Annotated in this window: 71 protein-coding genes (1 of these 71 only partly in view); 10 read left to right on the top strand and 61 right to left on the bottom strand. The window is 45.5% G+C overall.

The window, feature by feature from the left end; all coding sequences use genetic code 11:
- Both feoB and G511_RS0115295 read right to left on the bottom strand, forming a co-directional pair.
- Positions 1–1,490 carry the 5' portion of a ferrous iron transport protein B gene (gene feoB / locus G511_RS23085; RefSeq protein WP_036552188.1) on the bottom strand. 493 nt of this gene lie to the left of the window's left edge, so the window shows 1,490 of its 1,983 coding nt (coding positions 1–1,490); the start codon lies at positions 1,488–1,490; the stop codon falls past the left edge of the window.
- Positions 1,483–1,710, bottom strand: a complete 228-nt coding sequence (locus tag G511_RS0115295) for a FeoA family protein (protein WP_051222114.1) — start codon at positions 1,708–1,710, stop codon at positions 1,483–1,485. Before G511_RS0115295 ends, feoB begins: the two co-directional genes overlap by 8 nt.
- A 177-nt stretch (positions 1,711–1,887) precedes the next feature.
- On the opposite strand from G511_RS0115295, the gene G511_RS0115290 reads away from it, so the two are divergent.
- Complete coding sequence (locus G511_RS0115290) at positions 1,888–2,457, top strand: helix-turn-helix domain-containing protein (protein ID WP_051222112.1); 570 nt, start codon at positions 1,888–1,890, stop codon at positions 2,455–2,457.
- 51 nt (positions 2,458–2,508) lie between these two features.
- On the opposite strand, the gene tdh is transcribed toward G511_RS0115290, so the two are convergent.
- From tdh to G511_RS0115275, 3 genes are all read right to left on the bottom strand, one after another.
- Positions 2,509–3,537, bottom strand: coding sequence for an L-threonine 3-dehydrogenase (gene tdh / locus G511_RS0115285; protein ID WP_028470413.1), 1,029 nt, complete (start codon positions 3,535–3,537; stop codon positions 2,509–2,511).
- Positions 3,538–3,548: 11 nt separating this feature from the next.
- Complete coding sequence (locus G511_RS0115280; RefSeq protein WP_028470412.1) at positions 3,549–4,739, bottom strand: glycine C-acetyltransferase; 1,191 nt, start codon at positions 4,737–4,739, stop codon at positions 3,549–3,551.
- A 131-nt stretch (positions 4,740–4,870) separates the two neighbouring features.
- Positions 4,871–5,926 (bottom strand): PLP-dependent cysteine synthase family protein, encoded by a 1,056-nt coding sequence (locus tag G511_RS0115275; RefSeq protein ID WP_028470411.1) that lies wholly within the window; start codon positions 5,924–5,926, stop codon positions 4,871–4,873.
- Positions 5,927–6,031: 105 nt separating this feature from the next.
- Between G511_RS0115275 and G511_RS0115270 the strand changes: the two genes are divergently transcribed.
- Positions 6,032–6,499, top strand: coding sequence for an Lrp/AsnC family transcriptional regulator (locus tag G511_RS0115270; RefSeq protein ID WP_211224923.1), 468 nt, complete (start codon positions 6,032–6,034; stop codon positions 6,497–6,499).
- Positions 6,500–6,533: 34 nt separating this feature from the next.
- Here the strand turns inward: G511_RS0115270 and pgeF are convergent, their stop codons facing one another.
- Both pgeF and rluD read right to left on the bottom strand, forming a co-directional pair.
- Positions 6,534–7,256 carry a peptidoglycan editing factor PgeF gene (gene pgeF, locus G511_RS0115265; RefSeq protein WP_028470409.1) on the bottom strand — a complete coding sequence of 241 codons (723 nt, stop codon included), beginning with the start codon at positions 7,254–7,256 and terminating at the stop codon, positions 6,534–6,536.
- Between the two features lie 12 nt (positions 7,257–7,268).
- A complete protein-coding gene (rluD, locus tag G511_RS0115260; protein WP_028470408.1) occupies positions 7,269–8,240 on the bottom strand; it encodes a 23S rRNA pseudouridine(1911/1915/1917) synthase RluD in 972 nt (323 codons plus the stop codon).
- Between the two features lie 144 nt (positions 8,241–8,384).
- On the opposite strand from rluD, the gene G511_RS0115255 reads away from it, so the two are divergent.
- Both G511_RS0115255 and nadE read left to right on the top strand, forming a co-directional pair.
- Complete coding sequence (locus G511_RS0115255) at positions 8,385–9,305, top strand: outer membrane protein assembly factor BamD (RefSeq protein ID WP_028470407.1); 921 nt, start codon at positions 8,385–8,387, stop codon at positions 9,303–9,305.
- Positions 9,306–9,356: 51 nt separating this feature from the next.
- On the top strand, positions 9,357–10,190 hold the full coding sequence (gene nadE, locus G511_RS0115250; RefSeq protein WP_028470406.1) for an ammonia-dependent NAD(+) synthetase: 834 nt from the start codon (positions 9,357–9,359) through the stop codon (positions 10,188–10,190).
- Positions 10,191–10,215: 25 nt separating this feature from the next.
- Here nadE and G511_RS0115245 read toward each other — a convergent pair whose 3' ends face one another.
- The 14 genes from G511_RS0115245 to murJ form a co-directional block, all read right to left on the bottom strand.
- The gene (locus G511_RS0115245; RefSeq protein WP_028470405.1) at positions 10,216–11,307 is read right to left on the bottom strand and encodes an NAD(P)/FAD-dependent oxidoreductase; all 1,092 of its coding nucleotides are present in this window, start codon (positions 11,305–11,307) and stop codon (positions 10,216–10,218) included.
- A 45-nt stretch (positions 11,308–11,352) separates the two neighbouring features.
- Positions 11,353–11,895 carry a GspH/FimT family pseudopilin gene (locus tag G511_RS23955; protein ID WP_028470404.1) on the bottom strand — a complete coding sequence of 181 codons (543 nt, stop codon included), beginning with the start codon at positions 11,893–11,895 and terminating at the stop codon, positions 11,353–11,355.
- A 48-nt stretch (positions 11,896–11,943) separates the two neighbouring features.
- Positions 11,944–12,360, bottom strand: coding sequence for a type IV pilin protein (locus G511_RS24855; RefSeq protein ID WP_036552187.1), 417 nt, complete (start codon positions 12,358–12,360; stop codon positions 11,944–11,946).
- Complete coding sequence (locus tag G511_RS0115230) at positions 12,357–12,686, bottom strand: hypothetical protein (RefSeq protein ID WP_028470402.1); 330 nt, start codon at positions 12,684–12,686, stop codon at positions 12,357–12,359. Before G511_RS0115230 ends, G511_RS24855 begins: the two co-directional genes overlap by 4 nt.
- A 10-nt stretch (positions 12,687–12,696) precedes the next feature.
- Positions 12,697–15,981 (bottom strand): pilus assembly protein, encoded by a 3,285-nt coding sequence (locus G511_RS0115225; RefSeq protein ID WP_028470401.1) that lies wholly within the window; start codon positions 15,979–15,981, stop codon positions 12,697–12,699.
- Between the two features lie 11 nt (positions 15,982–15,992).
- Positions 15,993–16,595: a pilus assembly PilX family protein gene (locus G511_RS23950; protein WP_084629129.1), complete on the bottom strand. Its 603-nt coding sequence runs from the start codon at positions 16,593–16,595 to the stop codon at positions 15,993–15,995.
- 26 nt (positions 16,596–16,621) lie between these two features.
- Positions 16,622–17,350 (bottom strand): PilW family protein, encoded by a 729-nt coding sequence (locus G511_RS24550; protein ID WP_028470399.1) that lies wholly within the window; start codon positions 17,348–17,350, stop codon positions 16,622–16,624.
- Positions 17,350–17,781 carry a type IV pilus modification protein PilV gene (gene pilV, locus G511_RS23070; RefSeq protein ID WP_084629125.1) on the bottom strand — a complete coding sequence of 144 codons (432 nt, stop codon included), beginning with the start codon at positions 17,779–17,781 and terminating at the stop codon, positions 17,350–17,352. Before pilV ends, G511_RS24550 begins: the two co-directional genes overlap by 1 nt.
- Positions 17,782–17,790: 9 nt before the next feature.
- Positions 17,791–18,282 carry a GspH/FimT family pseudopilin gene (locus G511_RS0115205; protein ID WP_028470398.1) on the bottom strand — a complete coding sequence of 164 codons (492 nt, stop codon included), beginning with the start codon at positions 18,280–18,282 and terminating at the stop codon, positions 17,791–17,793.
- Positions 18,283–18,545: 263 nt separating this feature from the next.
- On the bottom strand, positions 18,546–18,977 hold the full coding sequence (locus G511_RS0115200) for an FKBP-type peptidyl-prolyl cis-trans isomerase (protein WP_028470397.1): 432 nt from the start codon (positions 18,975–18,977) through the stop codon (positions 18,546–18,548).
- Positions 18,974–19,489, bottom strand: a complete 516-nt coding sequence (lspA, locus tag G511_RS0115195; protein ID WP_342664801.1) for a signal peptidase II — start codon at positions 19,487–19,489, stop codon at positions 18,974–18,976. The genes G511_RS0115200 and lspA overlap by 4 nt, the downstream gene beginning before the upstream one ends.
- Positions 19,490–19,522: 33 nt before the next feature.
- A complete protein-coding gene (ileS, locus tag G511_RS0115190; RefSeq protein WP_028470395.1) occupies positions 19,523–22,354 on the bottom strand; it encodes an isoleucine--tRNA ligase in 2,832 nt (943 codons plus the stop codon).
- Positions 22,355–22,369: 15 nt separating this feature from the next.
- A complete protein-coding gene (gene ribF, locus G511_RS0115185) occupies positions 22,370–23,302 on the bottom strand; it encodes a bifunctional riboflavin kinase/FAD synthetase (protein ID WP_028470394.1) in 933 nt (310 codons plus the stop codon).
- 74 nt (positions 23,303–23,376) lie between these two features.
- Positions 23,377–24,870 carry a murein biosynthesis integral membrane protein MurJ gene (gene murJ / locus G511_RS0115180; protein WP_084629128.1) on the bottom strand — a complete coding sequence of 498 codons (1,494 nt, stop codon included), beginning with the start codon at positions 24,868–24,870 and terminating at the stop codon, positions 23,377–23,379.
- A gap of 236 nt (positions 24,871–25,106) precedes the next feature.
- Between murJ and rpsT the strand changes: the two genes are divergently transcribed.
- On the top strand, positions 25,107–25,370 hold the full coding sequence (gene rpsT, locus G511_RS0115175; RefSeq protein ID WP_028470392.1) for a 30S ribosomal protein S20: 264 nt from the start codon (positions 25,107–25,109) through the stop codon (positions 25,368–25,370).
- Positions 25,371–25,440: 70 nt separating this feature from the next.
- On the opposite strand, the gene proB is transcribed toward rpsT, so the two are convergent.
- From proB to rplU, 4 genes are all read right to left on the bottom strand, one after another.
- Complete coding sequence (gene proB / locus G511_RS0115170; protein WP_028470391.1) at positions 25,441–26,565, bottom strand: glutamate 5-kinase; 1,125 nt, start codon at positions 26,563–26,565, stop codon at positions 25,441–25,443.
- 21 nt (positions 26,566–26,586) lie between these two features.
- Positions 26,587–27,792, bottom strand: coding sequence for an Obg family GTPase CgtA (gene cgtA, locus G511_RS0115165; RefSeq protein WP_028470390.1), 1,206 nt, complete (start codon positions 27,790–27,792; stop codon positions 26,587–26,589).
- A gap of 104 nt (positions 27,793–27,896) precedes the next feature.
- Complete coding sequence (gene rpmA, locus G511_RS0115160; protein ID WP_028470389.1) at positions 27,897–28,154, bottom strand: 50S ribosomal protein L27; 258 nt, start codon at positions 28,152–28,154, stop codon at positions 27,897–27,899.
- 23 nt (positions 28,155–28,177) lie between these two features.
- Positions 28,178–28,489 carry a 50S ribosomal protein L21 gene (gene rplU, locus G511_RS0115155; RefSeq protein ID WP_028470388.1) on the bottom strand — a complete coding sequence of 104 codons (312 nt, stop codon included), beginning with the start codon at positions 28,487–28,489 and terminating at the stop codon, positions 28,178–28,180.
- A 225-nt stretch (positions 28,490–28,714) separates the two neighbouring features.
- Between rplU and ispB the strand changes: the two genes are divergently transcribed.
- From ispB to fabB, 3 genes are all read left to right on the top strand, one after another.
- Positions 28,715–29,683, top strand: coding sequence for an octaprenyl diphosphate synthase (gene ispB, locus G511_RS0115150; protein ID WP_028470387.1), 969 nt, complete (start codon positions 28,715–28,717; stop codon positions 29,681–29,683).
- A 196-nt stretch (positions 29,684–29,879) separates the two neighbouring features.
- Complete coding sequence (gene fabA, locus G511_RS0115145) at positions 29,880–30,395, top strand: bifunctional 3-hydroxydecanoyl-ACP dehydratase/trans-2-decenoyl-ACP isomerase (RefSeq protein WP_028470386.1); 516 nt, start codon at positions 29,880–29,882, stop codon at positions 30,393–30,395.
- 107 nt (positions 30,396–30,502) lie between these two features.
- Positions 30,503–31,720 (top strand): beta-ketoacyl-ACP synthase I, encoded by a 1,218-nt coding sequence (fabB, locus tag G511_RS0115140; protein WP_028470385.1) that lies wholly within the window; start codon positions 30,503–30,505, stop codon positions 31,718–31,720.
- A gap of 59 nt (positions 31,721–31,779) precedes the next feature.
- Here the strand turns inward: fabB and G511_RS0115135 are convergent, their stop codons facing one another.
- From G511_RS0115135 to G511_RS0115115, 5 genes are all read right to left on the bottom strand, one after another.
- Positions 31,780–32,514 carry a lysophospholipid acyltransferase family protein gene (locus tag G511_RS0115135; protein WP_028470384.1) on the bottom strand — a complete coding sequence of 245 codons (735 nt, stop codon included), beginning with the start codon at positions 32,512–32,514 and terminating at the stop codon, positions 31,780–31,782.
- A gap of 24 nt (positions 32,515–32,538) precedes the next feature.
- Positions 32,539–32,796 carry a molybdopterin converting factor subunit 1 gene (gene moaD, locus G511_RS0115130; RefSeq protein ID WP_211224922.1) on the bottom strand — a complete coding sequence of 86 codons (258 nt, stop codon included), beginning with the start codon at positions 32,794–32,796 and terminating at the stop codon, positions 32,539–32,541.
- Positions 32,797–33,276 carry a cyclic pyranopterin monophosphate synthase MoaC gene (gene moaC, locus G511_RS0115125; protein WP_028470382.1) on the bottom strand — a complete coding sequence of 160 codons (480 nt, stop codon included), beginning with the start codon at positions 33,274–33,276 and terminating at the stop codon, positions 32,797–32,799. It lies immediately after the preceding gene.
- 3 nt (positions 33,277–33,279) lie between these two features.
- Positions 33,280–34,398 carry a 1-acyl-sn-glycerol-3-phosphate acyltransferase gene (locus G511_RS0115120; protein ID WP_036552184.1) on the bottom strand — a complete coding sequence of 373 codons (1,119 nt, stop codon included), beginning with the start codon at positions 34,396–34,398 and terminating at the stop codon, positions 33,280–33,282.
- Between the two features lie 65 nt (positions 34,399–34,463).
- Positions 34,464–35,681: a molybdopterin molybdotransferase MoeA gene (locus G511_RS0115115; RefSeq protein WP_028470380.1), complete on the bottom strand. Its 1,218-nt coding sequence runs from the start codon at positions 35,679–35,681 to the stop codon at positions 34,464–34,466.
- 101 nt (positions 35,682–35,782) lie between these two features.
- On the opposite strand from G511_RS0115115, the gene G511_RS0115110 reads away from it, so the two are divergent.
- Positions 35,783–36,169: a SirB2 family protein gene (locus tag G511_RS0115110; protein ID WP_028470379.1), complete on the top strand. Its 387-nt coding sequence runs from the start codon at positions 35,783–35,785 to the stop codon at positions 36,167–36,169.
- A gap of 11 nt (positions 36,170–36,180) precedes the next feature.
- Here G511_RS0115110 and rfbD read toward each other — a convergent pair whose 3' ends face one another.
- Together rfbD and ssb are read right to left on the bottom strand one after the other, a co-directional pair.
- On the bottom strand, positions 36,181–37,095 hold the full coding sequence (gene rfbD / locus G511_RS0115105) for a dTDP-4-dehydrorhamnose reductase (protein WP_028470378.1): 915 nt from the start codon (positions 37,093–37,095) through the stop codon (positions 36,181–36,183).
- Between the two features lie 229 nt (positions 37,096–37,324).
- Positions 37,325–37,876 (bottom strand): single-stranded DNA-binding protein, encoded by a 552-nt coding sequence (gene ssb / locus G511_RS0115100; protein WP_028470377.1) that lies wholly within the window; start codon positions 37,874–37,876, stop codon positions 37,325–37,327.
- A 200-nt stretch (positions 37,877–38,076) separates the two neighbouring features.
- Between ssb and uvrA the strand changes: the two genes are divergently transcribed.
- Positions 38,077–40,899, top strand: coding sequence for an excinuclease ABC subunit UvrA (gene uvrA / locus G511_RS0115095; RefSeq protein WP_028470376.1), 2,823 nt, complete (start codon positions 38,077–38,079; stop codon positions 40,897–40,899).
- A 59-nt stretch (positions 40,900–40,958) separates the two neighbouring features.
- Here the strand turns inward: uvrA and rplQ are convergent, their stop codons facing one another.
- The 29 genes from rplQ to tuf form a co-directional block, all read right to left on the bottom strand.
- A complete protein-coding gene (gene rplQ, locus G511_RS0115090; protein WP_028470375.1) occupies positions 40,959–41,348 on the bottom strand; it encodes a 50S ribosomal protein L17 in 390 nt (129 codons plus the stop codon).
- Between the two features lie 39 nt (positions 41,349–41,387).
- Positions 41,388–42,392, bottom strand: coding sequence for a DNA-directed RNA polymerase subunit alpha (locus G511_RS0115085; protein ID WP_028470374.1), 1,005 nt, complete (start codon positions 42,390–42,392; stop codon positions 41,388–41,390).
- Between the two features lie 26 nt (positions 42,393–42,418).
- Positions 42,419–43,039, bottom strand: coding sequence for a 30S ribosomal protein S4 (rpsD, locus tag G511_RS0115080; protein WP_028470373.1), 621 nt, complete (start codon positions 43,037–43,039; stop codon positions 42,419–42,421).
- A 15-nt stretch (positions 43,040–43,054) separates the two neighbouring features.
- Positions 43,055–43,444, bottom strand: a complete 390-nt coding sequence (gene rpsK, locus G511_RS0115075) for a 30S ribosomal protein S11 (RefSeq protein WP_028470372.1) — start codon at positions 43,442–43,444, stop codon at positions 43,055–43,057.
- A 25-nt stretch (positions 43,445–43,469) separates the two neighbouring features.
- Entirely contained in the window at positions 43,470–43,826 is a 357-nt protein-coding gene (rpsM, locus tag G511_RS0115070) for a 30S ribosomal protein S13 (RefSeq protein ID WP_028470371.1), read from the bottom strand.
- A 133-nt stretch (positions 43,827–43,959) separates the two neighbouring features.
- A complete protein-coding gene (gene rpmJ / locus G511_RS0115065; RefSeq protein ID WP_028470370.1) occupies positions 43,960–44,076 on the bottom strand; it encodes a 50S ribosomal protein L36 in 117 nt (38 codons plus the stop codon).
- Between the two features lie 16 nt (positions 44,077–44,092).
- Positions 44,093–45,421, bottom strand: a complete 1,329-nt coding sequence (gene secY, locus G511_RS0115060; RefSeq protein ID WP_028470369.1) for a preprotein translocase subunit SecY — start codon at positions 45,419–45,421, stop codon at positions 44,093–44,095.
- Positions 45,422–45,856: a 50S ribosomal protein L15 gene (rplO, locus tag G511_RS0115055; RefSeq protein ID WP_028470368.1), complete on the bottom strand. Its 435-nt coding sequence runs from the start codon at positions 45,854–45,856 to the stop codon at positions 45,422–45,424.
- A 14-nt stretch (positions 45,857–45,870) separates the two neighbouring features.
- Positions 45,871–46,053 (bottom strand): 50S ribosomal protein L30, encoded by a 183-nt coding sequence (gene rpmD / locus G511_RS0115050; RefSeq protein ID WP_028470367.1) that lies wholly within the window; start codon positions 46,051–46,053, stop codon positions 45,871–45,873.
- Positions 46,054–46,059: 6 nt separating this feature from the next.
- Entirely contained in the window at positions 46,060–46,560 is a 501-nt protein-coding gene (rpsE, locus tag G511_RS0115045) for a 30S ribosomal protein S5 (RefSeq protein ID WP_028470366.1), read from the bottom strand.
- A gap of 11 nt (positions 46,561–46,571) precedes the next feature.
- Positions 46,572–46,922, bottom strand: a complete 351-nt coding sequence (gene rplR / locus G511_RS0115040) for a 50S ribosomal protein L18 (RefSeq protein WP_028470365.1) — start codon at positions 46,920–46,922, stop codon at positions 46,572–46,574.
- A 9-nt stretch (positions 46,923–46,931) separates the two neighbouring features.
- The gene (rplF, locus tag G511_RS0115035) at positions 46,932–47,465 is read right to left on the bottom strand and encodes a 50S ribosomal protein L6 (RefSeq protein WP_028470364.1); all 534 of its coding nucleotides are present in this window, start codon (positions 47,463–47,465) and stop codon (positions 46,932–46,934) included.
- A gap of 9 nt (positions 47,466–47,474) precedes the next feature.
- The gene (gene rpsH / locus G511_RS0115030; RefSeq protein WP_028470363.1) at positions 47,475–47,867 is read right to left on the bottom strand and encodes a 30S ribosomal protein S8; all 393 of its coding nucleotides are present in this window, start codon (positions 47,865–47,867) and stop codon (positions 47,475–47,477) included.
- A gap of 82 nt (positions 47,868–47,949) precedes the next feature.
- On the bottom strand, positions 47,950–48,255 hold the full coding sequence (gene rpsN / locus G511_RS0115025; protein ID WP_028470362.1) for a 30S ribosomal protein S14: 306 nt from the start codon (positions 48,253–48,255) through the stop codon (positions 47,950–47,952).
- Between the two features lie 12 nt (positions 48,256–48,267).
- A complete protein-coding gene (gene rplE, locus G511_RS0115020; protein WP_028470361.1) occupies positions 48,268–48,807 on the bottom strand; it encodes a 50S ribosomal protein L5 in 540 nt (179 codons plus the stop codon).
- 12 nt (positions 48,808–48,819) lie between these two features.
- On the bottom strand, positions 48,820–49,143 hold the full coding sequence (gene rplX / locus G511_RS0115015) for a 50S ribosomal protein L24 (protein ID WP_028470360.1): 324 nt from the start codon (positions 49,141–49,143) through the stop codon (positions 48,820–48,822).
- 101 nt (positions 49,144–49,244) lie between these two features.
- On the bottom strand, positions 49,245–49,613 hold the full coding sequence (gene rplN / locus G511_RS0115010) for a 50S ribosomal protein L14 (protein WP_028470359.1): 369 nt from the start codon (positions 49,611–49,613) through the stop codon (positions 49,245–49,247).
- A gap of 75 nt (positions 49,614–49,688) precedes the next feature.
- Positions 49,689–49,952, bottom strand: a complete 264-nt coding sequence (gene rpsQ / locus G511_RS0115005) for a 30S ribosomal protein S17 (RefSeq protein WP_028470358.1) — start codon at positions 49,950–49,952, stop codon at positions 49,689–49,691.
- Positions 49,949–50,143, bottom strand: a complete 195-nt coding sequence (rpmC, locus tag G511_RS0115000; protein WP_028470357.1) for a 50S ribosomal protein L29 — start codon at positions 50,141–50,143, stop codon at positions 49,949–49,951. The genes rpsQ and rpmC overlap by 4 nt, the downstream gene beginning before the upstream one ends.
- Entirely contained in the window at positions 50,143–50,556 is a 414-nt protein-coding gene (rplP, locus tag G511_RS0114995; protein ID WP_028470356.1) for a 50S ribosomal protein L16, read from the bottom strand. Before rplP ends, rpmC begins: the two co-directional genes overlap by 1 nt.
- A gap of 11 nt (positions 50,557–50,567) precedes the next feature.
- Positions 50,568–51,254 (bottom strand): 30S ribosomal protein S3, encoded by a 687-nt coding sequence (gene rpsC, locus G511_RS0114990; protein WP_028470355.1) that lies wholly within the window; start codon positions 51,252–51,254, stop codon positions 50,568–50,570.
- A gap of 24 nt (positions 51,255–51,278) precedes the next feature.
- Positions 51,279–51,611 carry a 50S ribosomal protein L22 gene (gene rplV, locus G511_RS0114985; RefSeq protein WP_425411405.1) on the bottom strand — a complete coding sequence of 111 codons (333 nt, stop codon included), beginning with the start codon at positions 51,609–51,611 and terminating at the stop codon, positions 51,279–51,281.
- A gap of 11 nt (positions 51,612–51,622) precedes the next feature.
- Complete coding sequence (gene rpsS / locus G511_RS0114980) at positions 51,623–51,898, bottom strand: 30S ribosomal protein S19 (protein WP_028470353.1); 276 nt, start codon at positions 51,896–51,898, stop codon at positions 51,623–51,625.
- 19 nt (positions 51,899–51,917) lie between these two features.
- Entirely contained in the window at positions 51,918–52,745 is an 828-nt protein-coding gene (gene rplB, locus G511_RS0114975; RefSeq protein ID WP_028470352.1) for a 50S ribosomal protein L2, read from the bottom strand.
- A gap of 13 nt (positions 52,746–52,758) precedes the next feature.
- Positions 52,759–53,055, bottom strand: coding sequence for a 50S ribosomal protein L23 (gene rplW, locus G511_RS0114970; protein ID WP_028470351.1), 297 nt, complete (start codon positions 53,053–53,055; stop codon positions 52,759–52,761).
- Complete coding sequence (rplD, locus tag G511_RS0114965) at positions 53,052–53,657, bottom strand: 50S ribosomal protein L4 (RefSeq protein ID WP_028470350.1); 606 nt, start codon at positions 53,655–53,657, stop codon at positions 53,052–53,054. Before rplD ends, rplW begins: the two co-directional genes overlap by 4 nt.
- Before the next feature lie 11 nt (positions 53,658–53,668).
- Positions 53,669–54,307 carry a 50S ribosomal protein L3 gene (rplC, locus tag G511_RS0114960; protein WP_028470349.1) on the bottom strand — a complete coding sequence of 213 codons (639 nt, stop codon included), beginning with the start codon at positions 54,305–54,307 and terminating at the stop codon, positions 53,669–53,671.
- A 113-nt stretch (positions 54,308–54,420) separates the two neighbouring features.
- Positions 54,421–54,732 carry a 30S ribosomal protein S10 gene (gene rpsJ, locus G511_RS0114955; protein ID WP_028470348.1) on the bottom strand — a complete coding sequence of 104 codons (312 nt, stop codon included), beginning with the start codon at positions 54,730–54,732 and terminating at the stop codon, positions 54,421–54,423.
- A 180-nt stretch (positions 54,733–54,912) separates the two neighbouring features.
- Positions 54,913–55,884: elongation factor Tu (gene tuf, locus G511_RS0114950; protein WP_028470347.1), on the bottom strand; the 972-nt coding region annotated here is incomplete at its 5' end.

Genomic DNA, 55,884 nt, shown 5'->3' with positions numbered 1-55,884 from the left:
GAGCGCCATGATGGCCAGCGCCAAGGAGGCAGCTCCATAATAAAGATTTCATTAGGTTGCGCGGGTAACCAGCGAGATAACAGCGCAGCAATCATGAATGCCACCATAATGCCTAGCATATGAATCCCAAAAAGAGCACTGCCCGCATTATCTTTGAAAAAGATACCTGCTAATAAGACATACACAGGTAAGCGCGCCGAACAGCTCATAAAAGGATTGATCAAGATAGTAATCAGGCGTGCTCGGGGTTCCTCAATCGTTCGCGTTGCCATAATGGCCGGTACATTACAGCCAAACCCCATCACCAAAGGCACAAACGCTTTGCCATGCAAACCGACCTTACTCATGACTCTATCAGTGAGGAAAGCCGCTCGCGCCATATAACCGCTTTGCTCTAAGATCGCGATAAAAAAGAACAACAACACTACGTTGGGTAAAAACACTAGAACACCGCCAACGCCAGCCAACAGTCCATCAGTAATAACAGCCCTAAATAGGCTATCAGGTAACAACCAAGCCACACCATCACCTAGTAGAGAAACCCCCAGTTCAATCCAGTCAGCGGGATAAGCGCCAAAAGTAAATGTTGCTTCAAAAATCAGCCACAATGATATAAAAAATAGAGGTAAACCCAACCAACGATTAAGCGTAATACTATCCAGCCAACTATCAATACGGCTGATATCCACATGGTTTTCATCTATTTCATGAAATAAACCATGTATATAACCGTAACGCCCCGCGGTTATCATTTCGGTCGCGGTTTCATCATGGCGCTGTGCAAGTATTTGCAATGCACTCGTCATTGCCTTTTGTGCATTCTCATTTAGCTGAAAACCAACATCCCCTTGCGCTTCTAGACACTGAATCGCCTTCCAACGGGGCAAGTCAGCAAGCTGCAGTTGTTCTACGGCTTGTTCAATATGAGGCTCATAGACTATATCTAATGCATGAAAAGTAGATATCAATGATGACTGGTGCTGATTATGTGCCAGCAATGAGGCCACCAGCTGATCAAGTAAAGGTTTAATAATATTGATATTGCGACCATCACTTGCCAACGCAGGAACACCCAACTGGCTAGATAACTCTTTTAGATCAGGCACTTGGCGCAAGCGTGCCGCCTCATCCATCATATTCAATGCGAGTAAGGTAGGTAAGCTTTGCTCCAACAATTGTGTTGTTAGTGCCAGATGACGTGAAAGGTGGCTAGCATCGAGTACATTCAGAATGAAATCGGGGGGTGTTGATAGCAAGTAGTCTCGCGTCACCCGCTCTTCCACACGGTTCTGACTTAACGAGTAAATACCGGGTAGATCCACAAATGTCAGCGTTAGGCCTCCATACTCTCGCGTACCCTGCTTGATATCAACGGTAACGCCCGCCATATTGCCAGTACGCTGCCTTGCACCTGTGAGCAAATTAAATAAAGAGGTTTTACCGCAATTAGGATTGCCCACTAACGCAATAGTGAAATGCTTTTTAGTCATTATCAGCTACCTGAATACATACGGCTTCTTCATTTCGTAAGCAGATTCTCTGTCGCCCCAGTCGGTAAACTTTAGGGTTTCCCCAAGGAGATACCGCTGATAGCTGAATCACCTGCCCACGTAAGATACCCAGCGTGGCCAAACGCTGCCGAAAGTCGCCAGAGCCAGAAATATCCACGATTTTTCTAGATTGCCCACGTACTAAAGAGTCAAGAGTCACAACTAGCCACCTCACCATGAAAGATAATGAGAATGATTATCCTCTCGGTTATCTCAAGGAGGTATGATAAATATCAACAAAAGCTTATATACATACAGCTGATTCCAAAACACCTGAAGGACAAAAACCGTCGAGTGTTTTATCATGAGTGCTATTTTTGATGAATAGGAGTTGTCAGTGAGCCAGAGAAGTACACCAAACCTTGGATTAGCCATGAAGCAACGTCGTAAAACACTCGGGCTTAACCTTTCTCAGCTTGCCGAGCTATCTAATGTGTCACGCTCAATGCTATCAGAGATAGAGAGAGGCAACGCCAACCCTACGTTCACAAACTTATGGAATATTACTCAAGCATTAGGCGTTAGCATTGATGACTTGGCGCATAGCAGCACAGAAAACCAGCCTCCAACAATCATGAGACAAGATGCGATCAACACACCGAGAATGCACAGCGAAGATCAGGGCTGTGAACTGATTGCACTCAACCCTGTAGATACGGCCACCGAATTTGAGTGGTATCAGCTAATCATTCAACCCGGTAGCCATCTAGAGTCAGAAGCACATGTACGTGGTACGCAGGAGCACTTATCGGTTATCGAAGGACAGATGGAAGTGATACTCCAAGAAGAAGTACGAACAAAAGCGACCACAGGAGATACACTACGCTACCCCGCCGACATTCAGCACTCCATAAAAAACCCAGGAAAAACAACGGCCCGAGCTTTTCTAGTTGTACATAAACGCTAAAATACAATTAACATCAAAAACTTAAAACAAACTTCGATTAACTAAGCTTGCTTATTCAGGCCAATCAAGTATCACCTTGCCAGAAGCACCAGAGCGCATCAAATCAAAACCCTGCTGAAAATCTTTCAACGGGAAGTGATGGGTAATAATAGGTGTAAGGTCTAACCCGGATTGAATAATACTGGCCATTTTATACCAGGTTTCAAACATCTCGCGGCCATAAATCCCTTTTAGGACCAATCCTTTAAATATCACCTTGGTCCAGTCTATTGCCATATCGGAGGACGGAATCCCCAGCATAGCAACTTTACCGCCATGGTTCATGACATCTAGCATATTACGAAAGGCAGCAGGCGCACCCGACATCTCTAAACCTACATCAAAGCCTTCTGTCATCTGTAGCTCTGCCATTTTAGCTTCTAATGCTTGCTCAGCAACATTAACGGTATGCACTACACCTAGTTGCTTGGCCAAAGACAGTCGATAGTGATTCACATCCGTTAGTACCACATGTCGTGCACCTACGTGCTTTGCAACAGCAGCCGCCATTATTCCAATAGGCCCTGCACCAGTAATCAGCACATCTTCACCCACCAGATCAAACGACAACGCCGTGTGTAATGCATTACCAAAAGGATCAAAAATTGCAGCCAAATCATCCGAAATATTATCAGGAATCTTGAATGCATTTATCGCAGGCAAAGCAAGGTACTCAGCAAAAGCACCGGGACGATTCACGCCCACACCTTGCGTATTACGACACAAGTGACGACGCCCTGCTCGACAGTTACGACAGTGTCCACAAGTAATATGCCCTTCACCGGAAACTCGATCACCAATTGAAAAGCCTTCTACTTCACAACCAATTTCAACCACTGTACCTACATATTCATGACCAACCGTCATTGGCACTGGAATCGTTTTTTGCGACCACTCATCCCAGTTGTAAATATGAACATCCGTTCCACAGATAGCGGTTTTACGAATCTTAATTAACAGGTCATTATGACCCACTGTCGGTTTCTCGGTCTCATGTAACCAGATACCTTCTTGTGGATAAAGCTTTGCTAGCGCTTTCATATAACCTCTCCTTAGATAATACCCAGTTCACGAGCAAGACGTGTAAAAGCAGAAATGGCCTGATCCAGTTGCTCCCGAGTGTGAGCCGCCGACATCTGTGTACGAATTCTCGCCTGCCCTTTTGGTACAACAGGAAAAGAGAAGCCAATCACATAGATCCCTTCTTTGAGTAGTTTATCTGCTAAGGTAGATGCTAATGCGGCATCACCAATCATCACCGGAATGATCGCATGGCCACTACCGGATAAAGTAAAGCCTGCCAGCTCCATCTGCTGACGAAAATAATCTGCATTCGCATTTAACTGCTTACGAAGCTCATCCCCAGCCTCAACTAATTCCAGCGCTTGTAAACTGGCTTGCACAATAGCGGGAGCCAACGAATTAGAGAACAGATAAGGGCGCGAGCGCTGGCGAAGCCACTCAATCACTTCTCTCTTACCTGCTGTATATCCGCCAGAAGCCCCCCCTAAGGCCTTACCCAAGGTACCGGTAATAATATCGACACGTCCCATCACTTCACAGAGTTCATGACTACCGCGTCCGTTCTCACCAACGAATCCCACGGCATGCGAATCATCCACCATCACCAGTGCATTATATTGATCAGCCAGATCACAAATGCCCTGTAAATTAGCAATTACACCATCCATAGAAAAAACACCATCAGTGGCAATCAGCCTCACTCGTGCATCTTGTGATTGCTGTAGGCACTGCTCAAGCGCGGCTAAATCATTATTAGCGTAACGCATGCGCTGCGCTTTGCTCAGACGGACACCATCAATAATACTGGCATGGTTTAAAGCATCACTGATAATGACGTCATCTGCACCTAATAAGGTTTCAAACAAGCCGCCGTTCGCATCAAAACATGAAGAATATAAAATGGCATCCTCCATACCTAGAAACTGGCTTAATGCTGCTTCCAATTGCTTATGGATATCTTGTGTGCCACAAATAAAACGAACCGATGACATACCAAAACCATGCTCATCTAACCCCTGCTTTGCTGCTTTTATCAATGCAGGGTGGTTCGACAAACCCAAGTAGTTATTAGCACAAAAGTTAACCACTTTGTTGCCATCCGTTAGCTCAATTGCAGCCTCTTGAGGAGAAGCAATAGCCCGCTCAGCTTTAAACAACCCCTCTGCTTTTAGCTTATCGGTTTGCAGCACCAGCTGCTGTAAAAAATCTGAACGGTTCATATTTTCTCCTAATGCTTACTTTTGTCTTATATAAAATATTTAAATCCAATATATCAGACAAAACAATAAAAATAACTTTATTGGAGAATTATTTCCATTAAACAGGATTTACTTTCCAGAAGAGATCACACTTAGCCGTACAAAGATTGCATTGCAGCAACTCTTTCAGGCACCTCATAGCCCTTTTCTAGCAGCCAGTCATGATTAAAGTAGCTTTCTTGATAACGCTCTCCACCATCACATATCAAGGTAACAATGCTGCCTTGCTCGCCTCGCTGTTGCATTTCTTTTGCCAATGCCAACACACCCGCAAAGTTAGTACCTGTAGAGCCTCCTACTAAACGACCCAACTTTGCTGATAAGAAATGCGCCGCAGCTAAGCTCTCGTTATCTTCTACTTTCAGCATTTTATCAATGACTGCCGCTTCAAAAGAGGGCTCTACACGTGGACGGCCGATACCTTCAATGCGCGAACCTTGCTTAATTGTTAAGCTGGCATTGCCACTTTGATAATAATCATAGAATACTGAATTTTCAGGGTCGACTACGCATAACTGCGAAGGCTGCTGCCACCACTGTTGGTGTCGCAGGTAACGGCCGATGGTCGCTGATGTTCCTCCCGTTCCAGCACTCACCACAATCCAACTCGGCTTAGGAAAGCGCTCAACACTCATCTGACTAAATATAGATTCCGCTATATTATTATTCCCCCGCCAATCAGTTGCTCTTTCTGCGTAGGTAAACTGATCCATAAAATGGCCATTCATTTCTTTTGCCATATCAGCTGCCGCTTGGCACAAATCAGTCGCAGCAACCTGATGGCATCGGCCACCATAAAAGGAGATCTGCTCCATCTTTTTAGGTGCCGTACCCACAGGTACAACAGCAATAAAGGGCAAACCCAACAACCTAGCAAAGTAAGCTTCTGATATAGCAGTGCTACCTGACGATGCCTCAATAATAGGCATTCCTTCTTTAATCCAGCCATTACACAACGCATAGAGAAACAATGAGCGAGCCAAGCGGTGCTTTAAACTACCGGTAGGGTGCGTGGATTCATCTTTAAGATAGATATCGATATCAGAAAAAGCAGGCATATCTAATTTAATTAGATGTGTATCAGCTGAGCGATTGTAATCTGCTTCAATAATACGAATAGCATTTGCTAACCAGTGATTTTGACTCATGGCTTGTTCTCCTTTTTGTTATTAAAAGTATGCAGGAGCAAGCAGATAAAAATATTGCTATTATTTATTCATAATTAATAAATAATAGAAAATAATTCTAATATCATGACCAATATTAAAATAGACGATACAGACAGACGAATTCTACGTGAGCTTCAAGAAAATGCCGAACTTGGTATCACGGAGCTCGCCGCACGTATCAACCTATCATCAACACCCTGTTGGCGGCGTGTTCAAAAGCTACAAGATGCTGGTGTTATTAGAAAGAAGGTCGCATTGCTGGATTCAGCGAAAGTAGGGCTTAATGTATCTGTTTTCGTGCATATAAAAACACGTAACCATTCACATGACTGGTTTGTCGCATTTTCAAAGAAGATATCTAGCTATGCAGAAGTAGCCGAGTTTTATCGCATGAGTGGCGAGTATGATTACCTCATACGTATAGTTGTTGCTGATATTGCCGCGTTTGATCGCTTTTATAAGCGCCTTGTTGAAGAAACACCTGACTTAAGTGATGTTACCTCGAGTTTTGCCATGGAGCAGATCAAATATACAACAGCGCTGCCTATATAAATTCACTATCCAGCAAGGCTGCTTTGATAAAAGCTTAACTCGCAGCTTTCCAAACCAAGGTTGCCATGCGTCCCGTTTGCGGGGCGCGACGGTAAGAAAAAAAACGCTCAGCATCAGAATATGTACAGTACTCACCACCTGATATCTGAGATACGCCAACCCGCTGTAAACGTAGAATAGCCAACCGGTAGATATCCGCCAACCACTTACCCGAATTCAAAGAAGGTACAAAGCAATCGCGGGACTGAGCCAATTGATCGCAAAACTGCTGACGAACTTCATCACCTACTTCAAATACAGCGGGACCAATAGCAGGCCCTAACCACACGTGAATGTCGGGTCCTGACATTTTTTCTAGTGTTGTTTCCAGAACGCCACCAGCTAAACCTCTCCATCCAGCATGTGCAGCCGCAACGCGCTCTCCATCCGTAAATACAACCGGCAAACAATCTGCCGTCATTATTACGCATGCAAGGTCTGCGTCAGCTGTCCAGCAAGCATCAGCTTCTCGGATAACAGCATCGTTTTGCGCTTCAACACAAACTGTACCGTGAACTTGTGTTAACCACTGCGCAGCAGGCAACTCAAGTTTATTGAGTAACTGTTCACGATTGCTGATAAAAGCTCTAGATTGATCACCTACATGATCTCCCACATTGAGCGAATCATAAGGAGGGCTGCTAACACCTCCCAAGCGGGTGGTAGAAGCTACCTTTATATGTTGAGGCGCAGCCCAACTAGGGCGAATCAACTGCACAATAACACCTGGCTAGTATTCATAATCATCGTAATCTTTAACATCGCGCTCTAAAGCCGCCAGTAAAAGCTGAAAGTCTTCAGGCAAATCAATCTCCCAAGACATCAACTCGCGACTCGACGGGTGCCATAACTCTAACTTTTTCGCATGTAATGCTTGGCGTTTAAAACCTAGCAGAGTTTCCTGAACCTCTTCAGTCGCCCCTTTTGGCATACGAAAGCGCCCACCGTAGAGCTGATCGCCCGCCAGTGGGTAATTGATATGCGCCATATGAACACGTATCTGATGGGTACGCCCAGTTTCTAGCTTCAAACGAATATGCGTATGGTTACGGAATTTTTCAAGAAGTCGGTAATGCGTAACGGCTTCTTTTCCTCCTTTAACGACTCCCATCTTAAGACGATTTTTGGGGTGACGCGCTATCGGCTCTTCAACACAACCACCACCTGTCATCACTCCCTGAGCTACCGCTTCATACTCACGGCCCATGGAACGATCCTGTAACTGACCAACTAGCTCTGTTTGCGCCTGAATAGTTTTAGCAACCACCATCAAACCGGTAGTATCCATATCCAAACGATGCACAATACCAGCACGAGGCACCATTGCTATATCAGGAAAGTGATGTAGCAAAGCATTCAGTAAAGTACCCGTACGGTTACCTACAGCCGGATGCACCACTAGGCCTGCCGGTTTATTAACAACGAGAATGTCATCATCTTCATAGATGATATCCAACGGAATATCTTCTGCTAGATGCTCTTCCATCGGCTCGACCGTTGCATTAATAACAATGCGCTCGCCACCGTAGAGTTTTTCCCGAGTTTTAGCTTGCTTCCCGTCAACAGTGACGAAACCCTCTTTTATCCAGGACTGCAACCGTGAACGCGAAAACTCTGAAAACAACTGAGCAACAATCTGATCAAGACGTTTTCCGGTCAATGCACCCGGAACTATTACTTCTAATTCAATCTTTTCTGACATCAATATACCGATCTGTAGCGCTGATGATTTTTCTTAGCTTCCGGTTATGGTTAAATAGACCGTTAATTAAGCATTTTGGCTCAGTATACCCGATACGGCGAGTCGCGCCGACAATCGAATACTTGGAATATCAGGATTTATTACATGCGCTTGGCAAAAATCGTTGGTACCGTCACCCTTTGCGTTCTGGCAACCGGTTGTTCATGGTTTGGTGGTGATAAAGAGATACCGGATATTCCGGAACAACAACTATACGAAGAATCAATTTCTGCACTTGAGCTGGAGGACTATCAACTAGCTGTTGAAAAACTGCAGATGCTGGAGGCTCGCTATCCATTTGGCCGCTATTCAGAGCAAGCTCAGTTAGAATTAATTTACGCTTACCACAAAAACTATGAGCCTGAAGCCGCTAGTGCGTCAGCAGATCGTTTTATTCGACTGCACCCCTCTCACGAAAATATCGACTACGCATACTACCTTAAAGGTCTCACGGCATTTGAGCAGGACAGAACCTTTTTTGAGCGTTATTTACCTATTGATATCTCCCGACGTGACCCGGGGGCCGCTTTAGATTCTTTCGAAAGCTTCTCCACACTGTTAAACCGCTACCCAGACAGCCAATATGCACCTGATGCCAGTAAGCGCATGGTGTTTTTGAAAAACCGCCTAGCGACCTATGAAGTTAATGTGGCTCGTTTCTATATGAAGCGTGGTGCTTTTGTTGCAGCCGCTAACCGTGGACGCTATGTAGTAGAGAATTTACAAAACACACCCGCCGTCCCTAATGCGCTTGCTGTTATGTACCAAGCATATACGGAACTAGGCATGACTGACTTAGCCAGTAGTGCGCGTGATGTTTTATTAGCGAACTACCCTGACTATGATTTACGAACTTATCGCCAAGAAAATAAAACATTACTAGAAACGGCAACCTTCGGATTGCTTGGTAGCAGCGAAGAACCTCTTCCACCATCACGCCCTAGCACTAAGGCCACGGAGCAACAGACTAAGATAGAAAAGAAAAGGTCTTGGTTTGATCGTGCTACTTTTGGTGTTTTCGAATAATCATCTGACAGTACGTAATTTTTGAGCCATTAATATAGGAATTTAGACGCAATGAATGCTGATGACATCATTAAAGAGATGCAAGTTCTACCTGAAATAGATCCTGCGTTTGAAATAAAACGACGCATCAGCTTCATCAAACAAGGTTTACGTGGCTCTCGCTTAAAACATCTCGTGTTAGGCATTAGTGGTGGAGTCGACTCATCCACTTGTGGAAGGCTCGCTCAACGTGCCGTTGATGAGCTTAATCAAGAAGAACAAACCTCTGACTATGCTTTTATTGCAGTCCGCCTACCTTATAACATCCAGCACGACGAAGATGATGCGCAACGTGCTCTTTCATTTATTAAGCCAAGCGAAACACTTACCGTTAATGTGAAGTCAGGCGCTGATGCTCTGCATCAAGAAGTCACATCTTCATTACAGCAAAGCCAGCTACTTTCTGCGAATGATGCGGCTATTGATTTCGCAAAAGGTAATGTTAAAGCCAGAGCCCGCATGATCATTCAATATGAGATTGCAGGAATCGTTGGCGCACTCGTACTCGGAACAGATCACTCCGCTGAAAACATTACAGGCTTTTATACCAAGTGGGGTGATGGTGCATGTGACTTAGCACCACTATTTGGCTTGAATAAACGCCAAGTTCGTCAATTGGCAATGGAGCTTGGCGCACCAAAAAGCCTCGTACATAAGACACCTACTGCTGACTTAGAGTGCCTTGCTCCGCAAAAATCAGATGAACAGGCACTGGGCTTAACCTATGACAACATCGATGATTTCTTAGAAGGAAAAAGCGTTACACCAGAGGTTGAAGAAAAACTGATTAGCATCTATTTGAAAACACAGCATAAGCGCCAACCGATTCCCACTATCTACGATTAAGCGCTTACCTTGTCGTTAGAAGGGCTTAGACACGCCCTTCTAAACAATAGGCTGCAGGATCAATAACTGGCTCTCGCCCTAATAGTAGATCTGCATGTAAACGTGTTGAAGCAGGCGCTAACACTAAACCATTACGAAACTGCCCTGCATTTACCGCAAGCCCTTCATAACCCGGCACGTCACCAATATACGGTACACCGTGTGGCGAACCAGGTCGCAAGCCTGACCAGTGATGCTCTACAGCATAATTAGCCAAAGAGGGGATAATCCCTACGGCTGTTTTATACAAAGAGTCATGCGCCTGCTGTGTTGTCGTTTTATCAAATCCTTCGTGCTCCAAAGTGGAACCTATTAAAATACGACCATCATTACGTGGAATAACATAACGCCCTGCCATCAATATAACTCTATTTACGGTCCCTACAGACGCTTTAAAAATCATCATCTGCCCTTTCACAGGCTCTACAGGCAAACTAACATTTAGCGGCTTTAATAACTCACCACTCCACGCCCCTGCTGTAATAATAGTTTTTCCACCCGTGATATCACCATGAGCAGTCCTCACACCATGAACTTTCCCATTATCCAATAATAATTGTTTTACTTCGTGGTGTTCGTACAAGGTCACACTGAGTGATTTCTCCAAGCTAGCTCTTAAAGACTTCCCTAAACGAGGGTTACGGATACTACAGACTTCTGGCATCCATAATGCGCTAGTGTGCCCGCTGCAAAAATTAGCTTCTCTTGAATACAGGTGAGCTGCATCAACCTTGAGCATTGGCCGATTGAATCTAGCCGCCCAAGCCAATGCATCGTGCTCATCCTCAACATCCACCATATACATACCTTTTTGGCGAAGCTCAGGGTCACAGCCGGTTTCTTCTTGAAGATCTTGTGACAGATGTAAATAACTACTTTGCGACCAGGTTGCCAGTTGAGTAACGGGTTCAGAATAACGCCAAGGATATAAAGGCGACACAATACCACCGCCCGCCCATGTTGACTCCTGAGCACATGCTAAACGGTCTACTAATGAGACTGTCGCACCGGCTTGCACTAATTCACGCGTAAGCATCATACCCACAACACCCGCACCAACAATGACAAAGTCGCTCATTACTACACCTAGTTCAATTTCAACAAAAAAGCAGTGTAGAACATTTTAGATATCGATAGAACGCACTCTACCTATAATATTAAGAATCAAGCGTCGCTCCAATGCGTAGCTGGGGTGGTTAATACGAAATGAGCTATTGCCCAACAGTAACCGCCCAGATGAAACGTAGATTAAATAATGCCCTCGTCCCCAATTTATATCTAGAGATTCGCTAAAACGTGCGGTATGTAGCAATTCATCTATAGCGGCGTTATAGACCCTATCGCTATCGACATCTTGAAAGACAATAAAGCCATCATCCCAAGCTATGCGCCCAACACCAACACTACCGGCACATTGCGTTACAGCTGCGGACAAGCTACATACTTGAACTTGAGCACCTCGCTTTACCGCTTCAGAGCGAGCGACAGATAAGCCTGCACGAATAGCCATTGAGGCAGCTGTTATTTCACTGCGCATTAGCATTTGCGAAAACGAAGGTATTGCCAAAAACATTAGAATAAGCATGATAGACAGCGCTACCATTAACTCAATAAGTGTGAAACCGGATTGAGAGTGCTCCCGGTCCGTATGCGCATCCTTGTGCATATATCATCCTCAGGCCATCCTAGCCTTATTTTTACTCATTACACATATTTACCAGCAGTCTTGTACACTCCCTGTTCCTGTTGCAGCACGTGCTCCAGTTTGACTAATGCTTAACGTGCCACATTGTGTATCTGCGGCTTGGGCTCCTTGGGGAACAGCTTGAACTGTGTATGCTGCTGCCGACGCTGCTGCCGCTAAGCTAATGGTATACCTTGCGGCCATACCATTTTCTGTCGTACAGCCATCAACAGGAACGGCAGCCAGATAGGTCATATTTGTCGTAAACTGACGTTCCATGTTTTGTGCTAACGACAACACACAACCACTGGCAGTCGCACGCCATGAGCTTAATATATATTGCTGGTAACTAGGGTAAGCAATTGCCGTAAGTATGCCTATAATCGCTACAACAATCATTAGTTCTATAAGGGTTACACCCTTTTGTTCTGATTTCACATGGCTCATTTCATAATGACCTTAATTGAAGTAACAACAGGCCTGCGAGCGCCCTTTTTACCTTTTTTGTAGCTAAACAGCACATCCAGACCTAAGTCTAAATGACGCAATTTAGTAGGGTTACCCGCCTCTCTTATCTTCGCATGTGAGGCCACTTTGTAAATTACATTATCAATCATAATACTACCGGCGCCCTTTGTAACAACTTCCTGTAATACCCCCTGGCTCTGATATACAACACCAGATTTAAGCTTATCTTTAGCCAGTGCAAACAGTGGCACAAAGCTTATAACTAACGCTAAAACAGTACTAATAAATAGTTGTGTAGTTTTCAAAGCACCTCTCCTAACGAGTAATCTGCTGCCAACTCTGACGGTTCACATCATCGCCTTCATCAATCCGCATTGTTTCTAACTGGTCATTCCCAGAAATAATAACTTGATCAGAATCTGCTCCAGGCATAAAGCTTGGCGCATTGCCTCCAGAACCAACTTTAATACCTGACGCAACAACAGGATTAGCAGCAGGGCCAAAAACTTTATCCCCTGCACCAAATTTACCATCTTTATCTAGGTCATATGTCTGGTTCAAGCGTCCTCCTGTGAAAGCATCAAGGGACATCAACCAACTATCGCCTCCAGGAGAACAAGGGTCATTCGCTGGAATATTTGTTACAAACAAAAGCCGCTTTCCACGTATCGCTGGGACAGAAATTAAGCGCTCACCTCGCTCACCCGCAGGAGGAACCATGTCAAGGTACCAACCTTCCTTTGCAGTAGTCGCGTAATTATTAGATGTTTCACGTAATGGATAACTATTTACCACATCATCTGCCGTTGATACCGTACCCTTTCTATCCGTCACATTAACAGAGGCTTCTATTGTGATAGTTTGCTGCAACAATTTATCGCGCCCTGTAACATTAGCACCCGTATCATGAATTCCGTAAAAAGTTTGCCGGCCACCTAACGCACCATTATTATCTGTAACCTCTATATACTGCCCCGTGCCAAAATAAACCATCTGCCCAATACCGTTTTTCGACTTACCAACGGTTACTGCAGTTGTGATAGGCTGAGAATTACTGATAGCCGCTCCAGTTGTTTTAGTACAGGGGTCGGCACTACAAGCAGTGTAAAGTTTATAGTCCAATTTCCATTTTGTAGGATCAACATCGTTCAAATTGAATTTCCAAACATTACCGAACAAATCCCCACCATAAATATAATCTGCTATTTGGTCATTATTTAAATCCACGGGGGTTAGCGTCGAAAAGCCATTAGGCCTGCTAGCATTAGTCGGATCATCACTCGTACCAATACCGGTAGAAAGCTTAATCACATTAGTTTTATCCCAAAGATCAACAATATAAATTACCGCATCGCCGCTGCTGCTTGCATGGCCATCTGCTTGGGTATTGTTATAACCATTACCAAACACTGCATACCATTTACCATCTTGAAGCTTGACTATCTTAGGCCTACTAAAACTGTAACCTAAATCAGCATCATCTTGGTCTGTAAACTCCCACATAAACAAAGACGCAGCATTTGATTCTAAATAGGCTGAAGGATCAGTAATATCTAATGCATAAATACCCTGACCGCCTTTATTTAAACCACCCACTAAAACTGTTTTCCAAGCGGTACCGTTAAATGCATCAACAACCGTTGGAGAGCCATCCACATAATATTGATGGGTATAATTAGGATCAGATAACTCTTTTAATTCTGGTAATAAAGAGCCAGGCACAAACGCCATTTTCTCAACACCCGTAGATGCTTCAAAAGCATGTAACATGCCATCGTTAGCACCAACATAGAGCATATTTGCACGATTTTTATGTGTTGTAACAAATGAAGAATACGCAACGGACTCAAACGAATCAGAATACCTAGCAGCTGGGGATCCGACAAAATACGGAGTAGAATGGACGATGTCGCCTAAGTTGGTTATACGATCACGATAGGCAGATACGTCATAAGTTGCATCACTAGTATTGCGGCCTCTTAAGTACTGTAGCATCGCTTGATCGCTACTAAAAAAGCTAGCTTTCTCTGCTGTAGTAAAACCGGCCCATCTAAAAGGAATTCCACCACCAGCTTTATTAGTCACAATAACACGTGAGTTCCAAGCTGGAATTTTTTGGCCCGCATCAAATACAGCACCGTTTGTGGCAGAGCCTGTTGTTTTTACTTGCCCATACGTCGGGCCAACCGCGGTGTCTATTTCAAAGGACAGAAACTCTCCCGACCAGTTTGAACTGTTATAGCGCGCTTGATAGACACTAGAACCCGTCTGTATTCGACCAGTACTGGCTGCTGCAGAAGAAGACGAGCCTGATTTTTTTGTAATATCAGCGAGTGCATTTTTAAGCACTGTGGATAATTGCGCGGCATTAGAAGCCGTGTAGTATTTCCCATTACCGTATTCAGCCGCATCTTCTAACATCTGATTTTGTGTCGCGAAACCAACCGTATAGGTATACATGTTCTGCACAGGAAAAGCAGCATCGTTGTAACCAACACCAGATAAGTCATTTTCACTGGCATTTTTTTTAAAATCAGTATCCCAAGCAAATTTAGCGATATCATCTAAATATAGAGTAGCACCCTCACCGGTACCGCTCGAATCATATCCATCTGAATATTGAGGAAATGAAGGGTAATCACTACTTGCTGTAGCTGGGTGTAAGCCATCCCAATCCGTTAAGGTTTTTCCTGTAGGCACATCAGGATCACTACTAGGGAAATTACTATCGCGTGTTGGGAAACCATCTGTTATCGCTAACGTAAAATTTTTCTGGCAACGGTATTGAATAGGACTGCTATAAGAGGTGCTTGAGTGGTAATAGCTACTCAAACCTCGAAAATAGCGTGTGATTTCATAAAGGGCTTCAGACAATGGCGTGTTAGTGTCAGCAGAGTAGCCAGCCAAAGAGCTTTTAATACTGCTAATACTACTACCACATACTTGATCAATTGTTGCCCCATGCCCGTAACTATGATCACTTGGTCCAAAAAAACGAGCAACACCAAAGCGCATACCAGCGGTATTATCTACAACATCCGCCCCTACTGCTTTTGCAACCATCATTCTGGTTTCATTAGGAATATTCCCAGCAGCTCCTGTTGATAAATCCGACCCACTAGCAAAGCGATTAAGTAGATAATTGACATACTCACCTGAATAACGAGTGTCACCACTACCAACAGGATCAGGCAGCCTCAAACATTTCGTGATGCTTGTTGTTGAGGCATTTCTAAATCGGTCGTAGTTACTGGAACAGCTCCCTTGCTTGAAACTGCTCTTATAATAGTTACCAGCCGTGTTAGACACGCTAGACCAGCTGTCGCTTGAATTATAATATTGCCACTGCTGTTGTGAAGAGCGATCTATTACTGCACTATCCGGGTCGGTAGGATCAACCAGAGCGAAGAAATCCGCATCATATATAATATTGTCCATGCTACCTGAGTTATCCACCAACAACATAACATTGGGTTTAACAGTTGTAGATACAGGTAAAGGAGCGTTAGACAACGCCCAAGGAGCGGCTATAGCATCTACGGACATACCAAGTATCACAAATAACTGAAGCCCATATAATGGCTTTAATAGCATGCTCATAACTCCCTCCTTTATCTAAATCGACGCGCAAAAATAGTTTGCAAAAGAGCCTCCGAAGTTAACGAGCCCCCGTAAGCCTTAATTGTGTTTCTATACAATGCACTGCCTCTATCTTCAACAACACCGCCTCCAACATCGTAAGCATCTGTTTTATAAACAACATACTCCACCATTAATAATGGGCTAGAAACGACTAAGGTATTCATATCAGTACTTGTAGGAGGGGCAATTACTGTTCCATCTGACTCTTTGTAACTACCATAACTAATAGCTTGAGCATCCCAAGCAGCCGAGTCATTTGCAGGTAAAGCGACACCTCCTGAAGCGTTTATTACCTGACAACGAGGCGTAGCAGTAGCGCTACAGCCTCCATATGATTTGCCTACATCCAAGTTTTCTATGCTTTTAAGAAAGCCCTCTTCTAAATAACGCATTCCGGCTTCGCCTGCCTGGAGCGCCAAATTTGCATCACGCATATTACCGCTCATTTTTTCCTGCATCGCTGTACCTTGCATTGCACTTAACCCAATAACAGTTAACAACAACATCATCACCAAGCCGATAATGAGCGCAGCCCCCTTCTGATTACGCAGATGAGGGGCTAATTTCTGCATGTTTCTTCTTTGAGAGTTATTCATCATTAAGGCATCTTATTTCGAAGCGCTACGGTTGTAGTGTAGACCTTATATAAACGTCTATCTGTAGTAGTTACTGTATAAGGCGCGGCATTAAATGGGGTTGGTGCCGCTTGGACCTGATCAACTACTCCAGCATCATTACTGGCAACGAGGAAGCTAATACGCACAGTCACCACATCACTCCATTGCGCAGCCCCTACAGCAGCCACACCCAAATAAGTATCGGGCTCTCTGTCACTGTTGGTATCTATCCCATAAGTGAAAGCAACATCTTCGACCCCTTCAACAACAGCATTTACATTTCTAAACAATGCTCGCTGACCTCCTGCATCAGGAGCTACATAGTAAACAACACCGCCACCTGAACCTGCTGAATTTGCCGGTATTGAAAGTATCTCACTCGTCACGCCAGCGACAACATTAGCCGGTAAAGGAGCGACTGCCTGAAACCCTTGTACGGCGGTAATACTGGTATCTCGACTGCTATTAACTGGTAGCAAATCTTGAAATCCCGCATCACGTAGATCACGCAACATAATGTCTAATGCAAACCGGCCAGACTCCTGAACACGGAACATAGCCTCTTGCAGTCTATATGTTTGACTGGATGACAAAAACACACTAATAACTCCCCCGATCAAAACCAGCCCCAATAACATAGCTATCATGAGTTCAATCAGTGAAAAGCCAGCTTGCTGGTTTGAACTCTTCATCTCTTTAATTGCTATCATCACAGCCCCGTCACAAATGAAAAGCAGGTCGCAGGAGCGCCACCGCCTCTACTCTCATCCCAGCACACCTGAACTGTAAACTCTTCACTGTTTCGAGCAATGGTTCCTGTGCCTGTGGGTAAAGCAGCTGCTAAATTTGCTTGCCATGCGGTTATGTCAGCTGCAGCAGTGGCGTCGATACCCGTTGGTGCAGGCTGAGTATCGTAATCGCCATCTCTTGCTGCCGAGCGGTTAGATCTAATACGATCAGACATATCGTAAGCAAGGTTGACAGCTTGTGAGCGTAGAAATGCATCGTGATTTAACTTCACTGCATCAAACTGCAATGTCGCCATTCCAAGTAAGCCTATAGACAGCACTAGCACTGTTATTAGTACCTCAATCAATGTAGACCCTGATTGATTACTGTTTTGCATATACGCATATTTCATAACATCACTCTATGGACAAGCGGCTCGTGTCACACTGACCCGCCCTGTAGTACTAATTTGTATCTGCCTGGCTTGCTGGCCGGTGCAGTTAGGGTAGCGACTATTAATAGTGACAGCCGCTGCCGGTAATGTCATACGACCACTGCCATCAAATCTAATAGTAGAATTTCCTCCTACCTGAGCAATAACAGCGCCTGTATCAGGAGCATCCCATATCTGTATAGTTGCAGCCCCGGTGTTTAGCTGCACAAGCCAACCATTCGTCCAGCTCCCAGGGCACGCCGTTCCATCATTACCTGGGCATAAATTTACCAATGCATTCCTTTTTACAGCCTCACTTCGAGCAACATTTAAGGCAATCACAATACTATTGGCTAAAGCAGCAGAACGGCTATTCTGAATCAGGTTTGTAAAACCAGGGATGGCGACAGTAATTAATATCACTAGCACTGCCAATGTCACCATCAATTCAATTAGTGTAAAACCTAAATTTCGCTTCATATTTTCTGTTTAGTTATTCGCGTGTGGCCATTGTCATCCCTTCCCATTGATTGATCTTCTGTCCATGAAGATTGAACTCAACTATTGTAAAAATTTATCTGCTGTACAAAATCTAAACACTTCGTATTATGAGTATAGGTCAAAAAATAGAAGTGGCCATTTTTATAGCTAAAGTAGCAACAGCGGAAGTACGAAAAAGAAACTAGCAGGGAAGAGGAAGGAGCAACATTGATTGTTAGACATCCTTCCATAATGAGGAGCAGTTATGCAGCTACATCTAATATTTTTACTTCAAACTCCAAGTCTTTTCCGGCTAGCGGGTGATTGAAATCCACTTCTACATTTATATCATCAAATGAAACAACAACACCTGGTAGCTCACCGCTCGCATCTTGAAAACCAATCACCAAGCCTGTCTCTAATTCAATACCAGAAAAGCTTTCACGCCCCACTTTTTGAATATTACTTGGGTTTGGCATACCAAACCCATGCTCAGGCGTGATCTTAAATATTTGACGATCACCTACTTTCAAACCAAATATAGCTGCTTCAAACCCTGCTAGCATATTGCCATCACCCACAGTAAAGGTAGCGGGTTGGTTAGCAAAATTACTGTCGACTACATCACCATTTTGTAAACGGATCTCAAAATGTAGTGTGATTGTTTTCTCAGGGCCTATGATTTGCTCACTCATGCCTTTCTCCGGCTCTTATGTTGTTGAAGATCATCAGCATCATCGTTTTGCTTTTCCAGAAATAGCATATCAATAATCATAATAGCGGCGCCGAGCGTGATAGCGCTGTCTGCCAGATTAAACGCAGGAAAAAAGTAGGATTGATAATAGACAGAGATGAAATCTACAACGTAACCCAGAAGAATCCGGTCATGTAAATTACCTAAAGCGCCTCCAAGAATCAGAGCAAGCCCCATACCCAGCCACCACTGGCGCGTTTCAGTACGTTTTAGCCATACTATCAAAACAATACTGATTACCACCGCAATCACAACAAACAGCCAGCGCTGCCAGCCACTGGCATCTGATAAAAAGCTAAAAGCCGCGCCTCGGTTGTAAAGCAGAGTCATATCCAAGCCAGAAAACAGTGCCACAGGGACACCATAATCCAACCATTCTTGGGCAAAGTTTTTACTAAGCAGGTCTGCAGCTAACACAAATACCGTTAGCCACAACCACTTTAACGAGCCCAAGCTTTTTCCCTTCTGCAATTCTGTCATTATATTTTAAGCAAACTGTCGTGCTTCACCCTCACCATAAACATTATCAACGCAACGGGTACAAAGTTCAGGATGCTCTGCATTAGCGCCCACATCTTCACGATGATGCCAGCAACGCTCGCATTTAACATGCTCAGATGCTTTTAATGCCACTTTCATACCTTCTAGCTCTGTATCACGCGCATCCCCTGCTTCGCTAAGCGGTTTCAAAGCGGCTTCAGAGGTAATCAATACAAAGCGTAACTCTGTTCCTAAACGCTCGAGATCAGTCATAATACTGTCATTCACATACAGTGTTGCTTCGGTAGATAAAGAAGCTTTCACTAACTTTTCATTACGCGCTTCTTCTAGCACCTTATTCACGGCGCTTTTAACTTCAAAAATACGCGCCCAATACTCACGGTCAAAAGCGACCTCTGCATCAAGCTCAAACAAACCTTCATACCAGGTTTCGAGGAAGATACTTTCGCTCTTATCTTTACCTGGTAAGGCTGCATAGATCTCTTCAGCCGTAAAGCTAAGGATAGGCGCAATCCAACGTGTGATCGCCTGCGCAATATGGTACAACGCCGTCTGGCAAGAGTGTCGTACTAAGCTATCCGCTTTAGTGGTGTACTGGCGATCCTTAATGATATCTAGATAAAAGCCACCCAACTCCTGTACACAGAAGTGATGCACTTGCTGATAAACATCTAAGAAACGATAGCTCGCATAAGACTCTTTCACTTTCTCCTGCAAACGCGCCGTAGCATCCACAGCCCAACGATCCAGTGCCAACATATCCTTAGGTGCTACTAGATCAGTAACCGGGTCAAAACCATTGAGGTTAGCTAACAAGAAACGCGATGTATTACGAATTCGGCGATATGAATCCGCAGTACGCTGCAGAATCTGCTTAGAGACTGCCATTTCACCTGAATAATCAGTGGAAGCGACCCATAGGCGTAAAATATCAGCACCCAATGTACCCGTAACTTCTTGCGGAGCAACCGTATTACCTAAAGACTTAGACATCTTGTAACCCTTCTCATCTACGGTAAAACCGTGCGTGAGAAGTTCTTTATAAGGTGCATTTCCATCAATCGCACAACCCGTCAACAGCGATGAGTGGAACCAACCACGGTGCTGATCCGAGCCTTCCAAGTAAAGATCAGCACGGGGGCCTTGATCATGTCCCATAGGGTGAGAACCACGCATGACATGCCAGTGTGTTGTTCCAGAGTCAAACCATACGTCTAACGTGTCTGTTACTTTCTCGTACTGATCAGCTTCATCACCCAATAGTTCAGCAGCTTCTAGCTTAAACCAAGCTTCAATTCCTTCTTTCTCAACACGTAATGCAACTTGCTCCATCAAAGCTACAGTATTCTGATGTAGCTCACCTGTCTCTTTATGCAAAAAGAACGGAATCGGCACGCCCCAGTTACGTTGACGTGAGATACACCAATCAGGGCGGTTAGCAATCATGCTATGTAAGCGAGGTTTACCCCAAGCAGGAACAAACTGAGTTTGTTCAATTGCCTCTAGTGCACTTTCACGTAATGTTGTACCAGAGTTAGCCTGCTTATCCATACCAACAAACCATTGCGCTGTTGCACGATAGATCAGCGGCGTTTTATGGCGCCAGCAATGCATATAGCTGTGAGTAATAGTTTTATGCGTTAACAAACGCTGATTTTCACGTAACTTTTCAACAATCTTAGGGCTAGCATCCCATATTGACAGGCCACCGAAGTCCGCTAAGTCATCAATATAAACCCCATCTGCCTTAACAATGCTGAGGATTTGGTCAAACTCCATCCCATAGCTACGGCAAGTGACAAAGTCATCTACACCATAAGCGGGTGATGAATGCACAATACCTGTACCGGCATCGAGTGCCACATAGTCAGCCAAATAAATCGGCGACTCACGATCATATAGCGGATGCTGAAATGCGATATTCTCTAACGCTACGCCCGTTGTTTTAGCAACGATATTTCCTTGTAACTCATAACGTTCCAAGCAGCTATCCACCAGCTCTGCTGCTAGCAATAAGTAGCGTTCACCCGTATCTACCAAGGCGTAATCAAATTCAGGATGAACATTCATCGCTTGGTTAGCAGGAATAGTCCACGGCGTTGTTGTCCAGATAACTGAAAAAGCAGGCTTATCTAAAGCGGCTAACCCAAAAGCAGTAGCCAATTTTTCACTATCTTTACATTCAAAGGCAACATCAATTGCAGAAGACTTTTTGTCTGCATATTCAACTTCAGCCTCAGCCAATGCCGAACCACAATCAAAACACCAGTTAACCGGCTTCAAGCCTTTGAAAACGTAACCGCCTTCAACCATTTTTCCTAATGCGCGAATTTCACCCGCCTCACTAGCAAAATCCATAGTTTTATATGGATTTGCCCAATCGCCAAACACACCCAAACGAATAAAGTCGTCTTTCTGGCCTTCAATCTGCTCATGAGCATAACTGCGACATAGCTCACGCGTTTTGTCTGCGCCCATGTTTTTACCGTGGGTAACCTCTACTTTGTGCTCGATTGGCAAGCCGTGACAATCCCAACCAGGCACGTATGGCGCATCAAAGCCATCCAATGTTTTGGACTTAATAATAATATCTTTCAGTACTTTGTTTACTGCATGGCCAAGATGAATATTGCCGTTAGCGTATGGAGGGCCATCATGCAGAATAAACTTGGGACGACCTGCATTGATTTCACGAATTCGCTGATATAAGCCCATATCTTGCCATTTTTTCAGCATATCGGGTTCGCGCTTAGCCAGATTTCCACGCATTGGAAATTCAGTATCCGGCAGGTTCAATGTCGCTTTATAGTCGGTCATCACATTTATTCCAGATCATTTAGGTTGGGCAAAGTAAGTTTGCGCAACCTCTATATCATTAAAGATTTGTTTGCGAAGCTGTTCTAGCCCGTCAAATTTCTGTTCTTTTCTCAGGAAAGTTTCAAACTCTACACTGAGTAGCTGTCCATAAAGGTCTTCATCAAAGTCAAGTAGATGAACCTCTAAAACTGGCTGAGTGCCATTAACGGTTGGGCGCATACCTATATTGCATACACCCTGTCCCAACATCTGCTCCTCACGATACATAGTAACGGCATAAACACCTCGCAACGGCGCAATAAATCGATGCATGCGAATGTTTGCAGTGGGCACACCTAACTGACGACCTAGCTTCTGGCCATGCATAACCCGCCCGGCTATACGATAACGCCGACCTAGCAAGCGCTCAGCCAAATCAAAATCGTTTTGCTCTAATACTTTTCTAACACGTGTGCTGCTGACACGCTCACCTGCAATCGTAAAGGTATCTGTATTAACAACGCTAAAGCCATATTGTTGACCCACAGCTTCCAACATCTGATAATCGCCAGCGCGATCACAGCCAAATCTGAAGTCATCACCTACAACAAAGTGCTTCACTTCAAGGCCTTTAAGTAGCAAATTTTCTACAAACTCAGCCGCTGTCATTTTTTGCAGCTGCGCATTAAAAGCTAGGCATAACACCCGATCAATGCCCTGAGCTCGCAACAAGCGCACTTTTTCGCCAAAGCGGGTCAATCGTGATGGAACGCTTTCACCGCCAAAGAATTCTCTGGGCTGTGGTTCAAAAATAATAACGGTAGTCGGCAACCCCAGTTCTCGAGCTTTGGCTTTCACTTGCTCCAATACACGTACGTGCCCAAGGTGGACACTATCAAAGTTACCGATAGTAGCCACACATCCACGGTGTTTTTGACGTAAGTTATGCAGCCCGCGAATCAATTCCATCGAATTTAATACAACCCCAATAAAAACGCAGAATTATAGCTCACTTAGTATACAACGAGTACCGCAAATTCGAATTAGGCTCGAATATGACGCAATCTAAGTCCCGTAAGCACTAATACAGTAAAATATGAGGCGGCTCCGGCAACCACCACAAGCAACATATGCTTAACACGTAGCCACACATCAGCACCCATCCACACATCCACAGTAGGACTAAGCCACGTTATGACAGCAAACAAAACAGCCAGAGCTAAAAATAACCTTACCAACAACACGCCCCATCCAGGCTGCCACACAAAAACCTTTTCGCGTATCAAACCTCTTAACAACATAGCAGCATTCAAAAAAGCGGATAGCGCCGTCGCAATCGCCAACCCCACATGCTGAAAGTGCCAAATAAGCAATAAGTTAAACACCATATTGGCAACCATTGCTTGAACGGCAATTTTCACCGGTGTTTTCATATCCTGGCGCGAGAAATACCCCGGAGCCAGCACCTTAATTAACATAAATGCTAACAACCCACAGGCATAAGCCTGCAAACTCATCGCAGACATAACCACATCCCTTTCGGTCAATGCGCCATATTTGAACAAAGTAATGATCAGCGGTTCAGCCAAAAGAATAAGTGCGAGCGCAGACGGCAACGCAATCAGCAAAATCATCCGCACCGCCCAATCCAAGGTATGAGCAAACTCTTGCGAAGAACGACTCGCATGCTTACGTGCAAGGCTGGGTAAAATAACGGTAGATATGGCTATACCGAACACACCCAATGGCAACTCAGTTAAGCGATCCGAGTAATACAACCAAGAAACACTACCGGTTTGCAAGAAAGAAGCTAGTACGGTATCAAGCAGCAAATTGATTTGAGCAACAGAGACACCAAATAATGCCGGAATCATTAATTTAAGGATGCGCTGAACACCCTCATCCTGCCAACCGAACACAGGCTTGGGTAACAGTTTCAAATGCATCAAAAAAGGAAATTGAAAAATCAGCTGCACCACACCTGCAATTAACACACCCCATGCAAGCGCAACAATGGGCTCATCAAACAAAGGACTCAGAAAAATGGCAGAGCCTATCAAGCAGACATTTAACAACACAGGCGTGAACGCAGGAACAGCAAATCGGCCATAGGTATTTAAAATAGCACCAGCAAAGGCCGTTAAGGATATAAGTAACAAATAGGGAAATGTAATTCGCAGCATTTCAGATGCAAGATCAAACTTGTGCGCATGATCCATATAAAAACCTGGAGCAAACACCGCAGTCAACACTGGCGCAGCCAAGACGGCTACAACAGTAATTGCCAGCAGTATAAGACCTAGCGTACCGGCCACTCTATCGACTAAGCGCTTTACTTCGTCATGATCTTTCTGAGTTTGGTATTCCGATAACACAGGAACAAACGCTTGCGAAAAAGCACCTTCAGCAAATAAACGTCTCAGGAAGTTAGGAATCTTAAATGCCACAAAAAAAGCATCGGCGCTTCCACTAGCCCCAAAATAGTTAGCAATGACAACATCTCTAACCAGCCCCAACACGCGAGAAAGCATGGTCATAATGCCTACGATGCCGCTTGAACGCAGTAACCCACCACGGCGTTTCGTATCTTCTACAACCCCTTTACCCACAACACTTCCTTTACGTGATACCTTATACGGCACGCATCTTATCGATTTTATAATAAACTTGCTTGTTTTTATTGACAGCAGGCTCAGAAATATGAATAATCTTGCGTCTCAAATTCTGGTGAATTCACCGGATAGATACTAACCCAACTTGAAGGAGCCGGATTGTGGCTAACTCCGCAGGATCCCGTAAACGCGCTCGCCAGTCGGAGAAACGTCGTCAGCATAACGCTAGCCTCCGCTCCATGGTTCGAACGTACATCAAAAAAGTTGTTGCTGCTATTGCTAGCGGCGACAAAGCTGCTGCAAACGAAGCATTAAAAGTTGCACAGCCCCTCATGGACTCTTCTGTGAACAAAGGCATTTTTGAGAAAAACAAAATTGCTCGCAGTAAAAGTCGTATGAATGCACGCATCAAAGCAATGGCTTAATTAGCACTGCTTTAAAAAAACCGGCTTTTGCCGGTTTTTTTATATCTATTTTTTACAACACCAATAAAAATCAAGCCAGCACCAAGTTATCCCTATGCACCAACTCCTCTTCACTAATATAGCCCAGCACAGCTGAGATCATCGAACTAGGCCTACCTACTATTTTACGAGCATCCTCTGCCCCATAGTTCACCAAACCTCGCGCAACGATTCGCCCTGATTCATCAGCAATCAGCACCATCTCTCCACGCGTAAACTCACCTGAGAGCCCTTTAACGCCAGCAGGCAATAAACTTTTACCTCGCTCAGTTAAAGCCAGCACAGCGCCCGCATCAAGCACTAAGGTACCTCTTGCTTGCAGATGCCCGGCCAACCACTGCTTTCTCGCCGCCATAGGGTTACGATCAGGCACCAAGAGCGTACCCAGCACCTCTCCCTGCTTCAGGCGCAACAACACATCTTCTTCACGCCCACTAGCAATCAGCGTTATCGCACCAGAGCGAGCAGCAAGCTTCGCAGCTCTCACCTTAGTCGCCATACCACCCCGACCCAATTTCCCACCACTACCAGCAACCGCAACTAAAGATTCATCTTCAGCACGCGCCTGCGAAATCAGCTCAGCCTGCGAGTTTGAGCGAGGATCGGCCGTATATAATCCATGCTGATCCGTCAACAAAACAACACCATCAGCTTCAATCAAATTCGCAACCAATGCAGCCAAGGTGTCATTATCACCAAACCTAATCTCATCAGTCACAACAGTGTCATTTTCATTCACGACTGGTACGACACCCATCTCAAGCAAAGTTTTAAGAGCTGCGCGAGCATTTAAATAGCGATTTCGATTAGTTAGATCGTCATGAGTCAGCAAAATTTGAGCGGTATGCGTACCATGGCGCTGAAAATTTGCTTCATACGCCTGCACCAACCCCATCTGCCCTACAGCCGCAGCAGCCTGCAAGCGATTAAGCTCTTTGGGCCGAACACTCCAACCAAGCCGCGTCATTCCTTCAGCCACAGCGCCTGATGAGACCAGAACAATCTCAACACCCTGCTGCTTTAAGGCCGCCAACTGGTCTACCCAGCGACTAATAGCCGCCTCATCCAACCCCTGCCCATCATTAGTCAACAACGCGCTGCCGATCTTAACAACCCAGCGCCGCGCTTTTTGCAACTTCTCTCGACTTACCGTCACAACTACCTCTTCGCGCTAAATTCAGCGAACATATTCCACATCAACATCATAATCATCATCGTCAAAGTCATCATCGTCGATATCAAGATCCTGATCAGCCTCACGCTTCTTACGCATAGACTGACGCAGCCGCTCAATATGCAGACGCGCTTCAGCATCAACCAATGCACGAACCTCATCTTCCTCTTGCTGCAACTCTGGCTCAGCAAGAAAAGCTGCGGCACGCTCATCAAGGAAATTCTGTAGATCCATTATCAGCGGCTTAACACCACCCTTATCAATCGCCGATATACGATAAACAGGCCCTTCCCAGCCCAACGCATCAATAACCGACTGACAACGCTCTTCATGCTCTTCAGCGGGCACCAAATCCAACTTATTCAATACCAACCAGCGCGGCTGATCAGCCAACGTAGGACTAAATTTAGCAAGCTCATCAACGACTACTTTTGCAGACTCGGCAGGGGTTTGCTCATCCCACGGAGCCATATCAACAATATGCAACAACACACGATTTCGTGCCAAATGCTTAAGAAAACGAATCCCTAAACCGGCTCCTTCAGCAGCCCCTTCGATAATTCCAGGAATATCCGCCACAACAAAACTACGATTACGCTCTGTCCTCACAACACCTAAGCTTGGCACTAAGGTTGTAAAAGGATAATCAGCCACCTTAGGCGTCGCCGCCGATACAGCACGAACAAAAGTGGACTTACCCGCATTTGGCAAACCTAACAAACCAACATCAGCCAGCACTTTCAGCTCAAGCTTAATGTTACGAAATTCTCCAGCACTACCATTACTGGTCTGTCTCGGGGCACGGTTTACACTACTTTTATAGCGCGTATTACCCAAACCATGAAATCCGCCTTGAGCAATCTTCTCTACCTGACCAATCTCGGTCAGATCAGCAAGCACTTCATTGGTGTCTATATCGATAACCGTGGTACCAACCGGCACTTTCAGCACCAAGTCATTACCTTTATTGCCCGAGCAGTTTCTACCCATTCCTGACTGGCCCGTTTGCGCTTTATGTACGCGCGTAAAACGAAAATCAACCAGTGTATTTAGCCCAGCATCGGCTTCCATATAGATAGAGCCGCCATCACCGCCATCACCGCCATCAGGACCGCCCTTGGGTACATACTTTTCGCGACGAAAGCTCAGGCAGCCATTACCACCCTTACCCGCTTCTACAGTAATCGTCGCTTCATCTACAAACTTCATCTTCTATCTCCCAAGAACAACTCCGCCTTAGCATAGCGCGAGGACTGCTCATAAACAAAAAAAGCCCCGCACAGCGGAGCTTTTTTCAGCAAAAAAGCCAGTTTTTACGCTGGGACGATGCTGACGTATTTACGGTTTTTTGCGCCTTTAACTTCGAATTTAACCACGCCATCTGTTTTAGCAAACAAAGTGTGATCTTTTCCGATGCCTACATCAGTACCTGCATGAAAATGCGTACCGCGCTGACGAACAATAATGTTACCTGCGATCACAACCTGACCACCAAAACGCTTAACACCTAAACGTTTCGATTGTGAGTCGCGACCATTTCGAGTAGAACCACCCGCTTTCTTATGAGCCATTTTCTATCTCCCGACAACTCAGCTTATGCGCTGATTCCAGTGATTTTTACTTCAGTAAACCACTGACGGTGGCCCTGACGAGTCATGCTGTGCTTACGACGACGGAATTTGATAATTGACACTTTAGCGCCACGACCATTTCCGATCACTTCAGCAGTAACTTTAGCGCCTTCGACAGTTGGCAAGCCAACCTTAACGTCATCGCCATTACCCACCATCAAAACACGATCAAATTCAATACTAGAACCTGCTTCAGCTGTTAGTTTCTCCAGCTTAAGGGTATGTCCTTCTTGTACTCGGTATTGCTTTCCACCGCTTACGATTACTGCAAACATTTCTTTCTCCAATTTACGCTTATCCGGCTACTAAAACGAAACCTACTTCTAATGGCGAACCCATATGGTAGGGAGCTAAGTTGGATAAGCTCAGGGCGCGAGATTTTAAAGCAATCAGGCTAATAACTCAAGCAATTTACTGGTAACACCGTCAAATCTTGACACTCTGCTCATCAACACCTAGCATGCGCGCTAATGTCCATATCAATACTATAAAGTTGTCGCATGCAACCACACCAGTTAAATCCAGCCATAGAACCACAATTCGAGTCCGTAAATGACTATATAATCAATCATTTAGGTTCAAACGTACCATTGGTCGAAAAGATTGGCCATTATATTGTCGAAAGCGGTGGAAAACGCCTACGACCTCTACTAGTTCTACTTGCGGCCAATGCCTGTAACTACAACGGCAAGCATCATATTTCTCTTTCTGCCGTGATCGAATTCATCCATACAGCAACACTACTACACGATGACGTCGTTGATAATTCAGACCTGCGCCGAGGAAAAGACACTGCCAACGCGAAATGGGGCAATGCACCCAGCGTTTTAGTAGGCGACTTCCTTTATTCACGCGCCTTCCAGATAATGGTCGAAATTGGCGACATGGATATTATGAAAGTGATATCTAACGCCACCAATGTTATCGCTGAAGGCGAAGTTCTACAGCTCCTAAATTGCCGCAACCCAGACACCTCTGAAGAAGCCTATATGCAGGTTATCATCGGTAAAACGGCCATGCTTTTTGAGGCAGCAACGGAAGTAGGCGCGATATTAGCCAACGCCCCAAAAGAGCAGCAGGAAGCACTTCGCGACTACGGCCGTCATCTAGGCATCGCCTTCCAACTAATCGATGACGTCATGGACTACCTATCCAGCGCTGAAGAGATGGGTAAAAATGTGGGTGATGACTTAGCAGAAGGGAAACCCACACTCCCTCTGATTCAAGCGATGAAGGTTGTAACAGCAGAAGAGCGCCAGCTCATTCGCCAAACCATCCGCAAAGGCGGACTTGATGATCTTGAACCCATACTGGCACTCGTCAAAAGCTCTGGCGCCATAGAATACACTCAAGAAAGTGCCCTAAAGCAAGCCGACCTTGCCATCGATGCACTCTCTGCACTACCAGACTCATCGTTCAAAGAAACACTGATTCTTTTGGCTCACATAGCTGTTCACAGAAATACCTAATTCAGCATCATGTCATCTTGAAATGCAGGCAAACTCATCAATTTGCCTGCATTTCCCTACCTAAAAAACGACACTTTTATTAATAAAACCACATCTTTAACTAATTTACCTGACTCAGGCCGTGCCTACAGCTCAGCAAACCGGTATAATCAACTGATATTTTGACTACAATTTCTCTGGGATAGACAGTTACCACATGACTAAAGCATCCTCTTTTGAACGCGAAGACCTGCTGAAATGCGGGCACGGTGAAATGTTTGGCCTTGGCAATGCACGCCTGCCAGTAGGTAATATGCTAATGATGGATCGCATCACTAGCATCTCCGACGATGGAGGCCAATTTGGCAAAGGCGAAATTATTGCCGAACTAGACATCAATCCAGACCTCTGGTTTTTTGATTGCCACTTTCCAACCGACCCGGTTATGCCAGGCTGCTTGGGACTTGATGCAATGTGGCAGATTGTTGGCTTTTACCTAGGATGGAGAGGCAACAAAGGCCGCGGAAGAGCGCTCGGTTCAGGTGAAGTAAAGTTCACGGGACAAGTTCTCCCTACAGCCAAAAAAGTCACATACCACATTGAGCTAAAGCGCGTAATTGAGCGCAAACTAGTAATGGGAATTGCAGACGGAACTGTTTCAGTAGATGGTCGAGTTATCTATACAGCTAAAGACCTGCGTGTAGGCTTGTTTACATCTACAGACAACTTCTAATCCATTACAAAGTCCTACCCGTCATACCAAGAAAACTGGAGACGGGTAATGGTCGAACTATCCATTAACGAATAAGAAGAAGATCCTCTTAACAGGAGATACAACATATGCGACGCGTTGTAGTAACAGGAATGGGCATCGTATCTTGCCTGGGTAACGATAAAGAAGCCGTACTCGACTCATTGAAAGAAGGCCGCTCAGGCATCAAATTCCAAGAAGAGTACAAAGAACTTGGCTTTCGCAGCCATGTAGCCGGCAGTATTGATATCGACCTAGAGGCGTTAATTGATCGCAAACTTCGTCGTTTTATGGGTAATGCTGCAGCATATTCATACCTTGCAATGGACCAAGCCATCAAAGATGCCGGACTCAGCGAAGAACAAGTATCTAACGTGCGTACCGGCTTAATCGCTGGCTCAGGTGGCGCGTCATCAGCAGACATCGTTGAAAGTGCGGATATTTTGCGCAGCAAAGGCGTACGTCGCGTTGGTCCTTATCGCGTGACCCGCACCATGGGCAGCACAGTCTCAGCTTGCCTTGCCACACCATTCAAGATCAAAGGCATTAATTACTCAATCACCTCTGCCTGCGCCACTAGCGCACATTGTATCGGCAATGCAATGGAGCAGATTCAGCTAGGCAAACAAGATGTTGTGTTTGCTGGCGGTGGTGAAGAGCTGCACTGGTCACTAACAGTAATGTTTGACGCCATGGGCGCGCTATCTAGCAAATATAATGAGACACCTGAAAAAGCCTCACGCGCATATGATGCCAATCGTGATGGGTTTGTCATTGCCGGTGGCGCGGGCATGCTAGTAATAGAAGAACTTGAACATGCCAAAGCACGCGGTGCCAAAATTTACGGAGAACTCGTTGGCTACGGCGCGACATCTGACGGCTACGACATGGTCGCACCTTCAGGCGAAGGCGCTATGCGCTGCATGCAGCAAGCAATGAGCACAGTCGATGGATCTATTGATTATATCAACTCTCATGGCACTTCAACGCCTGCTGGTGACATTCAGGAACTCAAAGCAATGAAGAACACCTTCGGCGACGAGATGCCTCCTGTCAGCTCGACCAAATCATTAACTGGACACTCCCTTGGCGCTACCGGCGTTCAGGAAGCTATTTACAGCCTTCTGATGATGGAAAATGACTTCATCTGCGCCTCTGCTAATATCGACGAACTCGATGAAGCAGCACAAGGCATGCCGGTCGTCACTACACGCAAAGACAATGTGAAATTAGATCGCGTTATGTCAAACAGCTTCGGCTTTGGTGGCACCAACTCTACGTTGGTATTCCAACGTTTTGAGGACTAATACCAGAAACGCATAAAAAAACCGCCTCTTGGCGGTTTTTTTGTTTTCAATAATCAACTTTAGACTTTTTTCGTTTCCAGTGCTTCAAGTTGCTCCATCTGCTCAAGCAACCAGCCAACTGACTCAGTATGCACCTCATCAACACTACGCCCCTCAGACAACACCGGCTTACCAATACGTAACTGTATCGTTCCTGGATATTTGAGGAAACTTTTCCCTGGCCAATACACACCTGCATTATGGGCAATAGGAACCACTGGTACTCCTGAACTAACCGCCAGCATAGCACCACCTTTGTTAAACTTACCTCTCTCACCCACAGGAAGGCGTGTTCCTTGAGGGAAAATAACAATAGGAATACCTTTACCTAAACGATCCTTACCTTGCGATAACAACTCTTTCAACGCGCCACGCTTCTGACTTCTATCTAAAGCGATAGGATCCAACAACCCCAGCGCCCATCCAAAAAATGGCATCTTTAATAGCTCTTTTTTCAAGACTACACACTGCGGGCGAATAAGTGTTTGAAAGTAGATAGTTTCCCACTCGCTCTGATGATTAGCGATAGCAACATACGCCCCATCTTTAGGCAAGTTTTCCAGCCCATCAACCTGCAGTTTCACACCACAACAGATACGTAACCATGCAATATAGAAGTAGTTGATTTGAGTAACAAACTTAAAGCGCTGAGCAAATGGCAAAGGCTTTGCAACTACGACACACAGTAAGCTATAAATAATTGTCGCTGGATAAAATGCCATGTAATAAAGCGTTGCTCGAAAATAACCCAGCATTGATTTTCCCTGTCTATACATTAATTACCCACCTGTTACCGGCGGGAAAAAAGCAATTTCGTCACCATCTTTAATGGAAGCTTCCAGACTCGCCATCTCTTGATTAATAGCAACCAACAGATTAGGACGCATCAGAACTTGCTCCCACACATCACCTTCCTCTTTTACCAAAGACGCCAAGAGCAGCGTTACAGTAGATAGGCTCGCATCCCATTCTCGATCGACCTGCCCTACTCCCAGTTGCTCACGCACACTGGCAAAAAAAACGAGTGACAACATCATTTACCCCTCAATTTTCCAATGACCGCTTTTACCGCCTTTTTTTTCTATCAATTTCACCTCAGAGATTACCATCCCTTTATCAACAGCCTTACACATATCATATAAGGTTAAAGCAGCAACACTAGCGGCTGTTAATGCTTCCATTTCAACCCCTGTCTGACCAGACAAGCGACACAGCGTACTAATACAAATCGCAGATTTTCCCAAATCGGGCACCAGCTCCACAGAAACTTTTGTCAACATAAGCGGATGACATAAAGGAATCAGATCGCTGGTACGCTTAGCGGCTTGAATACCTGCAATTCTAGCGACAGCCAGCACGTCTCCCTTCTTATGCCCACCAGAAACAATCATCTCCAGCGTTTCTGGTAACATCAAAATTTCTGCGTAAGCGCGCGCCTCTCGAGTAGTAACCGCCTTATCTGAAACGTCTACCATATGGGCGTGGCCGTGCTCATCTAAATGGGTTAATTTACTCACAAGCTATACCTTTTTTGATTCATGATTAAACACAGGGTTAGCATATATTTTTCGCATAATTTCACTTTCACGTGAACCTAACCCTTCAAAGCGCTTCTCAAATACTGCTTTCTGCTCTACTGTCGCTTCTTCTAAGAGACCTGCAGCAATATAGTTAGAAGGATGCAAAAAATAGTTTTGATGTATTTGCCGATCTAGCTCTGCTGCTAGCAACTCCGGCGCTTCGTAATCATTAACAATCACGTCACCAAAATGAATATGCACCGCGCCTTTAAACCCTGTAATTCCCTGAACGATACTCTCAATATCTTCATGCTCACCTTTTTCATAAGCACCCTCTCTTTCTCGTGCAGCAAGCTCAATGGCTTTAGCCCGATCACAAGGATCAAATTCATAAGAAATAGACACAGGTACAATATTCAATCGCTTAACCGCTTCAGAGAAGCTACGTTGCTTACGCTGGCTCACATAAAACATTTTTAGCAGGGCTGGATCAGTTTTATCATCACCATCTTTAGCCCGCCCTTCCCGCTGCGCGATCCAAACCGACTCGCCTTCCAGGATACTATGATCAATATAAGCTGATAACTGAGTAACCGCGGCCATCATTTCACGCGGACCTTTTGCCGAACGGTTAACGACAAAGCTTTTATTCAAACGCATTAAATCAGATATATAAGGCTTGCTCAGCAAATTATCGCCAATAGCTACCCGCACGGTAGGAAGCTCTTGCTGGTAGTGCGTCCAGTTGACAAATGCCGGGTCCATAGCAATATCACGATGATTAGACACAAATAAATAGGCCTCATCATCTTCAAGATTTTCCATACCAGAGCAAGTCAGACGAGTAGTCGTTCTAGCAATCATTTTTGCCATGTATTTAGCAATTGCTTGCTGAAACTGCTTTACTGATTGAATATCGCCGAGTTCACGTGCCAAACCAATACGAACAAAAGGCTTAAGTAATTTAGCCAACCAGCCTGGCAAGGAAGGAAACTGATAATGAGTAATCGCGCTTATTAGCTCGTTGTCATACAGCAAATTCTGTAAGACAGCTTCAACTTCACTATCATTATAAGGACGCATTTCTTTGAATGGGTCTTGCTGTGTATTCACTTCCATCAAGATCTCTAATCAACCAATAAACAGCGCATTTTACCCGCTATTGCACACCAAACCCAATAATATCAGCCCAGCAGCTCCGAAAAGGGCATAAAGCTAACCAAATCGCCTTTGTGCACCACATCCCCAGGCGGAATAACCACCAAACCATTAGACCAACTCGCCGAAGACAAGATACCAGAGCTCTGATTATGAAACACCTTTATAGACCCCTGCTCCATCCTTGCACGCATGTACTCCTGACGACTCCCCGGCTTTAGACGCTCAAAGTCAGCAGGCACATTAAATGCTAAAGGCAGCTCATAGTCAGCGCCTTGCATGCGTATTAAAAAAGGCCGCGCCATTAAACAAAAAGTTATGAGCGCCGAGGCAGGATTTCCGGGAAGACCGAAGAAAGGAGTTTCTTGAACGCTACCAAACGCCAGTGGTTTTCCTGGTTTTATCTTTAAGCGCCATACTTCCAGCTTACCTAGCCGCTCAACGGACTGTTTCACATGATCCTCTTCCCCAACAGAGACACCACCCGTACTAATGATACAGTCAGCTTGCGCAGCAGCCTGCTCCAACGCTTCTTCCACAGCCTCTGCAGTATCTGCCACTTTGCCTATATCGATAGGCACACAACCCATCTGAGTCAGCAACGACGCCAACACAAATCGATTGGAGTTATAAATTTGTCCTGGCGCCAAAGATTCGCCAGGGCTCACCAACTCGTCACCTGTCGATATGATGGCAACCTTTATTGGCCGAAAAACAGCAATACTGTCGAGTCCAGTTGAGGCCAATACGCCTACATCAGCAGCTTGCAGCCGCGCACCCTTAGCCAGAAAAGCCTGCCCCTCTTTAATATCCTGGCCTTTAGCTCTAATGTTCTGCCCGACTTGCACAGGCCCACTTATAACGACTTTATCCCCATCAAGCTCAACGTTCTCTTGAATAACAATAGTGTCAGCACCTTGGGGAATTTCTGCGCCCGTAAAAATGCGTGCCGCCGTACCAGCCACAAGCGGCTGAGGCGCCTTTCCTGCCGGCACTCTTTGCGAGATTGTAAATGACGTTTTACTGCCCTCACTTAACGAGCGAGCGTTAATTGCATAACCGTCCATGCTGCTATTATCAGCAGGAGGCACATCAACAGCAGCAACAGGTGATTCAGCTAAAACCCGACCAACGGCATGCTCCAAGTATACAACCTCGGTTTCAGCAGGCTTAGGGGCCATTTGCAAAATAACGGATAGCGCATCACTAATCGCCATTAAAGTGGGATTATCAACAACTGACATTTCAAACTCCTCATATCATTTCCTATTGCGAGACCGTTATAATTACAATCGCCAAAGCAAGTACATTTATTACCCCGGATAACGCCCAACAGGAAACACTCATGTCAGAACTATACCCGCTCATCAAACACATTCACTTGACCAGCGTCGCTTTAAGTATTCTATTTTTTATAGTGCGCGGTGCAGGTATGCTTTTTGACGCACAATGGCTACAAAAAAAGCTGGTGAAAATTCTACCGCATATTATAGATACCATATTACTGGTTAGCGCCATTGCTCTAACCTTCATCATCAACCAATACCCTATTCAGGCGGATTGGCTATCGGCAAAGGTCGTCGGCTTGGTTCTGTATATTATTCTTGGCACTATCGCTCTAAAGCGCGGAAAAACCAAAACTACTCGCATCAGCGCATTTATTTTAGCGCTACTTTGCGTTGCTTATATTCTAAGCGTTGCTATTACTCATAACGCAGTACCTTGGGGCTAGTTCTTTTCTCATCAGCTCTCTTTTTGATAAATTTGGCGCAGCACGGCTATCAGCTCGCTGCGCCAAGGGCGCTGCCTAATTCCAAACGTGCTAAGCAACTTTTTGCATTTCAACACTGACGATGCTGGCCGCTCGACTTCCACATGCAAAGCCCGCGAAGAAACAGGAACAAGATCCATAGTCTTCAATGCTTCGTATTGGCCTGCCGCCGCCAAAATAGCCTCAGTAAAACGATACCGCGTAGTAACTTCAGCTCCACAGTAATGATATGTACCCCAAGCATCAGCTCCATTTTCTAACTGTTTAATCATAGCCAGAATCACACGCCCCACATCAGTCGCTGATGTAGGACACCCTTGACGATCATCTGCAGTTTCAATCGCAGAATGCTTGCGGGCATTTTCAAGTGTACGCAGCAGATAATTATCACCCCTAGCGCTAAAGACCCAGCTGACACGTAAAATAATATGTTTTGGTTGGTACTGCCTAAGTAGGTCTTCACCTTGACGCTTACTCTCTCCAAATACACCTAACGGAGAGGCATCATCATCTTCACTATAACCGCTGGCATAATGCCCATCGAACAAATGATCAGTCGACAGGTGAATTAACGGTATCGACAGAGCCCCACACTCAACAGCAAGGTTTTTTACTGCATCACGGTTCACACAAAAGCTGCGCTCAGGCTCGTGCTCAGCAGCATCAACATTATTGAACGCCGCTGTATTAACAACATAATCAGGCATGTAACGATCTAATGCCTGCTGAATAGCATCAGGGGATGTAACATCCAGAGCAGAAAGCCCTAAACAGATAAATTCAAAATGGCTATCTTGCTCACCGAGTAATACCAAATCATGGGCAATTTGCCCATCGCCGCCGGTTACTAAAATTTTAATCGGCAAAAGCTTTGTCCACTCAGTCATGCTTTTCTAATACCTAATCCAATAAAGTTTATTTTTAACATGCTAATTAATATAAATGAACAAAAACAATAATATGCGACCAATAAAGCACCCAAACACGCATTTTGCATAAAATACTGTAACAGCTAACAGACAGAACTCTGACTTTCGACACAAAAAAACCCCGCTATTGCGGGGTTTTTAAAGATTTCAGGTCACACCAAGCGTTACACTTTACATGAAACGGGGTCTAAAATGGAATATCATCGTCAAAATCATCAAAGTTAGGCGCCGGTGCAGCTTGCGGTTGCTGCTGAGGAGCCTGCTGTGGCCTTTGCTGCGGCGGGGCACTCTGCTGAGGACGGGATTGCTGCTGTGGAGCACTCTGCGGGCGAGACTGCTGCGGAGCTGGTGCCTGGCTGTACTCTTGTTCTTGTGAGTAACCCGCATCGTTATTGCTATTAGCACGACCGCCCAGCATCTGCATTTCACTAGCAACGATTTCGGTTGTATAACGGTCTGCACCGCTCTGATCCTGCCATTTACGAGTACGCAACGCGCCTTCGATATAAACCTGCGAACCTTTACGTAGGTACTCACCAGCAATTTCTGCCAGTTTGTTAAAGAATACAACGCGGTGCCACTCAGTACGCTCCTGATTCTGCCCCGTTTGTTTATCTTTCCAAGATTCACTGGTGGCCAATGTAACATTGGTGACAGCATTTCCTGACGGCATGTAACGCACTTCAGGATCACCACCCATATTACCTACCAATATTACTTTATTTACACCACGTGCCATGCTTCTCTCCGTCAGATAAATCAGCCCCTACAAACGAGGGAAACCATTATACATTTCTACAAAGGATACCACAGAGAACATATAAAATTATACGAACCACGCCACATAGAACATATTCATTTATATGAAACAGAACACATAGCACTGTCGCCCCTCTGTACTTTATAATCGATCTCTTTTGTATTCCTCTTGGAGTAAGCATGGACACTATTCTGGTTCGCGGTGCACGCACCCACAACCTGAAAAACATTGATCTGGATATCCCGCGCGATAAGCTTGTGGTGATAACAGGCCTTTCCGGTTCTGGAAAATCATCACTGGCGTTCGATACGTTATATGCAGAGGGCCAGAGACGTTATGTTGAGTCCCTCTCTACTTACGCCAGGCAATTTCTATCCATGATGGAAAAGCCAGACGTAGATCATATTGAAGGATTATCGCCGGCCATTTCCATCGAGCAAAAGTCAACATCACACAACCCACGCTCGACTGTCGGCACAATTACTGAGATCTATGACTACTTACGTCTGTTATTTGCCAGAGCGGGCGAACCACGCTGCCCAGACCATGACCTACCTCTGGCAGCACAAACTGTCAGCCAAATGGTTGATCAGGTTCTGACTTTAGAGGAAGGTAGTAAGCTAATGCTCCTAGCGCCCGTTATTCAGGGCCGTAAAGGTGAGCATTTACATACCTTACATGACCTAAGAAAGCAGGGTTTTGTACGCGCCAGAATTAACGGCATTGTTGTTGATTTAGACAGCGCTCCAGAATTAGACAAAAAGAAAAAACACACGATAGAAGCCGTGGTTGATAGATTTAAAGTTCGCGATGATCTGCAAATACGCCTTGCAGAGTCGTTTGAAACCGCACTCAACCTAACAGACGGTATTGCTCGCATCGCCTACATGGATGGGGAGGCCCCTGACCTTATATTCTCCTCTCGCTTTGCTTGCCCCGAGTGTGGACATAGCATTCAGGAACTCGAGCCTAGGCTCTTTTCGTTTAACAACCCACACGGCGCATGCCCAAGCTGTGATGGTCTAGGTGTTAAGCAATTTTTCGACCCGAACAAAGTCATTCAAGACTCTAGCTTAACGCTTTCAGAGGGTGCTATTCGTGGTTGGGATAGAAGAACTCTCTACTATTTCCAACAATTGAAAGCAGTCGCTAATCACTACTCTTTTGATATTGATACTCCTTTCGAGCAGCTCACCAGTGAACAACAGGCATTAATACTCGAAGGAACCGGTAATGAAGAAGTTCCTTTTACCTATTTAAATGACCGCGGGGACACGATTACTAAATCACATCCCTTTGAAGGTGTACTAAACAACTTACAACGCCGCTACAAAGAAACAGAATCTGACATGGTGAGAGAAGACCTTGCCAAGTATCTTAATATGCAACCTTGCCCCTCTTGTGATGGCAGCCGCTTAAGAAGAGACGCTAGACACGTCTATATAGACCAGCATACGCTTCCTGAGATGGTTACCATGCCTATTGGGGCTAGTCTTGAGTATTATGAGAACCTCAACCTGACGGGTAAACAAGGTGAGATTGCAGACAAGATCCTCAAAGAAATTCGCCTTCGTCTGTCTTTTCTCGTCAATGTTGGGCTCGATTACCTATCTCTTGATCGTAAAGCTGATACCTTATCAGGCGGTGAAGCACAACGCATTAGACTTGCCAGCCAGATAGGAGCAGGTTTAGTCGGTGTTATGTATATCCTTGATGAGCCTTCTATCGGCTTGCACCAACGCGATAATGAACGTCTATTACAAACGCTGATTCATTTACGCGACCTTGGCAACACAGTCATTGTTGTAGAGCACGACGAAGACGCTATTCGCTTAGCTGACTATGTAGTCGACGTAGGCCCTGGCGCCGGGGTTCATGGTGGTGAGATTGTTGCTTATGGAACACCTGATGAGGTTATTAATAATAGTGCGTCACTGACAGGACAATATTTATCTGGTAAAAAGTGCATCGCCATTCCAGAAGTAAGACATCCCTTTGATACCTCTAAAACACTAACGCTTTCAGGCGCTACAGGTAACAACCTGCAAAACGTCACCATCGACATACCACTTGGACTCATGACATGTATTACTGGTGTTTCAGGCTCAGGAAAGTCGACACTGATTAACAACACGCTATACCCACTCGCTGCCACTGAGCTCAATCACGCAACAACGCTTGATGCGGCACCTTATGAATCAATAAACGGCCTGCAGCACTTAGATAAGGTTATCGACATTGACCAAAGCCCTATAGGCCGAACACCACGCTCAAACCCAGCCACCTATACTGGAATTTTCACACCTATAAGAGAGCTACTAGCTGGGACACAAGAAGCACGCTCTCGCGGCTATAAACCAGGACGCTTCAGCTTTAACGTTAAAGGAGGACGCTGCGAAGCCTGTCAGGGTGATGGTGTTATAAAAGTAGAAATGCACTTCTTGGCAGATATTTATGTGCCATGCGATGTTTGTAAAGGCAAGCGCTACAATCGTGAAACACTCGAGATCGAATACAAGGGCAAGAATATTGACGCAATACTCAAGCTAACCGTAGAAGATGCGAGAGAGTTTTTCGATGCCATTCCTGCACTCGCTCGGCGCTTACAAACTTTAATTGATGTGGGCCTGTCTTATATTCGCCTCGGACAAGCAGCAACAACACTCTCTGGTGGTGAGGCACAGCGCGTAAAACTTGCAAAAGAGCTCTCTAAAAGAGACACAGGTCAAACCCTGTATATTCTTGACGAACCAACTACTGGATTACATTTCCACGATATAGAGCAACTCATGTCAGTCCTCTCAAGGTTGAGAGATCACGGCAATACAGTAGTAATAATTGAACACAATCTCGATGTTGTTAAAACAGCTGACTGGATTGTAGATCTTGGCCCTGAAGGCGGAATAAATGGAGGAATGATTGTCGCGACAGGAACACCTGAAGATGTTGCTAACAACTCAGACTCACACACCGCTCGCTTCTTGAAGCCTCTATTAAAATAATAATAGAGCAGACATAAAAAACCCGGCCAAGGCCGGGTTTTTTTATGAAGGATAATTAATTAACCTTCAACTTCTTCAGCTGCACCAGTCACCTTACGGTCAACTAGCTCAACATAAGCCATAGGAGCACAGTCACCTGGACGGTTACCGCATTTCAAAATGCGGATATAGCCACCTGGACGGTTCGCATAGCGAGGTCCTAGGTCAGTGAAAAGCTTACCAACAGCTTCTTTACTACGAGTACGGTCAAATGCCAAACGGCGATTTGCAACCGAATCTTCTTTCGCCAGAGTAATCAGTGGCTCAGCTACGCGGCGAAGTTCTTTCGCTTTTGGCAAAGTTGTTCTGATCAGTTCATGCTCAAATAATGAGCATGCCATGTTCTTGAACATCGCTTTGCGGTGCGAGCTGGTACGATTTAAATGGCGACCAGATTTACGATGACGCATTATAAATTCCTTACCAACTTGGTCAGTTAAAACCGCATCTTACGATGCGATTTTATCGTCGTTCTTCAGGCTAGCCGGAGGCCAGTTTTCAAGACGCATGCCCAAAGAAAGACCTTTGGAAGCAAGTACATCTTTAATCTCTGTCAGCGACTTCTTACCTAGATTTGGGGTTTTCAGCAGCTCAACTTCTGTTCGCTGGATCAGATCACCAATATAGTAAATCTGCTCTGCTTTCAGACAGTTGGCCGAACGAACCGTCAATTCCAAATCATCGACAGGGCGCAACAGAATCGGATCAACTTCCGGCTCTGCAGGCTCATCTTTCGCCTGATCAGCTGCATCTTCAAGATCAACAAAAACAGACAACTGATGCTGAAGGATTGTAGCTGCACGACGAATGCACTCTTCAGGATCAATCGTACCATTTGACTCGATATCAATAACCAGCTTATCTAGGTCAGTACGCTGCTCCACACGAGCACTTTCGACAACATAAGAAACACGGCGTACCGGACTATAAGAAGCATCCAACTGGAGACGACCAATAGCACGAGTTTCATCTTCGTCATTAGTGCGAGTGTCAGCAGGCACATAACCACGTCCATTGGTTACCTTAAGCTGCATATTCAGAGTCGCACCTGAATTCAGGTGAGCAATCACGTGGTCGGGATTTGCAATCTCTGCATCCTGGTTCAACTGAATATCACCAGCTGTTACAGCACCTGAGCCTGATTTGCTCAATGTCAGAGTTGCTTCTTCGCCATTGTGTAGCGTGATAGCAACGCCTTTAAGGTTAAGAAGGATCTCAATGACATCCTCCTGCACACCTTCAATTGTGCTGTATTCATGCAAGACACCGTCAATCTCAACTTCAGTGATGGCACAGCCAGGCATTGAAGAGAGTAGGATACGACGTAACGCATTTCCCAACGTATGACCGAAACCGCGTTCTAGCGGCTCCAATGTCACTTTAGCACGTGTGTTACTGATTTCCTGGACATCAATATGACGAGGACTCAGAAACTCATTTACAGAACGCTGCATAGTTCCACCAATCAAGAGTTCATGAATTACTTAGAGTACAGCTCAACGATCAGCTGCTCATTGATGTCAGCTGACAATTCGCTACGCTCAGGAATAGCTTTAAATACGCCTTCCATTTTGCCAGCATCAACTGAAACCCACTCAATTGGAGCACGCTGCGAAGCTAGATCTAGCGCGCTTTTAACACGCAACTGATTCTTAGCTTTTTCACGAACTGCGACCACATCACCCGCTTGCACTTTAAAAGATGCAATGTTAACAACCTGACCATTAATAGTGATCTGGCGGTGTGATACGACCTGACGAGCTTCGGCGCGTGTAGAACCAAAACCCATACGATAAACTACGTTATCTAGACGACCTTCAAGTAGTTGCAACAAGTTTTCACCTGTTGAACCAGCCTGACGAGCGGCTTCTTTGTAGTAATTACGGAACTGACGTTCCAGTACACCATAAATACGACGTACTTTTTGTTTTTCACGAAGCTGTAGACCGTAATCGGACAGACGACCTCGACGAGCACCATGTACACCAGGAACAGTTTCAGCTTTACACTTACTATCCAGTGCACGGACACCACTCTTCAAGAACAGGTCTGTACCTTCACGGCGTGACAGCTTGCACTTTGGCCCAAGATATCTTGCCATTATACCGTCTCCAGTTTATACGCGACGTTTTTTCGGTGGACGACAGCCGTTATGTGGAATCGGCGTGACATCAGTAATGTTTGTAATTTTGTAGCCGCAACCGTTCAGCGCACGAACTGCCGATTCACGACCAGGTCCAGGACCTTTTACAAACACGTCAAGATTTTTCAAACCATAATCCAAAGCAGCCTGGCCGGCACGCTCTGCAGCAACCTGCGCAGCGAACGGTGTACTTTTACGAGAACCGCGGAAGCCGGAGCCGCCTGAAGTTGCCCATGAAAGTGCATTACCCTGGCGATCGGTAATGGTTATAATTGTATTGTTAAAAGAAGCGTGGATGTGAGCTAACCCATCTACTACTTGCTTTTTAACTTTCTTACGTGTGCGATTACCTGGCTTAGCCATATTGGAAATTCCTATCGCTTAACACTTATTTACGGATCGGCTTACGTGGACCTTTACGCGTACGCGCGTTGGTCTTACTACGCTGCCCACGAACTGGCAGATTACGACGATGACGAATACCACGGAAACAACCGAGATCCATGAGGCGTTTAATGCTCATAGATACTTCACGGCGTAGGTCACCCTCAACTGTAAACTTGCCAACTTCACCACGAACTACATCGAGCTGCGCTTCGCTAAGCTCGGAAATCTTAGTTGCTTCGGTTAAACCAGAAGCTTCACAGATTTTTTTTGCAGTCGTACGGCCAATCCCATAAATGTAAGTCAGAGAAATAACCGCATGCTTATTGTCAGGAATATTGACGCCAGCTATACGAGCCATTCAACTTACTCCATCTTAAAAGTGCTCTCATGAGCACAATTCTATAAATATGTTCATAGAAAGCGCGACATTATACGCCCTGATTAATTTTAAATCAAGACCTCGCGCTTCCTACTCCCTTTGTCAGTGATAATTAACCCTGACGCTGCTTATGGCGAGGTTCCACCTTGCAGATAACACGAACCGCACCGTTGCGACGTACAATCTTGCAGTTACGACAGATCTTTTTAACAGATGCACGCACCTTCATGATCCACTCCTAGCGCTCAACGCAGCATGCCTGCGCCGCCACCTTTGAGATTTGATTTTTTCATCAGGGACTCGTATTGGTGAGACATCAAATGTGACTGCACCTGAGCCATAAAGTCCATTACAACAACCACTACGATCAGCAGAGATGTTCCGCCGAAGTAGAAAGGTACATTCCATGCAACAACCAAAAATTGAGGCATTAGAGATACCGCTGTGATGTAGAGCGCACCAAACAAAGTAAGGCGACCTAACACAGAGTCAATGTAACGAGCCGATTGCTCTCCTGGGCGGATACCCGGGATAAAAGCACCTGACTTCTTCAAGTTGTCTGCTACTTCACGTGGATTAAACATAATCGCCGTGTAAAAGTAGCAGAAAAACACTATACATACTGCGAACAGAATGATGTACAGCGGCTGCCCTGGCCCAAGAGCCAATGCAACATCGCCCAACCACTCCATTCCTTCAGTTTGCCCAAACCACTGACCAACTGATGCAGGGAACAGCAAAATACTAGACGCAAAGATCGGAGGAATAACACCTGCCATATTAACTTTCAATGGTAGATGGCTGGTTTGAGCAGCGAAAACCTGACGCCCTTGCTGACGTTTTGCGTAGTTTATAGTGATACGGCGTTGGCCGCGCTCCATAAATACAACAAATCCGACGGTAGCAACCGCTAGTACAGCGATGGCCAGTAATGCAAGAATGTTAAGGTCACCCTGTCGAGCAGACTCAAAAGACTGCCCGATAGCACTCGGTAAACCAGCAACAATACCAGCGAAAATCAAAATCGAAATACCATTACCAATACCGCGCTCAGTAACCTGCTCGCCTAACCACATCAAGAAAACTGCGCCAGCTACTAGTGTTACTACTGCAACAAAGTAGAAGCTTGGGCCTCCGAGGAAGGCAACGCCTTGATTAGCTAGACCTACAGCCATACCAAACGACTGGACAGTAGCCAGTACGACAGTACCGTAACGTGTGTATTGGTTGATCTTACGACGACCCGACTCACCTTCTTTCTTTAACTGCTCGAGCTGCGGGCTCACCACCGTCATCAACTGCATAATAATAGATGCAGAGATATACGGCATGATACCGAGCGCAAGAATACTCATACGCTCCAACGCACCACCCGAAAACATATTAAAGAGGCTGAGAATCGTCCCCTGATTTTGATCGAACAGTGCGGCCAGACGATCAGGGTTAATACCAGGCACAGGAATGTGTGCACCGATACGATAAACCACGATAGCCAGCAACACAAAGCGCAGACGAGACCATAGCTCACCTAAACCACTTTGCTTGCCTGCCGGTATTGATCCTTTCTTAGCCATTTACGCCTCGACTTTGCCGCCAGCAGCTTCGATAGCAACCAAAGCACCTTTGGTCACACGAAGACCTTTAATGCTGACTGCTTTCTTAAGCTCACCTGACAGGATGATTTTTGCAGACTTTATCTCTTCAGAGATAATATCTGCAGCTTTCAATGCCGCCAGATCGATTACTTCCGCTTCGATGCCGTTTAATTCGTTCAAACGAATTTCAGCAACAAAACGTGCTTTCCGTGAAGTGAAGCCGAACTTAGGCAGACGACGCTGCAACGGCATCTGACCGCCTTCAAAACCCGGTTTTACAGAACCACCGGAGCGGGACTTCTGACCCTTGTGACCACGACCACCAGTTTTTCCTAAACCAGAACCAATACCGCGTCCGACGCGTTTTGGAGCAGGCTTAGAACCAGCAGCTGGACTGAGAGTGTTCAGACGCATATGACGAACTCCTCTTACTCGCCTACTACACTAACCATGTAGTGGACTTTATTGATCATACCGCGAACTGAAGGAGTATCTTCAAGCTCAACGATATGTCCGATACGGCGCAAACCAAGACCTTTAACACATAATTTGTGCTTAGGTAGGATACCAATTGGGCTGCGGACCAGTTTAACTTTCAAAGTATTAGCCATAATAGTCTACCCCAGAATCTCTTCTACAGACTTACCACGTTTAGCGGCAATATCTTCAGGAGAGCGCATTTGCTGCAATCCTTTAAATGTTGCACGTACTACGTTGATAGGATTTGTAGATCCGTAGCATTTAGCCAATACGTTGTGCACACCAGCGATTTCCAAAACGGAACGCATAGCACCACCGGCAATTACACCAGTACCCTGAGAGGCTGGCTGCATATATACTTTTGAAGCACCGTGACGCGCTTTAATAGGATACTGCAAAGTATCTCCATTAAGCTCAACACGGATCATGTTGCGACGGGCTGCTTCCATTGCTTTTTGAATTGCAACAGGCACTTCACGGGCTTTACCTCGGCCGAAACCAACACGCCCTTTACCATCACCAACTACAGTTAGTGCTGTAAAAGCAAAAATACGTCCGCCTTTAACTACCTTGGCTACGCGATTTACTTGAACTAGCTTTTCCTGTAGATCACCATCTTTTTGTTCGTGATTTGACATCATCGACCCCTTTAGAATTCCAGGCCGCCTTCACGGGCTGCGTCAGCTAGCGCTTTAATACGACCGTGGAATTTAAATCCCGAACGGTCAAAAGCAACCTTAGTGATACCTGCTTCTTTAGCGCGCTCTGCAATCAAAGCGCCAACTTTTACAGCAGCATCGGCGTTACCAGTACTACCTGCGCGTAGCGCTTGCTCAACTGTTGATGCAGAAGCCAGAACCTGGCCGCCATCAGCAGAAATTAGCTGAGCATAAATGTGACGTGGTGTGCGGTTAACACACAATCGCGCAGCACCAAGTTCACGCATTTTCAGGCGAGCACGCAGTGAGCGACGAATACGAGCTTTTTTCTTAGCGTTCATAACCCTGCCTTACTTCTTCTTAGCCTCTTTACGACGAACATGTTCGTCAGCATAACGTACGCCTTTGCCTTTATAAGGCTCAGGTGGACGGAACGCGCGAACTTCTGCCGCTACCTGACCAACACGCTGCTTATCAGCACCACTAATGACAATTGTGGTTTGGTTAGGCATAGAAGCTGTTATGCCTTCAGGCAATTGATATTCGATTGGATGCGAGAAACCCAAAGTTAGGTTTATTGTGGCGCCTTTAACAGCAGCACGATAACCAACACCTTGTAGTAACAAAGTTTTCGCAAAACCTTCGCATACACCGACAACCATATTGTTGACAATAGAACGGGCAGTACCAGACATAGAGCGCGAGATTTTTGAACCATCGCGAGCTGCAAATGTAAGTACGTTGCCTTCTTGCTCTATAGAAACTGATGGGTGCATATTGATAGCTAGCTGGCCATTCTTACCAGATACGCTAACAGACTGCCCTTCAAGTTTCAGATCAACACCTGCAGGAATGACTACGGGATTTTTAGCAATACGTGACATTGTAACCCCTTAGAATACCGTGCAAATGATTTCACCGCCGATACCGGCAGCGCGTGCAGCACGATCAGTCATCATACCTTTAGAGGTAGATACGATCGCAACACCAAGACCAGCTGCGATAGTTGGCAGCTCTTTAGTTGCCTTATAGATGCGCAGACCTGGACGACTAACTCGTTTAATCTCTTCGATTACCGGCTTACCATCAAAGTATTTCAGTTCGATAGTGAGAAGAGGTTTAGCTTCACCTTCTACAGCGTAGTCAGCGATATAACCTTCATTCTTCAACACTTCAGCAACTGATACTTTAATCTTGGAAGACGGCATAGATACAGCTGTTTTTTCAGCCATATGACCATTACGAATACGTGTAAACATATCCGCTAATGTATCTTGCATGCTCATGCATTTACTTCCTCAGTTGTGCAGCACAACGCGGTAGCAGTTTCCTGCCCTGACCATTGTGCTTACCATTTAACAAACTGTCTTACCAGCTTGCTTTCTTAAGACCCGGAACATCACCGCGCATTGCTGCTTCACGCAGTTTGTTACGACACAAACCAAATTTACGGTACACACCATGTGGGCGACCAGTAATTTGACAACGATTGCGTTGACGGCTCGGGCTTGAATCACGCGGCAATTTCTGCAGCGCAACAGTTGCGTCCCAACGTTCCTCTTCAGAAGACGCGGCACTATTAATAATTTCTTTAAGCTGTGTACGCTTTGCAGCGAATTTAACAACAGCTTTAGCACGCTTATCTTCACGCGCTTTCATAGATGACTTAGCCATTCTTAACCCCTGTTAAATCTTAAACGGAAAATTCAAGGCAGCCAGCAGGGCGCGACCTTCGTCGTTTGTCTTAGCAGTTGTTGTGATCGTAATATCCAAACCACGCAATTTATCCACTTTATCGTATTCGATTTCAGGGAAAATAATCTGCTCTTTGACACCCATGCTGTAGTTGCCACGACCGTCAAAAGATTTCGGGTTGAGGCCACGGAAGTCACGAATACGAGGGATAGATACATCTACCAAACGATCCATGAAGTCCCACATCTGCTTTCCACGCAACGTCACTTTACATCCGATCGGCCAACCTTCACGAACTTTGAAGCCTGCGATAGATGTGCGCGCCAATGTTACTACAGGCTTCTGACCAGCAATAGCTGTCATATCATTCACAGCATATTCCATCTGCTTCTTATCACCTAAAGCTTCACCAACACCCATATTAAGAGTGATTTTAGTAATGCGTGGAACAGCCATAACGTTAGGGCTGCTTAGTTCTTCTTTAAGCTTCTGCTTAACTTCACTAGCATAAAGCGCTTTTAATCTAGACATAACATTCGCTCCTTATTTTCCGCCGCCGACGATTTCGCCATTGGATTTAAAGAAGCGAACTTTGGTGCCATCTTCAAGCACTTTAAAGCCCACACGATCACCCTTACCTGTTGCCGGATTGAAAATGGCAACATTAGAAGTAGTAATCCCAGCTTCTTTCTCAACAATACCACCTGGCTTACCCAATTGAGGGTTAGGCTTGGTGCTTTTTTTAACCATGTTGATACCGGAAATAATAAGGCGATCATCCGTCATTACACGAAGAACTTTACCGCGCTTACCTTTATCTTTACCTGCAATAACGACCACTTCGTCGTCACGTATAATCTTACGCATGCTATACCTTTATCGCTTCCTACTACCTGCTCATGCTCAAAAACGCCAAACCCTTTCGGGAGTGGCGTTTCAAAAGACAAAATTCAAAAATGAATTAAGCCTTAAAGCACTTCAGGCGCCAGGGAAATGATTTTCATGAACTTCTCAGAGCGAAGTTCACGCGTTACTGGGCCAAAAATACGCGTACCCATAGGTGCGTTGTTCGCATTCAATAAAACCGCTGAATTTACATCAAAACGGATTACAGAACCATCTGGACGACGAACACCTTTACGGGTACGAACTACAACAGCGTTAAGAACCTGACCTTTTTTAACTTTACCGCGTGGAATTGCTTCCTTCACAGTAACTTTAATGATGTCACCAATACCTGCGTAACGGCGGTGTGAACCACCCAGAACCTTAATACACTGCACTCGCTTAGCACCGCTGTTATCAGCGACATCAAGCATCGATTCAGTTTGAATCATGGTCTACTCCAAAATATGTTAGCTGCCCGTCAAATCATGACGGGCAAACCGTCAACTGGAGCGAAGGCGCGTATTCTACACCTTCGCAGCACGCTCATCAATACTTACAAGCGCCCAAGTTTTACTCTTGGAGTAAGGACGGGTTTCTTCGATCGTTACAAGATCGCCCGCATGGCACTCATTTTTCTCATCGTGAGCATGCAGCTTGGAGGAGCGCGTCATGAACTTTCCGTATATCGGATGCTTCTCTTTACGCTCAACCAGAACTGTGATGGTCTTATCCATCTTGTCACTGACAACACGTCCAACAACAGTCCGAGTACGTTTTTCAGCGCTCATTTTTCACCTGCCTTATCATTCAGTACTGTCTTAACGCGAGCCACGTCGCGACGAACCTGACCCAGAAGGTGAGTCTGTGACAGTTGACCAGTCGACTTCTGCATACGCAGATGGAACTGATCTTTCAAAAGACCCAGCAAAGTCTGCTGAAGCTCTTCTGAAGACTTTTCACGAAGTTCTTTGGCATTCATTACATCACCGTCCGTTTGACAATGGTTGTAGACACCGGCAATTTAGCAGTTGCTAGAGCAAAAGCCTCAGTAACCAGATCTTCAGGTACACCGCTAATTTCAAATAACACACGACCCGGCTGGATCTGAGCTACCCAATATTCTACGTTACCTTTACCTTTACCCATACGCACTTCTAGTGGCTTATTAGTAATCGGCTTATCTGGAAAAATACGAATCCAGATTTTACCACCACGTTTTACGTGACGGGTCATAGCACGACGTGCAGCTTCGATCTGGCGCGCAGTAATGCGCCCACGACCGGTAGCTTTAAGACCGTACTCACCAAAGCTAACTTTACTACCGCGATGAGCAAGACCGCGGTTGCGGCCCTTCATCATCTTACGGAATTTAAGTCGTTTAGGTTGCAACATTGACGTTCACCTCACTTAGAACCTTTCTTCTTAGGCGAATTTTTCTTCTCAGCACGTACCTGTTCGATACCACCAAGAACTTCACCTTTGAAGATCCAGACTTTAACGCCAATCACACCATAAGTAGTGTGCGCCTCATAAGGTGCGTAATCGATGTCTGCACGTAGCGTATGCAAAGGTACACGACCTTCACGATACCACTCAGAACGCGCGATCTCAGCGCCACCTAAACGACCACCTACCTGAATTTTGATGCCCTTAGCACCTAAGCGCATAGCGTTCTGCACAGCGCGCTTCATAGCACGACGGAACATAACACGACGCTCAAGCTGACTAGCAACACCTTGTGCTACTAACATTGCATCTAGTTCAGGCTTGCGAATCTCTTCGATGTTGATGTGAACTGGCACACCCATCATGTTAGAAACGGCATTACGCAGCTTCTCAACATCTTCACCTTTTTTACCAATCACGATACCCGGACGAGCCGTAAATATTGTGATTTTAGCATTCTGTGCAGGACGCTCGATTTCGATGCGGCTTACAGAAGCATTTTTTAACTGACCTTCAAGGTAATTACGTACCTGAAGATCGTTTTGCAATTTTCTTGCATATTCTGACTTGTCGGCATACCACACAGAAGTGTGATCTTTGACGATTCCAAGTCGAATACCGGTCGGATGTATTTTCTGACCCATAACGAACTCTCCTAGCACTCAGCCTTAGTCGGACACCTTAACGGTGATATGGGAGTTGCGCTTCAGGATGCGATCAGCGCGACCCTTTGCACGTGGCTTGATGCGTTTCATGGTCACACCTTCATCAGCGAAGATTGTAGAAACATGCAACTCATCGATATCAGCACCGTCATTATGTTCGGCGTTTGCAATAGCAGACTCCAAAACTTTTTTAACGAGTACTGCAGCCTTTTTAGGGCTGAAAGCTAAGATATTCAAAGCTTCACCCACCGACTTCCCGCGAATCTGATCAGCGACTAGGCGCACTTTCTGGGCAGAAATGCGAGCGCCAATTAATTTAGCAGCGACTTCCATCATTTAACCCCTTATTAGCGCTTAGCCTTCTTATTCGCAGCATGCCCACGATAAGTACGCGTAGCAGCGAATTCGCCAAGTTTATGACCTACCATATCTTCAGTCACGAAGACTGGAACGTGCTGGCGGCCGTTATGAACTGCAATCGTCATCCCAACAAAATGCGGGAAGATAGTAGAGCGACGTGACCAAGTTTTGATTGGCTTACGATCGCTCGCTTCAATTGCAGCTTCTACCTTCTTCAACAGGTGAAGGTCGATAAATGGACCTTTCTTCAGTGAACGTGGCACAGCTGTATCCTCAAGTTAGTTACTTAGCAGAACGACGACGAACGATTAGCTTGTTCGTGCGCTTGTTCTTACGTGTCTTATAACCTTTAGTAGGCACACCCCATGGAGTAACAGGATGACGACCGCCCGAAGTACGACCTTCACCACCACCATGCGGATGATCTACTGGGTTCATCGCAACACCGCGAACGGTAGGACGAACACCTTTCCAGCGCTTAGCACCGGCTTTACCGAGCTGACGCAGACTGTGTTCACTGTTGCCAACTTCACCCAACGTTGCGCGACACTCAACCAGCACTTTACGCATCTCACCAGAACGAAGACGCAATGTAGCGTACGTTCCTTCGCGCGCAACTAACTGAGCAGATGTACCCGCAGAACGAGCAATCTGAGCACCTTTACCAGGCTTCAGTTCGATACAGTGAATAACACTACCCAAAGGAATGTTGCGCAATGGCAACGTGTTACCCGCTTTAATATCAGCATCAACGCCAGAAACTAAACTAGTTCCAGCAGAAACACCCTTCGGCGCAATAATGTAGCGACGCTCACCATCAGCATATTTCAGCAGGGCAAGGTGCGCAGTACGGTTTGGATCGTATTCCAGACGCTCAACAACTGCCGGGATACCATCCTTATTGCGACGAAAATCAATAACGCGATAATGCTGCTTATGACCACCACCAATGTGACGAGTCGTAATGCGACCATTATTGTTACGACCACCGCTCTTGCTTTTCTTTTCGATCAATGCAGCTAAAGGCTTGCCTTTATGCAGCTCAGCATTTACAACCTTAACTACGTGACGACGTCCAGCAGAGGTTGGCTTTGATTTCATAACCGCCATAACTTAACCTCTCTTATTCGCCACCAAGAAAATCAATCTCAGAGCCAGCAGCAAGACATACATATGCCTTACGAACATCGCTACGCTTGCCTAGGCCGCGTGCGGTGCGCTTGGTCTTACCCTTAGCATTGAGTACGTTAACGCCAGATACTTTGACGTTAAACAACTGCTCAACTGCTTCTTTGATTTCAGGTTTGGTAGCATCTTTAGCCACACGAAAAACTACCTGCTGAGCATCGTCAGCGATGATAGTTGCTTTTTCCGAGATATGAGGACCTAACAATACTTTGTATAGACGTTCCTGGTTCATGCTAATGCCTCCTCAATTTTCTTAAGAGCAGGTACAGTAACTACAACCTTCTCGAAACCAACCAAGCTTACTGGGTCGATTCCTGCAACATCACGTACGTCCACATGCGGAACGTTACGAGCAGCCAAGTATAGGTTTGCTTCAACATCTTCAGTCACGATCAACGCGTTTGCTAGATCAAATTCTTTCATCTTAGCAATAAACTGTTTAGTTTTAGGCGTATCCATGGAGAACTGATCAACAACTACCAGACGATCCTGGCGAACCAATTCAGAGAAAATGCAACGCATAGCTGCACGATACATTTTTTTGTTCACTTTCTGCGAGTAGCAACGAGGCTTTGCAGCGAACGTAACACCACCACTACGCCAGATAGGCGAACGGATTGTACCGGCACGTGCACGACCTGTTCCTTTCTGACGGAATGGCTTAGCACCACCACCAGAAACTTCAGAGCGAGTTTTCTGTGCTTTTGTACCTTGACGAGCACCAGCCAGGTAAGCATTAACTACCTGGTGTACCAATGCTTCGTTGAATTCTTTACCAAATGCCGAATCGGATACTTCGACCGATCCATTAGCTCCAGCGAGATTCAGATTCATCATAACCCCCCTTAGGCGCCAGCTTTAACAGCTGGTTTAACGATTACGTCACCGCCAGTTGCGCCTGGAACAGCACCCTTGATCAATAACAGGTTACGTTCTGCGTCTACACGCACAACTTCTAGAGTCTGAATAGTAACGCGCTCAGCTCCCATGTGACCTGCCATCTTCTTGCCTTTCCAAACACGACCAGGAGTCTGACACTGACCGATGGAACCCGGAGCACGGTGAGATAGTGAGTTACCATGAGTCGCATCTTGCATAGAGAAGTTCCAGCGCTTAATAGCACCCTGAAATCCTTTACCCTTCGATTGACCAGCAACATCTACTTTCTGACCTACTACGAAGCGCTCAACCGTTAGTGAATCACCAACGTTGATACCTTCATCACCCGACAGACGGAACTCCCACAAACCACGTCCTGCTTCTACGCTAGCTTTAGCATAATGACCAGCTTTTGGTTTGTTTAGGCGGTTAGCCTTAACAGAACCAGTAGTCACTTGCACAGCTGTGTAGCCGTCAGTTTCAACAGTTTTTACCTGCGTTACGCGATTCGGATCCACCTCGATGACCGTGACTGGCACGGATACGCCATCTTCTGTGAAGATGCGAGTCATACCCGCTTTACGTCCGATTAAACCTACAGACATTTCCTATACCTCTTGCCAGTTGTGTACGGGGCTGTTACCCACTACGGCTGCCCTTTTCAGGAGCATTCCACAAACAGCGCTTCATTAAATGAATAATTCTGCGCAGTGACTGATTAGCCTAAACTGATCTGCACTTCTACACCCGCAGCAAGATCTAGCTTCATCAAAGCATCAACAGTTTTTTCTGTTGGCTCAACGATATCTAGAACTCGTTTATGTGTACGAATTTCGTACTGATCACGCGCATCTTTGTTTACATGCGGAGAGATCAGAACGGTAAAACGTTCTTTGCGAGTTGGAAGCGGGATCGGACCATGCACCTGTGCACCCGTACGTTTTGCAGTATTAACAATTTCCTGCGCAGACGAGTCGATCAGGCGATGATCAAACGCTTTCAGACGTATTCTGATTTTCTGATTTTGCATTTTGATCACACTTTTCAAATGATTTATAACGGCAATAGCCGACCTCCCCTTCTATGAAGGGGACGCAAATTCTACTCAGGAGAGCAACCCACGTCAAGACTAGTCGACTAAATTTTAACCAAAAGCAAAAAAAGCCCTCACATTGAGGGCTTTTTTGCATCATCCAACCTCAAAAAGAGATTAAGCGATAATTTTAGATACCACACCTGCACCTACTGTACGTCCGCCTTCACGAATCGCAAAACGCAGACCTTCGTCCATTGCGATTGGTGCAATCAGAGTAACAACCATCTTAACGTTGTCACCTGGCATTACCATCTCAACGCCTTCAGGCAGCTCGCAGTTACCAGTCACATCAGTTGTACGGAAGTAGAACTGTGGACGGTAGCCTTTGAAGAATGGTGTATGACGACCACCTTCATCTTTGCTCAATACGTACACTTCACCTTCGAAGTTAGTGTGCGGATTGATTGATCCTGGCTTAGCCAAAACCTGACCACGCTGCACGTCATCACGCTTAGTACCACGCAATAGAACACCACAGTTTTCGCCTGCACGACCTTCGTCAAGCAATTTACGGAACATCTCAACACCTGTACAGGTTGTTGTAGTTGTTTCGCGAATACCAACGATTTCGATAGACTCACCAACTTTAACGATTCCGCGCTCTACACGACCAGTAACTACTGTACCGCGACCAGAGATTGAGAACACATCTTCAATTGGAAGCAGGAACGGCTGATCGATAGCACGCACTGGATCTGGAATATAAGAATCCAACGCTTCAACTAGCTGCTTAACAGCTGTTGTGCCCAGTTCGTTATCATCTTCGCCATTCAACGCCATTAGCGCAGAACCACAGATGATTGGAGTGTCGTCACCTGGGAAATCGTAAGCATCTAGCAACTCACGCAACTCCATTTCTACAAGCTCACGCATTTCAGCGTATTCTTCAGAATCAACACCACCACAGTCTTCAGCTAGCAAGTCTGCTTTGTTTAGGAAAACAACGATGTATGGAACACCTACCTGACGAGATAGCAAGATGTGTTCACGTGTCTGAGGCATAGGACCATCAGTCGCGCCACATACCAAAATAGCACCATCCATCTGGGCAGCACCGGTGATCATGTTTTTCACATAATCCGCGTG

Source organism: Neptunomonas japonica DSM 18939, assembly GCF_000422765.1.
Taxonomy (GTDB): domain Bacteria; phylum Pseudomonadota; class Gammaproteobacteria; order Pseudomonadales; family Balneatricaceae; genus Neptunomonas; species Neptunomonas japonica.
This window is presented reverse-complemented; position numbering and strand designations above follow the sequence as displayed.

What these genes read in the sequence shown, in the direction of transcription:
- ileS (WP_028470395.1), bottom strand. Translation starts at nt 22,354, where the DNA reads ATGACCGACTATAAAGCGACATTGAACCTGCCGGATACTGAATTTCCA.
- rplD (WP_028470350.1), bottom strand. Translation starts at nt 53,657, where the DNA reads ATGAATCTGAATCTCGCTGGAGCTAATGGATCGGTCGAAGTATCCGAT.
- G511_RS23955 (WP_028470404.1), bottom strand. Translation starts at nt 11,895, where the DNA reads ATGCACAAGGATGCGCATACGGACCGGGAGCACTCTCAATCCGGTTTC.
- G511_RS0115200 (WP_028470397.1), bottom strand. Translation starts at nt 18,977, where the DNA reads ATGAGTGAGCAAATCATAGGCCCTGAGAAAACAATCACACTACATTTT.
- fabA (WP_028470386.1), top strand. Translation starts at nt 29,880, where the DNA reads ATGACTAAAGCATCCTCTTTTGAACGCGAAGACCTGCTGAAATGCGGG.
- G511_RS24855 (WP_036552187.1), bottom strand. Translation starts at nt 12,360, where the DNA reads ATGAGCCATGTGAAATCAGAACAAAAGGGTGTAACCCTTATAGAACTA.
- rpsD (WP_028470373.1), bottom strand. Translation starts at nt 43,039, where the DNA reads ATGGCAAGATATCTTGGGCCAAAGTGCAAGCTGTCACGCCGTGAAGGT.
- rpsK (WP_028470372.1), bottom strand. Translation starts at nt 43,444, where the DNA reads ATGGCTAAGCCAGGTAATCGCACACGTAAGAAAGTTAAAAAGCAAGTA.
- rpsJ (WP_028470348.1), bottom strand. Translation starts at nt 54,732, where the DNA reads ATGCAAAATCAGAAAATCAGAATACGTCTGAAAGCGTTTGATCATCGC.
- G511_RS0115110 (WP_028470379.1), top strand. Translation starts at nt 35,783, where the DNA reads ATGTCAGAACTATACCCGCTCATCAAACACATTCACTTGACCAGCGTC.
- ispB (WP_028470387.1), top strand. Translation starts at nt 28,715, where the DNA reads ATGCAACCACACCAGTTAAATCCAGCCATAGAACCACAATTCGAGTCC.
- rpsN (WP_028470362.1), bottom strand. Translation starts at nt 48,255, where the DNA reads ATGGCTAAGTCATCTATGAAAGCGCGTGAAGATAAGCGTGCTAAAGCT.
- rpsH (WP_028470363.1), bottom strand. Translation starts at nt 47,867, where the DNA reads ATGAGCATGCAAGATACATTAGCGGATATGTTTACACGTATTCGTAAT.
- pilV (WP_084629125.1), bottom strand. Translation starts at nt 17,781, where the DNA reads ATGAAATATGCGTATATGCAAAACAGTAATCAATCAGGGTCTACATTG.
- rplE (WP_028470361.1), bottom strand. Translation starts at nt 48,807, where the DNA reads ATGTCTAGATTAAAAGCGCTTTATGCTAGTGAAGTTAAGCAGAAGCTT.
- secY (WP_028470369.1), bottom strand. Translation starts at nt 45,421, where the DNA reads ATGGCTAAGAAAGGATCAATACCGGCAGGCAAGCAAAGTGGTTTAGGT.
- rpmA (WP_028470389.1), bottom strand. Translation starts at nt 28,154, where the DNA reads ATGGCTCATAAGAAAGCGGGTGGTTCTACTCGAAATGGTCGCGACTCA.
- G511_RS0115255 (WP_028470407.1), top strand. Translation starts at nt 8,385, where the DNA reads ATGCGCTTGGCAAAAATCGTTGGTACCGTCACCCTTTGCGTTCTGGCA.
- rpsC (WP_028470355.1), bottom strand. Translation starts at nt 51,254, where the DNA reads ATGGGTCAGAAAATACATCCGACCGGTATTCGACTTGGAATCGTCAAA.
- fabB (WP_028470385.1), top strand. Translation starts at nt 30,503, where the DNA reads ATGCGACGCGTTGTAGTAACAGGAATGGGCATCGTATCTTGCCTGGGT.
- rpmJ (WP_028470370.1), bottom strand. Translation starts at nt 44,076, where the DNA reads ATGAAGGTGCGTGCATCTGTTAAAAAGATCTGTCGTAACTGCAAGATT.
- tdh (WP_028470413.1), bottom strand. Translation starts at nt 3,537, where the DNA reads ATGAAAGCGCTAGCAAAGCTTTATCCACAAGAAGGTATCTGGTTACAT.
- rplB (WP_028470352.1), bottom strand. Translation starts at nt 52,745, where the DNA reads ATGGCGGTTATGAAATCAAAGCCAACCTCTGCTGGACGTCGTCACGTA.
- uvrA (WP_028470376.1), top strand. Translation starts at nt 38,077, where the DNA reads ATGGACACTATTCTGGTTCGCGGTGCACGCACCCACAACCTGAAAAAC.
- G511_RS0115225 (WP_028470401.1), bottom strand. Translation starts at nt 15,981, where the DNA reads ATGAGCATGCTATTAAAGCCATTATATGGGCTTCAGTTATTTGTGATA.
- G511_RS0115275 (WP_028470411.1), bottom strand. Translation starts at nt 5,926, where the DNA reads ATGAGTCAAAATCACTGGTTAGCAAATGCTATTCGTATTATTGAAGCA.
- G511_RS0115085 (WP_028470374.1), bottom strand. Translation starts at nt 42,392, where the DNA reads ATGCAGCGTTCTGTAAATGAGTTTCTGAGTCCTCGTCATATTGATGTC.
- rpsM (WP_028470371.1), bottom strand. Translation starts at nt 43,826, where the DNA reads ATGGCTCGTATAGCTGGCGTCAATATTCCTGACAATAAGCATGCGGTT.
- rplR (WP_028470365.1), bottom strand. Translation starts at nt 46,922, where the DNA reads ATGAACGCTAAGAAAAAAGCTCGTATTCGTCGCTCACTGCGTGCTCGC.
- rplQ (WP_028470375.1), bottom strand. Translation starts at nt 41,348, where the DNA reads ATGCGTCATCGTAAATCTGGTCGCCATTTAAATCGTACCAGCTCGCAC.
- G511_RS24550 (WP_028470399.1), bottom strand. Translation starts at nt 17,350, where the DNA reads ATGATAGCAATTAAAGAGATGAAGAGTTCAAACCAGCAAGCTGGCTTT.
- rplF (WP_028470364.1), bottom strand. Translation starts at nt 47,465, where the DNA reads ATGTCACGTATTGCTAAAAATCCCGTAGTCATTCCTGCAGGTGTTGAT.
- rplN (WP_028470359.1), bottom strand. Translation starts at nt 49,613, where the DNA reads ATGATTCAAACTGAATCGATGCTTGATGTCGCTGATAACAGCGGTGCT.
- rpsQ (WP_028470358.1), bottom strand. Translation starts at nt 49,952, where the DNA reads ATGAGCGCTGAAAAACGTACTCGGACTGTTGTTGGACGTGTTGTCAGT.
- G511_RS0115205 (WP_028470398.1), bottom strand. Translation starts at nt 18,282, where the DNA reads ATGAAGCGAAATTTAGGTTTTACACTAATTGAATTGATGGTGACATTG.
- G511_RS0115245 (WP_028470405.1), bottom strand. Translation starts at nt 11,307, where the DNA reads ATGAGCGACTTTGTCATTGTTGGTGCGGGTGTTGTGGGTATGATGCTT.
- G511_RS0115120 (WP_036552184.1), bottom strand. Translation starts at nt 34,398, where the DNA reads ATGGAAGTGAATACACAGCAAGACCCATTCAAAGAAATGCGTCCTTAT.
- G511_RS0115270 (WP_211224923.1), top strand. Translation starts at nt 6,032, where the DNA reads ATGACCAATATTAAAATAGACGATACAGACAGACGAATTCTACGTGAG.
- rplP (WP_028470356.1), bottom strand. Translation starts at nt 50,556, where the DNA reads ATGTTGCAACCTAAACGACTTAAATTCCGTAAGATGATGAAGGGCCGC.
- nadE (WP_028470406.1), top strand. Translation starts at nt 9,357, where the DNA reads ATGAATGCTGATGACATCATTAAAGAGATGCAAGTTCTACCTGAAATA.
- rplC (WP_028470349.1), bottom strand. Translation starts at nt 54,307, where the DNA reads ATGTCTGTAGGTTTAATCGGACGTAAAGCGGGTATGACTCGCATCTTC.
- G511_RS0115115 (WP_028470380.1), bottom strand. Translation starts at nt 35,681, where the DNA reads ATGTCAGTTGTTGATAATCCCACTTTAATGGCGATTAGTGATGCGCTA.
- G511_RS0115135 (WP_028470384.1), bottom strand. Translation starts at nt 32,514, where the DNA reads ATGCTGGGTTATTTTCGAGCAACGCTTTATTACATGGCATTTTATCCA.
- moaD (WP_211224922.1), bottom strand. Translation starts at nt 32,796, where the DNA reads ATGATGTTGTCACTCGTTTTTTTTGCCAGTGTGCGTGAGCAACTGGGA.
- G511_RS0115280 (WP_028470412.1), bottom strand. Translation starts at nt 4,739, where the DNA reads ATGAACCGTTCAGATTTTTTACAGCAGCTGGTGCTGCAAACCGATAAG.
- murJ (WP_084629128.1), bottom strand. Translation starts at nt 24,870, where the DNA reads ATGACCATGCTTTCTCGCGTGTTGGGGCTGGTTAGAGATGTTGTCATT.
- rplV (WP_425411405.1), bottom strand. Translation starts at nt 51,611, where the DNA reads ATGATGGAAGTCGCTGCTAAATTAATTGGCGCTCGCATTTCTGCCCAG.
- rplX (WP_028470360.1), bottom strand. Translation starts at nt 49,143, where the DNA reads ATGCGTAAGATTATACGTGACGACGAAGTGGTCGTTATTGCAGGTAAA.
- rplO (WP_028470368.1), bottom strand. Translation starts at nt 45,856, where the DNA reads ATGCGTCTGAACACTCTCAGTCCAGCTGCTGGTTCTAAGCCTGCTCCA.
- ssb (WP_028470377.1), bottom strand. Translation starts at nt 37,876, where the DNA reads ATGGCACGTGGTGTAAATAAAGTAATATTGGTAGGTAATATGGGTGGT.
- G511_RS23950 (WP_084629129.1), bottom strand. Translation starts at nt 16,595, where the DNA reads ATGCAGAAATTAGCCCCTCATCTGCGTAATCAGAAGGGGGCTGCGCTC.
- rluD (WP_028470408.1), bottom strand. Translation starts at nt 8,240, where the DNA reads ATGTCAGAAAAGATTGAATTAGAAGTAATAGTTCCGGGTGCATTGACC.
- rplW (WP_028470351.1), bottom strand. Translation starts at nt 53,055, where the DNA reads ATGAACCAGGAACGTCTATACAAAGTATTGTTAGGTCCTCATATCTCG.
- ribF (WP_028470394.1), bottom strand. Translation starts at nt 23,302, where the DNA reads ATGGAATTGATTCGCGGGCTGCATAACTTACGTCAAAAACACCGTGGA.
- rpsE (WP_028470366.1), bottom strand. Translation starts at nt 46,560, where the DNA reads ATGTCAAATCACGAACAAAAAGATGGTGATCTACAGGAAAAGCTAGTT.
- rpmC (WP_028470357.1), bottom strand. Translation starts at nt 50,143, where the DNA reads ATGAATGCCAAAGAACTTCGTGAAAAGTCTTCAGAAGAGCTTCAGCAG.
- rplU (WP_028470388.1), bottom strand. Translation starts at nt 28,489, where the DNA reads ATGTTTGCAGTAATCGTAAGCGGTGGAAAGCAATACCGAGTACAAGAA.
- rpmD (WP_028470367.1), bottom strand. Translation starts at nt 46,053, where the DNA reads ATGGCTAATACTTTGAAAGTTAAACTGGTCCGCAGCCCAATTGGTATC.
- rfbD (WP_028470378.1), bottom strand. Translation starts at nt 37,095, where the DNA reads ATGACTGAGTGGACAAAGCTTTTGCCGATTAAAATTTTAGTAACCGGC.
- cgtA (WP_028470390.1), bottom strand. Translation starts at nt 27,792, where the DNA reads ATGAAGTTTGTAGATGAAGCGACGATTACTGTAGAAGCGGGTAAGGGT.